Origin of the sequence: Micromonospora sp. NPDC048947 (assembly GCF_040649495.1) — a bacterium.
Taxonomy (GTDB): domain Bacteria; phylum Actinomycetota; class Actinomycetes; order Mycobacteriales; family Micromonosporaceae; genus Micromonospora; species Micromonospora alfalfae.
Genome location: NZ_JBEZFO010000027.1, coordinates 1 through 41,252 on the forward strand (window position 1 = coordinate 1; position 41,252 = coordinate 41,252).

Genomic DNA, 41,252 nt, shown 5'->3' on the forward strand with positions numbered 1-41,252 from the left:
AAAATCTACACCCACCACTTCTCTTTCTTTATGTCCCCCGGGGTCTTTTGCGGCCCCAACCTCGTCTTCTTTTTATTTTTTTTTTTGTTGGGGGGGGGGGGGGGGGGCCCCCCCCCCCGCCCGGCCGCTCAGCCGTCGCGCTTGGTGGTCCAGCGGAAGGTGGTCAGGCAGACCACCGCACCGATCACGCACCAGAGAGCCAGCACCACCGCCACCCGGCCCAGCTCGAACGAGCCGCCCGGTTCCTGGGCGCCGAAGCTCTCCGGCAGGAAGACCGACCGGAGCCCCTGGCACATCCACTTGAGCGGGAACAGCGCCGCCACCTGCTGCATCCAGGTGGGCAGGTCGGTGAAGACGAAGAACACCCCGGAGATGAACTGAAGGATCAGGGACACCGGGGTGACCACCGCCGAGCCGCTGCGGGCGGTGCTGGCCACCGACGAGATGGCGATGCCGCACAGGGTGCACGCGATCACCCCGAGCACGGCGACCCAGCCGAAGGTGAGCCACTTCCCGGCGGTGCCCGGCAGGTCGAGGTCGAACAGCGCCACCGCGAAGGCCAGCAGCAGCGCCGTCTCGGCGATGCCGATCACCACCACCATGATCACCTTGCCGGCGAACCAGACCCACTTCGGCATCGGCGTGCCCCGGTAGCGCTTGAGCACGCCCCGGTCCCGCTCGACCGGGATCCAGATGCCGAGGTTCTGGAAGCTCACAGTCATCAGGCCGGTCGCGATCATGCCGGTGATGAAGTACTGCGTGAACTTCACCCCACCGCCGATCGTCCCATGGAAGATCGACGCGAAGATCAGGATCATGATGATCGGGAAGCCCATGGTGAAGACCACCGACTCCCGGCTGCGCAGGAACTGGGTGATCTCCAGCCGGCCCTGGCGCAGGGCGAGCGCGCCGGCCCCCGGCCTCCGCCCGCGAGTCGCGGTGACCGGCGTCGCCGGCTTCGTCGTGGTCGTCATCGCGCGTGTCCGATCATGGTGAGGTAGACGTCCTCCAGGGTCGGCCGGGTCACCGTGAGCCCGGGGACCTCGCCGCCGTGGCGCGCCGCCAGGTCGGCCACGAAGGCCGTCGGCGTCGCGCTCTGCGCACTTTCCAGCGTCCCTTCGGGGGTACGCCAGGAGACCGTCGCGAGGGCCTCCTGCCGATTGCCCAGCCGGTTCGGGGCGGCCACCTCTACCAGCCGGCCGCCGGCGATCACGCCGACCCGGTCGGCGAGCGCTTCCGCCTCGTCCAGGTAGTGGGTGGTGAGCACGATTGTGGTGCCTGCGGCGGCCAGGTCGCGGATCAGCTCCCAGAACTCGCGACGCGCCTCCGGGTCGAAGCCGGTGGTCGGCTCGTCGAGGAAGAGCAGCTCCGGCCGGCCGACGATGCCCAGTGCCACGTCCAGGCGGCGCTTCTGCCCGCCGGAGAGGGTGTGTGTGCGGGCCTTCGCCTTGCCGGCCAGCCCGACCCGCTCGATCACCTTCGCCGGGTCGTCGGCGTCGAGGTAGAAGCCGGAGAAGTGCCGAATCACCTCGGCCACCGTCAGCTCGTCGAACTCGCCGGTGCCCTGGAGCACGATGCCGACCCGGGAACGCCACTCGGCGTCCGGGTGGGCCGGGTCCGTGCCGAGCACTGAGACCTCGCCGGCATCCCGGTGTCGGTAACCCTCAAGGATCTCCACCGTGGTGGTCTTGCCGGCGCCGTTCGGGCCGAGCAACGCGAACACCTCGCCACGGCGCACGTCGAGATCCACGCCCGCCACCGCCACGTTGTCGCCGTACGCCTTGCGCAGCCCTCGGACGGAGATGGCCAGCTCGTCATCCATGCCGTCCAGTGTGCGTCCTGACCCGGCCCGCGTGGTGCCCGGGGTGTGGCGGTCCGCGCCACTGCGGGAAGTTGACACCCGGACGTCCCCGACATGGACCTGTGTGGTTTTCCACAGCTACTTTTACTGAACGGTAACTTAGACTCCGGCCATGGATGAGACGGCATTCCCGGGGCGGCTGCCCGAGCGGGACCGCCCGTGGGTGATGCGCACCTACGCCGGCCACTCGTCGGCCGCGGCGACCAACGCCCTCTTCCGCCGCAACCTGGCGAAGGGGCAGACCGGCCTGTCGGTCGCCTTCGACCTGCCCACCCAGACCGGGTACGACCCGGACCACGAACTCGCCGCCGGTGAGGTCGGACGGGTCGGCGTGCCGGTGACCCACCTCGGCGACATGCGGGCGCTCTTCGACGGTCTCCCCCTCGCCGACACGAACACCTCGATGACCATCAACGCCCCGGCGATGTGGCTGCTCGCCCTGTACGGCACCGTCGGGCTGGAGCAGGGCGCCGACCTGACCCGCTGCGCCGGCACCACCCAGAACGACATCATCAAGGAGTACCTGTCACGGGGCACCTACATCTTTCCGCCGGCGGCCTCGCTGCGGGTCACCGCCGACGTGGTGGCGTACACGTTGCGTGAGATGCCCCGGTGGAACCCGGTGAACATCTGCTCGTACCACCTCCAGGAGGCCGGCGCCACGCCAGTGCAGGAGGTCGGCTTCGCCCTGGCCACCGCGGTCGCCGTGCTCGACGCGGTCCGCGACTCCGGTCAGGTGCCCGCCGAACGGATGGGCGACGTGGTCCAGCGGATCTCGTTCTTCGTCAACGCCGGGGTGCGCTTCGTGGAGGAGATCGCCAAGATGCGCGCGTTCGGCGTGCTCTGGGACGACATCACCCGGGACCGGTACGGGGTGACCGACGCCAGACAACGGCGGTTCCGCTACGGCGTGCAGGTCAACTCTCTCGGCCTCACCGAGGCGCAGCCGGAGAACAACATCCAGCGCATCGTGCTGGAGATGCTCGGCGTGACGATGTCCCGCGATGCCCGGGCCCGCGCGGTCCAACTGCCCGCCTGGAACGAGGCGCTCGGCCTGCCCCGCCCCTGGGACCAGCAGTGGTCGCTGCGGATGCAGCAGGTCCTGGCGTACGAGTCGGACCTGCTCGAATACCCCGACCTGTTCGCCGGCTCGCACGTGATGACCGCGCTGGTGGACGAGGTCGTCACCGGGGCGCGGGTCGAGCTGGACAAGGTGCTGGAGTTGGGCGGCGTCGTCGCCGCTGTGGAAACCGGCTACCTCAAGAGCGCGCTTGTCGCGTCGCTGGCCGAGCGCCGTCGGCGGATGGAGTCCGGTGCCGACGTGGTGGTCGGGGTCAACCGGTACACCGAGACCGAACCCTCCCCGCTGACCGCCGCCGGCGCGGACGCCGTCGAGCAGGTCGATCCCGCCGTCGAGGCGGCCGCCGTGGACGGCGTACGCCGGTGGCGGGCCGACCGGGACGCGGCCGTCGTCGACGCGGCGCTGGCCCGACTGCGCGCGGACGCCGCGACCAGCACCAACCTGATGCCGGCCACACTGGAGTGCGTGCGGGCCGGGGTGACCACCGGCGAGTGGGCCGGCGCGCTGCGCCAGGTCTTCGGCGAGTACCGGGCGCCGACCGGCCTGGCCGGTGCCACCGGCGGCGGCGGGGAGCCGGGACTCGCGGCGGTCCGCGAGCGGGTCACCGCCACCGCGCGGGAGTTGGGCAGCGGCCGGCTGCGGCTGCTGGTCGGCAAACCCGGCCTGGACGGGCACTCCAACGGCGCTGAGCAGATCGCGGTACGGGCCCGCGACGCCGGCTTCGAGGTCGTCTACCAGGGCATCCGGTTGACCGCGGGGCAGATCGTCGCCGCCGCCGTCGAGGAGGACGTCGACCTGGTCGGGCTCTCAGTGCTCTCCGGGTCGCACCTGGCCGCCGTGCCCGCGGTGCTCGACGGGCTGCGCGCCGCCGGCCGGGCGGACCTGCCGGTGGTGGTGGGCGGCATCATCCCGGCCAGTGACGCGGACACCCTCCGGGCGGCCGGGGTCGCCCGGGTCTTCACCCCGAAGGACTTCGCCCTCACCGGCATCATCGACGACCTGGTGACTGTCATCCGTCACGCCAACGACCTGCCGTGATCGAAGGCCGTTCCGGCAGGTCGGCGACGGGTGTGGGTCAGCGGCCGGCGTAGGTCATGCAGTCGGCCATGTCGTTGTCCGGGCCGACCCTGATCGATGCCGCGTGGCACTCCAACTGCTCGTTGTGCCGGCAGTCGGCGCGTTGGCAGGCGCCCACCTGCGCGATCAGGCTCTCCACGCCGCCCCGGACGGGCGACTCGACGAAGGTGTGGCAGTGGGCGTGATCCATGCTGCCGATGGTGATCGCGAAGGCGTGGCAGTCACCCGACTGGTTGTACGCGCACGCGGCGACCACACATTCCTGGACTCGGGGCATCTCCAACGCTGCGGTCATGCCGACCTCCTCTAGGCTCTTGCCCCGATACTAGGCTTTTGTCAGCCTGGGGAAGCCCGGTATGCCGGGCCGCCGATCCGCCACGTCAGACGCGGAAGCCGGCGGCGCGGGCGGCCTCCCGTTCGCGTCGTCGTTCGGATCGACGACGGAAGAACCAGAAGATGAAGAACGCCAGGCCGACCAGGACGACGAGCACCAGCACCGGCAGGATGATCGCCACCAGGGAGACCACCACGCTGGTGGCGTCCTCAGCGGTGCTGGCGACCGGCGCGCCGATCCCGGCGGTGGTCGCGTTGATCACCGGGCGGGCCGCGGACTTGAGCAGGTGCACGCCCAACGCCAGCAGTACGCCGGTGACGACCGGCACCCACTGGTGGGATGAGAAGAAGCTCCCCGGGTCGCTGACCGTCACCGTCTCCGACGAGGAGCCGGCGCCGAAGGCAAGGCCACCGGCGGTGGGTCGGACCACTGTCTGCACCACGTCGTTGATGTGGTCGACCACTGGCACCTTGTCCGCCACCATCTCCACGGCGAGCAGCACGGCCATGATGGCGATGACCCAGCCGTTGCCGAGCCAGGTCCAGCCGCTGGGCAGGTCGATCAGGTCGGTGTAACGGCCGAGTAGACCGAGGATGAGCAGGGGTATGTAGGCGTTCAGCCCCGCCGAGGCGGCGAGACCGGTGCCGGTGAGGACTTCGAACACGGTCTCAGCATCGCATCGACGCGCCAGTGCCGCTCGCTGGCGACCGGTGGGTGCTCGGCTACCCTCGTCGGGTGCGGTTGGTCATTGCGAAGTGCTCGGTGGATTACGTCGGACGGCTCTCGGCTCACCTGCCGCTGGCCACCCGGTTGCTGATGGTGAAGGCGGACGGGTCGGTGTCTATTCACGCCGACGACCGGGCGTACAAGCCGTTGAACTGGATGAGCCCGCCGTGTCGGTTGGAGGAGGCCCCCGGTGTGTGGCGGGTCGTCAACAAGGCTGGCGAGGAGCTGCGGATCACCCTGGAGGAGATCTTCCAGGACACCTCGTACGAGTTGGGTGTGGATCCGGGCCTGCGCAAGGACGGGGTGGAGGCGCACCTGCAGGAGTTGCTGGCCGCCAACCCGGGTGTCCTGGGTGAGGGGTTCACGCTGGTCCGCCGCGAGTACATGACGGCGATCGGCCCGGTCGACCTGCTCTGCCGGGACGCCAACTCGGGTTCGGTGGCCGTGGAGGTCAAGCGGCGTGGCGACATCGACGGGGTGGAACAGTTGACCCGTTATCTCGAGCTGATGAACCGTGACCCGTTGCTCAGCCCCGTCGTCGGGGTCTTCGCCGCCCAGGAGATCAAGCCGCAGGCCCGGGTGCTCGCCACCGACCGGGGCATCCGGTGTGTGGTCGTGGACTACGACAAGCTGCGCGGCATCGTGAAGGACGAGCTGACCCTCTTCTGACCGGCGTCCTACCCGTTGCGCACCGCGATCAGCGACTTCGGCAGGCCGAACACCCGCTCCACCAGCATCGTCGAGTCGGGGAAGTAGTGGCGCATCTGCGAACGGTCCAGCAGTTCGGTCCAGAGCACCTGGTGGATGGCGGCGGCGTGACTGCGGGTCGGCTTGTGCCCGAGCGGCCAGCGTTGGGCGAACGCGGTGCGCAGTCGTACCGGCAGGAACTGCATTCCCGGCGCGATCCAGTGTGGCTCGATGGGGAAGTAGCGGTAGGGCGTCTGCACCCAGTGCCGGTCGGCCAGTGAGCGGACGGCGGCAGCGAAGCGAATCCGGCGCTCGTGCCCGCCGACATGCTCCAGCACCGAGTTCGAGAAGACCAGGTCGTAGCTGCCCCTGGTCAGGTGCGGGGGCAGGTCGCAGGCGTCGGCCTGCTCGACGTGGGCCCATTCCGGGACGACGGCGGGCGGCTGCTCCAGGTTGACGACTGTCACACGGGCCGGTCGGACTGTTGCGCGGTGCCAGGTGCCGAGCCGACCACCGAGGTCGACCACGTGCATGTCGCCGATGTCGGGGAAGGTGCGCGCCAGCCAGTCCGAGCGGTGCCGACGCCGTCGGGCGCTCCACGACTGGTCACTGTCGACAAGGCGGTAGCGCAATCGATTGGGGCCCATTTAACGCAATGTACCGCCGTGACCACGGCGTATAAACATGTGGATACGCCGATCCTTGTTGATGATCGGTTATCCGACACTTACCTCCCGTACATGACCTTGATGGCCTTGACGAGTCGGGCCACGTCGGCGGGGGTGCGTTCGAAGGTCATCGACGGCAGCAGCGACCGGGCACGACGTCGGGTGATCGCCTTGGCCCGACCGAACTCACGCAGGCCGTCCTCCCCGTGGATCCGCCCGAAGCCGGAGTCGCCGACACCGCCGAACGGCAGTGTGGACATGCCGGCGAAGGTCAGCGTGGAGTTGATCGACGCCATCCCGGAGCGCAGTCGCCGGGCGATGGCCACCGCGCGCCGCCGGCCGAAGACCGAACCCCCGAGGCCGTACGACAGGGCGTTGGCGCGGGCGACTGCCTCGTCGGCGTCGCGGACCCGGCTGATGGTCAGCGTGGGGCCGAACGTCTCCTCGCGGACGGCCGCCGACTCCTCCGGAACGTCCACCAGCACTGTGGGGTGGACGTACGGCGGCTGCACGGCGCTCGGGCCACCGAGTACGGCGCGCCCGCCGGACGTGATGGCGGCGTCGATGTGCCGGCGAATCACGTCGATCTGCTGGGGCATGGTGATCGGGCCGATGTCGGTGCCCTCCGGCCCGACAGTCAGCCGACCGGCGCGGGCCACCACCTTGTCGACGAAGGTGTCGAAGACGGCGTCGACGGCGTACACCCGCTCGATGCCGATGCAGGTCTGGCCGGCGTTGGTCATGCCGCCCCAGACACACGCCTCGGCGGCCGCGTCCAGGTCGGCGTCGCTGTCAACGATCATGGCGTCCTTGCCGCCGCCCTCGATGAGCACCGGGGTCAGCGTCTCGGCGCAGGCCGCCATCACCTTTCGGGCGGTGGCGGTGGAGCCGGTGAAGGCCAGTTTGTCGACGCCGGAGCGGCACAGCGCCGCGCCCACGTCGCCCAGCCCGTGCACGGCGGTGAAGACCGGCTGCTCGGGCACCACCTCGGCGAAGCTGTCCACCAGCCACTGGCCGACGGCCGGCGTGTACTCGCTCGGCTTGAGCACCACGGCGTTGCCGGCGGCGAGGGCGTACGCGGCGGAGCCGATGGGCGTGAAGACCGGATAGTTCCACGGCCCGATCACGCCGACCACCCCGTACGGCTGGTATTCGAGGTGCCCGGAGAACTCGGCGAGGATGAGCCGGGACCGCACCCGACGTGGACCGAGCACGCGGCCGGCGTTGCGGGCGGCCCAGTCGATGTGCTCGATCGCGGTGACGATCTCGACGATGGCGTCGGCGACCGGCTTCCCGCCCTCGACGTGCACCAACTCGGCCAACTGCTCGATGCGCTTGGCGAGCAGGGCGCGCCACCGCAGCATCCGCTGGCGGCGGCCGGTGAAGCCGAGACCCGCCCACCACTCGCCGGCGGCGCGGGCGCGGTCGACGGCCTGCCGCACGTCGGCGTCGGTGGCGACCGGGAGACGGCCGGCCTCGGCGCCGGTGGCCGGGCTGGTGGAGACCAACTGGTCCGCGTCGATGACCGGAACGCCCGGGATACGCACTGCCGTCATGGCGGAAGTCTAGACCCGAGGATTACTCACCGGTAGGGTCCCCGATTCGGGCCCGAGGGAGCGGCGTCGCACCAACCCGGCCGATCGTTGATCAGTGCAGGTCAGGGCGTTGGTGACGGATGCGCCCGCCCGAATCGTCGAACGGCAGGTGGCCGGGAGGTGACGAGAGGCTGACCGGCCGGTCGGTATTGACGACTACCGTCTGATGGCAAGCTGACGCGCGGAGTGACGGTGTGGGGTGGAGGGCTGACTGTCCATGGAGGAACATCCGGAACTGATGCCGCTGTTGACGGTCGCGGGTGGACCGATGCGCGGCGCGAGCTTTCGTATGCGAGCCGAGATACAGGTGATCGGTCGAGCGCCGAGCGGTCAGGTGGTCATCAACGACCCACACCTGAGCCGTCGCCACGCCGAGGTGTGGCTGGCACCGGAGGGCCCGTCCCTGCGGGACCTGGGCTCCACCAACGGCACCTGGCTCAACGACCGGCGGATCACCGAGGTGGAACGACTCTCCGACGGTGACGTGATCCGGCTGGGCCGTACCGAACTGCGTCTGTTCGACCCCGGGGTGGCGCTCACCGACCCGGTGGGGCTCAGCTTCGGCCCGTCCCGGCGCGACGTCCGACCGACGTTGCCGTTGCCGCTGGCCGCGCCACCGGGCTCGCGTCGCTGATCGCCTGGCGGCCTGCCACACCGGGCGGCTCCGTTGGGTGGCGGTCCGACACCTGGACCGGCGGGGACGCCCGTGGCAGCATGCCGCGGATGGAGACCGAGCAGCGGACCGTGACGGCGAACGGCATCACCCAGGCGGTACGGGTGGCCGGCCCGCCGGACGGCACACCGGTGCTGCTGATCCACGGCAACTGCTCGTCCGCGCTGTTCTGGGAGCCGCTGGTCCGTCGCCTGCCACCGACGCTGCGCGTGGTCGCCCCCGACCTACGGGGGTACGGCGACTCGGCGACCGCCCCGGTGGACGCCACCCGAGGCCTGCGGGACTTCGCCGACGACGTGGCCGCCCTACTCGACGACCCGTCGCTCTTCGACGCCGACGCGCGCCCGGTGGTGGTCGGGCACTCCCTCGGCGGCGGCGTGGCGATGCGCCTTCTGGTCGACCATCCGCACCGGGTGGGGGCGTTGCTGCTCGCCGCGCCGGTCTCCCCGTACGGCTTCGGCGGCACCCGCGACCTGACCGGCACCCCGACCACCCCCGACTTCGCCGGCACCGGCGCCGGCACGGCGAACCCGGACTTCGTCGCCCGCCTCGCGGCCGGTGACCGGAGCACCGACGCGCCGGCCAGCCCGCGCGCCGTGCTGCGAGCCACCTACGTGGCCGATCCCGACTCTCTGGGCGAGGACGAGGAACTGCTGCTGGACACCGTGCTCTCCACAGCCACCGGGGACGACAACTACCCGGGCACGGCGGTGCCGTCCGAGAACTGGCCGGGCACCGCGCCGGGGGAGCGCGGGGTGCTCAACGCGCTCGCGCCGACCTGGTTCCGGCTCGCCGACGAACTGGTGGCCGTCGCCGAGAAACCGCCGGTCACCTGGGTACGCGGAGACGTCGACGTCATCGTCTCGGACACCTCGCTCTTCGACCTGGCGTACCTGGGTTCGCTGGATCTCGTGCCCGGCTGGCCCGGCGCGGACGCCTGCCCACCGCAGCCGATGGTCGGCCAGACCCGGGCGGTGCTCGACCGGTACGCGGCGGCCGGCGGCGCGTACCACGAGGTGGTGCTGCCCGGTTGCGGACACAGCCCGCACCTGGAGCGCCCGGCGGAGTTCGTCGCGGAATTGTTGGCCCTGACCAGCGTGGCGGCCGAGTAGCGGCAATGCCGAGCCGTTGGTGAAATATGCCACGGCGTCTCGACAACTCATTGTCACGTGGCAGACTCGCGCGCATAACCTTAGCGGCCGTTCAGTGGCCGTGCGGAGTCTCTGGGGAGGCCGGTCGTGGCGCGCGAGTTCAGCACCGTTGGTGTGGTGGGGCTGGGCACCATGGGTGCCGGCATCGTCGAGGTCTTCGCCCGCAACGGCATCGACGTGGTGGCAGTGGAAATCTCCGCGCCGGCGCTGGAGCGCGGCCGGGCCACCCTGAAGAGCTCCACCGACCGGGCGGTCGCCAAGGGCAAGCTCGCCGAGGCGGACCGCGACGCCCTGCACGAGCGGGTGCACTTCGCGGTCGGGCTGGACGCGCTGCACTCCGTCGACCTGGTCATCGAGGCGGTGCCCGAGCACCTGGACCTCAAGCAGCGGATCTTCGCGGAGCTGGACCGGGTCTGCCGACCGGAGACGATCCTCGCCACAAACACCTCGTCGTTGAGCGTCACCGAGATCTCCGTCGCCACCAGCCGACCCAACCAGGTGATCGGCATCCACTTCTTCAACCCGGCCCCGGTGATGAAGCTTGTCGAGGTGGTCCGCACTGTCGTCACCGCACCCGAAGTGGTCGCCGACGTGGAGGCGCTCTGCGCCCGCCTCGGCAAGGTCGACGTCACCATCAACGACCGGGCCGGCTTCATCGCCAACGCGCTGCTCTTCGGCTACCTCAACCACGCGGTCGGCATGTTCGAGTCGCACTACGCGACCCGGGAGGACATCGACGCCGCGATGAAGCTCGGCTGCGGCCTGCCGATGGGCCCGCTGGCGTTGATGGACCTGATCGGCCTGGACACCGCGTACGAGATCCTGGACACCATGTACCGGCGCGGCGGGCGGGACCGCCGCCACGCCCCCGTGCCGCTGCTCAAGCAGATGGTCACGGCAGGGCTGCTCGGCCGGAAGTCGGGTCGGGGCTTCTACACCTACGAGCGGCCCGGCTCCCCGGTGGTCGTACCGGATGAGACGACGCCGCTGACCACGGACGCCGCGCTCGCCGACGGCGCTCGCGCCATCGCGAAGGTCGGCGTGGTCGGCTCCGGAACCATGGCCACCGGGATCATCGAGGTCTTCGCGAAGGCCGGCTACGAGGTCGTCTCGGTGACCCGCGGCATGGAGAAGTCCGCGAAGGTCTGCGAGGCGGTGAAGACCTCGCTCAACAAGGGTGTGGTGCGCGGCAAGCTCGCCGAGGCCGACCGGGACGCCGCCCTGGGGCGGATCAGCTGGTCCGCCACGCTCGACCACCTCGCCGACGTCGACCTCGTGGTCGAGGCGGTCGTCGAGGAGTTGAGCGTCAAGAAGGCCCTCTTCGCCAGCCTCGACGAGATCTGCAAGCCGGGTGTGGTGCTGGCCACCACCACCTCGTCGCTGCCGGTGATCGACGTGGCCATGGCCACCCAGCGGCCGGCCGACGTGGTCGGGCTGCACTTCTTCAACCCGGCCCCGGTCATGCCGTTGGTCGAGGTCGTCCGCACCATCCGCACCTCCCCGGAGGCCACCGCCACCGCCCGCGCCGTCTGCGCCGCGCTCGGCAAGACCGGCGTGGTCTGCGGCGACCGGTCCGGCTTCATCGTCAACGCGCTGCTCTTCCCGTACCTGAACGACGCGGTGAAGATGCTGGAGGCCAGCTACTCGACGGCCGACGACATCGACCACGCCATGAAGCTGGGCTGCGGCTACCCGATGGGCCCGTTCGAGCTGCTCGACGTGGTCGGGTTGGACGTCTCCCTGGCCATCCAGCGCGAGCTGTACCTGGAACTGCGCGAGCCGGGCTTCGCGCCAGCGCCGCTGCTGGAGCACCTGGTCACCGCCGGCTACCTGGGCCGCAAGACCCGCCGCGGCTTCCGCGACCACTCGCACCGCTGACCGGTGTCAACAGTGGGCGTCGGTGACGGCGTCTGAGTGGTGTGACCTTCGAGGAATACGTCAGCAGTCGCGGGCCGGCGCTCGTCCGGCTGGCCCGGCTGCTGACCGGTGACGAACACCGGGCCGAGGACCTCACCCAGGACGTCTTGGCGCGCGCCTACGTGCACTGGCGGAAAATCGCCCGTGCCGACCGCCCGGACGTCTACGTCCGCCGGATGATGGTCAACGCCAACACCTCCTGGTGGCGCCGCCGATCCAGCAGTGAGTTGGCTACCGCCGAGTTTGCCGACCGGCCGGGGCGCGGGGACCTCAGCGGCGATGCGGCCGACCGGGACGAGATGTGGCGGTTGATCCTCGGCCTCCCCGGCCGGCAACGCGCTGTGCTCGTGCTGCGCTACTACGAGGACCTCGACGACCCGACCATCGCCCAGATTCTCGGCTGTTCCCCGGTCACCGTCCGCACCCATGCGATGCGGGCACTCAGCCAGCTGCGGGAGCGCCACGGCGTTCCCACGACGAACGGGAGCCGGCCGTGACCAGCCTCGACGAGCGGATCGCCCGGGCACTCCGGGAGCAGGCCGACGGGCCCGTGGACACCGACAGCCTGCTGACGGCGGCGGTGAACGGGGGACGGGCCCGTCGGCGACGGCGGCGCGCCGCCATCGGGGCGGCGCTCGGCGTCGCGGTGATGCTCGGGGCCGGCGTGGCACTGCGTACGCCGTCCGCCGCGCCGCCGCAGCCGGCCGTCACGCCCAGCCCGGTCGTGGTCACCCCGCCCCGGGCGCCGGGGGTTCCGGGGGCGGCGGAGCGCCCCGCAGCGATCGGCACGGATCCACAGTTGCTGCACTTCGGGGTCGATCCGACAGCGGCGGAGCCGGTCGCCTGGCGCTCTGCGGGCCAGGTCGAGAGCATGCGACTGGACCTCGGTGGCGGCGTGCAGGCGATGGTGATCGTCGCCGCCGACCCACGCACGGCCGAGACCGGTGACCCGAGCCAGCTTCGTGACATCGGCCCCGACAGAGCGGACGCCGGCACCAACGACAAGGATCATGCCCCGCCCGGCCAGGGCGTCGACGCCGCATCGAGGTACAACGGGGTGATACGTCAGCTCGACAGGGTCACCAAGGGTTGGGTGCTGCGCTGGCAGCCCGTCCCGGGCCTGTACGTCCGCGTCGCGGCTCTCGGGGAGACCAGCGCCGAGGTCCGCCGGGCGGCGGCCGCGCTTCGGTTTGACGAAGCCCGCCGCTGCGTCGCGCCGGTTCAATTGACCGCCCTGCCCCCTGGTGCCCGGATCACCGCGTGCGAGGTGGCGGTGCGGCAACTGGTGTGGCCCCGCATCGTGAATGTGGCGGGAACCACGACGCCGACGCAGATGCCCGTTGCGGCTTCGGACGCCACCGAGGCGGCGTTGACAGTCGCTCTCGACGGCGCGGCCACCTTGCCGGTGCGGCTCAACTACACACCCCGATCCTCCTCGCCCGACCGGGCCACGGCCAATCGGACAATCGCCGGCAGGCCGGTGTTCGACATGGGCGACTTCTGGCACGTACTCGGCATTCCGAACACCCTGCTGTCCATGGGGCACGAGAACCGCTGGGAGCGGTCGCCCACGGACGCAGAGGTCAGCACCGTCATCGGCGGGCTCCGGGTCGCCGACGACCTTGGCGAGCCGGCCAGCTGGAAGTGACCGTAACCTTGGTGACTGTGAGCCCCCGTCGCAACCGCCCTCGCCGGGACGAGAACGCCAACCTGGACGCCGACCGGGTCCGCCAGGGCGTCGCCTCGGTGCAGCAGTGGACCGACGGCGCCTGGCAGGTACGCGGCATCGGCGCGGGCGCGTCCGTCAAGACGTACCGCTGCCCCGGGTGTAACCAGGAGATCCGACCGGGGGTGGCGCACCTGGTGGCCTGGCCCGCGGACGGCCTGGGTGACCTGACCGACCGGCGGCACTGGCACAGCGGCTGCTGGCGGGCCCGGGACCGACGCGGGCCGGCGGTGCAGCGTGGCAGGGGTTCCCCGCGCTACTGACCTGCCCCGGGCGCTGCGGCGCTGGACTGGGCCGACCCGTCCGGGGCGCTGCCGCGTCAGGGCCGAGCCGACCCGTCCGGGGCGCTGCCGCGTCAGGGCTGGGCCGACCCGTCCGGGGCGCTGCCGCGTCAGGGCCGAGCCGACCCGTCCGGGGCGCTGCCGCGTCAGGGCTGGGCCGACCCGCCCGGTAGCGACCTGGGTCACCCTGTTCGTGCCTGGGCGGGCGGCGGCGGCGACTTCGCGACAGACTTGGGCGGTGAGCACAGCGATCCGCGCGTCGTCGATCCTGCCCGGCCGCCGGGAGAACATCGAGCTGCACACCGCCGACGGTCTGCGGCTGGTCGGTGAGCTGGCCCTGCCGGCCGACCGGCCGCCGGTGGCCACCCTGGTCTGCCTGCACCCGCTACCGACCCACGGCGGAATGATGGACAGCCACGTGTTCCGCAAGGCGGCCTGGCGGCTGCCCGCGCTGGCCGACCTGGCGGTGCTGCGGTTCAACACCAGGGGCACCGGCAGCGTGCGCGGCACCAGCGAGGGAGCCTTCGACGGCGCGGTGGGCGAGCGGTACGACGTGGCCGCCGCCATCGAGTACGCGGAGTTCGCCGAGCTGCCCAACATCTGGCTCGTCGGCTGGTCGTTCGGCACCGACCTTGCGCTGAAGTACGGCTGCGACCCGGCGATCGCCGGGGCGATCCTGCTCTCCCCGCCGCTGCGCTTCTCCGCCCCCGAAGACTTGGCCACCTGGGCCGACTCGGGTCGGCCGCTGGTGGCGCTGGTGCCGGAGTTCGACGACTACCTGCGCCCCACCGAGGCGCGGGAGCGGTTCGCCGCCGTGCCACAGGCAGAGGTGGTCGGTGTGCCGGGCGCCAAACACCTCTGGGTGGGCGACGCGGAGACGGTGCTCGACGAGATCGTCCGGCTGGTGAACCCAGCCGTCGAGGTGCCGCTTCCGACAACCTGGGACGGCCCGATGGAGGCCGGCGACGTCAGCGCGTACGCCGACCGGACGGTGGCCGTCTTCGCCGACACCCCCGTCCCCGGCCCCGCCGCCACCAAGGCGGACTGACCCACCGGTCTGCGGTCCGGCCGCCGGTCAGGCGGCTGACGCTCAGCGGCGCTCCTGGCGGGGCAGCACCACCTCGCGCAGGATCAGTTGCAGCGCGGCCACAGTGGGGATGGCGATCAACGCGCCGACCACACCCAGCAGCGCCACCCCGAGCAGCGCGGCCAGCAGGGCAGCCACCTCGTTGACCTCCACCGAACGCCGCATCACCTTCGGGTAGATGAGGTAGTTCTCCACCTGCTGGTAGATGAGGAAGAAGACCGCGCAGGCGATGCCGGTGGGCAGGTCTGCGGCGAACCCGACCAGACTCACGATCACCGCGCCCAGGGTCGCGCCGATCTGCGGGATCAGGTCGGTCACCGCGACCACCACGGCCAGCGCGAACGGGTACGGCAGGTCGACGATCAGCGCGAAGACGAAAGTGGTCGCGCCGGCCAGCACCGCGATGCTCAGCGCGCCGACCATGTACGAGCCCACCTTGGCCAGGATCTCGTCGCCGATCAGCTGCACCCGCTGCCGCCGCGACCGGGGCACCAACGAGTAGCCCAGCGAGCGCAGCTTGTCGAAGTACGCCAGGAAGTAGATGGTCAGCACCAGCACGGTCAGCGTCCGGAACACCGTGCCGAAGATCAGTTGTGCGCCGCCCAGCACCCCGCCGAGCGCCCGTCCGACAGTCTCCGCGTTGGCAGCGCCCTGCACCCGCTCCACCACGTCGTACCGCTCCACCAGGTCGTTGACCGTCGGGTTGCGGCGCAGTTCGTCGAGCAGGCTGGGGATCTGGTCGATGAACTGCCCCGACTGGGTGACGATCGGCGGAACCAGCGCCACCACGCCGCCGCAGAGCAGCAGTACCACCGTCAGGGCGACCGCCGCCACCGCCAGGCCGTGCGGCACACCCCAGCGGCCCAGTCGGACCACCGCCGGGTTGAGGCCGACCGCGAGGAAGAGCGCGATCACCACCAGCACGAGGATGCCGCCGGCATTGCGAATGCCCAGATAGAGGGTGTACGCCAGCAGCACTCCCAGCGCACCGGTGAAGCCGATCAGAAAGCTGCTGCGGCGCAGCGGCCGCCCCGGTGTGCCGAACTTCCCGGACGGGACCGCCGGCGGCTCATCCGGGTCGACCCCCGGGACGGGAACCGGCACCGGCGGTGGCGTCTCCGCCGGCGGTGCGGGTTCCGCCGGTGGGCCCGGCTGCGCCTCGGCCGGTGATGGCGTCCGCGCCGATTGTGGGGTCTCCGCCGGTGGGGCCGGCTGCGTCTCCGCCGGTGACGGCGTCTGCGCCGATTGTGGGGTCTCCGCTGGTGGGGCCGGCTGCGCCTCCGCCCGTGGTGGCGTTCCCGCCGGCTGTGGGGTTTCCGCTGGCGGGGGAGCGGGGGTCACGTCCGGCTCGTAGCCGGAGGGGTCGTGCTGTGGCACCAGGAACCTCCCGGCTCAGGCCGTCGGACGACGGGCGACGGCCACGAACGCCCGCCACGCGGCGGGCGCGAACACCAGGACCGGGCCGGCCGGGTCCTTGCTGTCCCGCACCCCCACGACCCCGGGCAGGTTTTCCGCCACCTCGACGCACTCTCCGTTGCCGCTACGGCTGGATGTGCGCCAGAGCGTGCCGGTCAGGTCCATGAGGTCACAACTTCCTTCATCAGTTCGATCGACCGGCGGCGGGACAACGCACCGTTTCTGATCATGTTCCAACGCGCCAGCAGCGTAGCCACCTCATGGTCGCCACCGACCGCGAGACCGTCAATCTGATGCTCCATGTGCCCCACCCAATCACCGCCGGCCCCTCGGGCCAGATTGAACGGCCCGGAAAGTCTGCGCGCCACGGCCTTGCGGGGGCACGGCCTTGCGGGGCACGGCCGACGGCCCTGCGGGGCACGGGCCACAGCCCTGCGACCCCATGGCCCTGCGGGCCCTGCGACCCCATGGCCCTGCGGGCCGGTGGCTCTGCGGGCCAGTGGCTCTGCGGGCCGGTGGCTCTGCGGGCCGGTGGCTCTGCGGGCCTGCTGCCCATGGCCGCGGACGCCGCACACTCGGCTGCAACCCATGTTGTGCTGCCGGGCCGACGGCAGACCGTGGCCCTGCGCCGACCCCCCCGGCCGCTGGAAGGCGGAGTTCGACTTGCACCCCCCACACCCCGACGTCGACCCTGCCGAATCCGCGCAGATCTTGGACAGTTTCCGTTAGGACGTGACGGAAACTGTCCAAGATCTGGTGGTGGGAGGGCGCTCAACGGCGAAAGCTGTCCGAATGCTGCCCGCCGATGACGCCGACGCACTCGACTGGCTCGCCTTCGAGCAGGCGGGAGTGCTGACGACCGCGCAGGTCGCCGGTTTGCTCAGCGAGGGGCGGGTGCGAGGTCGGATTCGCTCCGGTCGGTGGCGGTCGGTCTGCCGCGGGATCCTGCTGGCCGGCAACGGCCGACTCACCCGCGACCAACAGCTCTGGGTAGCGGTGCTGGCGGCCGGGCCGGGGGCGGTGTTGGCCGGGGTGTCCGCCGCCGCCGAAGCCGGGGTACGGGGACTGCGACGCGAACCGCTGCACGTGCTGGTGCCGGCAGCCCGCCGTGCCGCGCGGGCCACCCTGCGTCGACTTCCGATCGACATGCCCGCCGTCCTGGTCCACCGCACGACGGTCCTCCCCGAGGCCCATCTCCAACGTGCCCGCCCACCGCGTACCACTACGGCGCGGGCCCTGGTGGACGCGGCGGGCTGGGCGGCCGGCGTGGACGAGGCGCAGTCGGTGCTGGCCGCCGGTTGCCAGCAACGCCGGGTGCTGCCCGAGGAGTTGCAGGCGGTGCTCGACGTCCTCCCTCGGGCGCCCCGTCGGCGGCTGATCGGGCAGACCATCAGCGACATCGCGGGCGGCGCACAGGCGCTCTCGGAGATCGACTTCCTGCGGCTCTGCCGCAGACACCGGCTGCCCGCCCCGGATCTTCAGGAGCACCGGGTCGACGCGGCCGGCCGGAACCGCTGGCTGGATGCGTACTGGCGGGAGTGGCGGGTGCAGGTGGAGATCGACGGCGCGCACCACATGGACGCCAAGCAGTGGGCTGCCGACATGCGTCGGCAGAACGACGTCTGGACCAGCGGCGACCGGATTCTGCGCTTCCCGGCCTCGTTGGTCCGCGCTCGCCCGGACGAGGTCGCTGACAGCGTCCGCCGCGCCCTCATCGCGGCCGGCTGGACCCCCAGCGCGCCCCTACGCCACCCGGCGTAGAAGTGAATCTTGGACACTTTCCGTCAGCCGCTGACGGAAAGTGTCCAAGATTTCAAAGCTTCGGCTGGCGGGTGCCCGTCACTCCTTCTCGATGGTGACCTTGCTGGGCTTGGCGCTGCGCTCGTCGGTGGTCGGCTTGGTGGGTCGCTTGCCGTTCTCACCGGTGCTAGTGATCTTGGTGGGTTTGGCGCCCCGGCCACCCTCGCCCGGAACGGCGGCCACTGTCGGCTCACCGTCCACCCCGGCACTCGCCGTGCCACCGTCCACGGTGGTCACCGGCTCGCCGACCGGCCGCGTCGTGGACTGCCCGGACTCCTCCGCACCGGCGTTCACCGGCTGCCTGGTGTCGGCGGGCTCCGTCTTCAGCCCGCCGCCCGTACGCGACCCGGAGGCCGCGCCGGCGGCAACGCTCACGCCGTCGTCCCCACCAGCGGGCACGCCTTCGTTCGCGCTGGCGTCTCCGGCCGGCGCGGTCGGGCCGTCGATCGGACCGGCTACACTCTGCAACCGCAGCTCGGACATCTGGCGCTGGAGCTCGTCGGACTCCTGCCGGGCCTTCCAGGTCTCCTGCCGCAGATCCGCCAGCTGCTGCTGAGCCTGGGCGATCTCCAACATCACCTGGGCCAACTGTTGACGGCCCGCCGCCGACTCCTGCTGGGTCGCCGCCAGGTGCTGCTGGGTGGTGGCCAGGTGCTGCTGCGTGGTGGCCGCGTACTCCTCGAACTGCCGCCGGGACGCCGCGACATGCTCGTCGGCCTTGCGGCGCTTGTCGCTGGCCTCGGCCTCGGCCTGGCTCAGCAGCTCGGCGGCCTCCGCCTCGGACCGCTGGCGCAGCGCCGCCGCGTCCTGCTCGGCCGCCTGACGGACGCCGGCCGCGCCCTGCTCGATCTCGTTCTTGCGAGCCGTGTACTCGGTCTCCAGCTCGTTCTTCCGGGTGGAGTATTCGGTCTCCAGCTCGTCGCGACGGCTGGTGAACCCGGCCTCCAGCTCCTGTTGACGGCTGGCGACCCCGGCCTCCAGCTCCTGCTGGCGCGCCGCGTGGTGCTTGTCCAGCTCGTCGCGGCGCTTGGCGAACTCCTGCTCGGCCGCGGACTGTCGCTGCGCCAGCTCCCGGTCGGCCGCCTCCCGACGGGAGTTGACCTCCTGCTCCACCCCTGCCCGCCACGCGCCCAGCTCCTGCTGGGTCTGCGCCCGGGTGTGCTGCACGTACGCCTCGGTCTCGGTGCGCATGCGCTGCACGTACGCCTCGGTGTCGGCGCGGCTGCGCTTCGCCGACTCGGTGGCCTGCGTCGTCAGCCGCTCGGCCTCCTGCTGCGCCTTGGCGCGGGTGGCCCGACCGGCCATCGACGCGTCGTCGATGATCTGCTTGGCCTCCTGCTGGGCCTTGGCGTGGGTGGCCCGCCCGGCTTCGGTAGCGGTGTCGGTGAGCCGCTTGGCCTCCTGGAGGGCCTTGGCATGCACCTCCTTGGCGGCATCGCGCAGATCGCTCGCCTCCTGCCGGGCGTTGGCCAGCGTCTCGCGGGCCGTCTCGCGCAGCTTGGTGGCTTCCTGCTGGGCCCGGGTGTGGATCTCCTTGGCCGAATCCCGCAGCTGGGTGGCCTCCTGCTGGGCCTTCGCCAGAGCGTCCTGCGCGGCCTTGCGCAACTGCGCCGACTCGTCCTTGGCCGACCGTAGGGCCGCGTCCGCCTCGGCCCGCTGCGCGGCGCTGTGCCGCTCCTCCTCCGCGCGTCGGGCAGCGAGGGCGATCTCAAAGTCCTTCAGAGCCCGCGCTGCCTGCTCGCGCGCCTCCTCGATGATGTGCTCGGCGGCGGCACGACGAGCCTCGATCTCCCCGTTCGCGTCGCCGAGGATCTCCTCGGCCTGCTCCTCGGCGAGAGTGAGGATCGACTCGACCCGCGGGCCGAGGTGCCGGAACGACGCCCGGTCGACCACGTTCATCTGCTTGCGCACCTGGGTCAGGTCGCGCTGGAGAACCTCGACCTGGCCGGCGAGCTTGTGGATCTGTGTGTACGCCTGTTCCCGTTCGGAGGCGAGGGTCGCGATCTCGTGCTCAGCACGTGCGACATAACGGTCGACCTGTTTCTTCTCGTACCCCCGCAGAGCGGACTCGAAGCTGGGCTCCGTCGTCACGTCCCCGCCGAGAGCGAACAGTTCCTCGCCGTGCGACATGCCCCCATCCTCACACGCAACGGGCCCGGCTGGGGCGATACGGACGGGCCTTGTGGGAGCTACTTCACTCCGTTGCCGCCAACGGATACCAGGGGTTAGGAAACGCATACGGCGCGAGGTGGCACCGGTTACCCGGTGTCACCTCGCGCCGTCGATGCCCCGACCTGACGCCTCGCGTCAGCCGGCGGTCTCCGCGGGCACCCGCTCCTGACCACCATCGGTCTTCTTGGCTGCTTCCGGCTTGGCGGCCGGAGCGGCCTGCGCCGGCATTCCCGGAACGATGCCGGCGAGGCCGGAGAGCATCTGACCCAGCTGCGAGGTGACAGCGTCCTTCTGCCGGGTGAGGTCCTCGACCTCGCGGCGGGCGGCCTGCGTGGTCAGCTCCGCCTCGGTGCGAGCCTCGGTGAGCAGGCGCTGCGACTCGGCCTTCGCCTCGTTGAGGGTCTTCTCCGAGTGGGCCTTGGCCTTGTCGACAGTCTCGGCGGCGTTGCGCTCCGACTCGACCCGACGCGCCTCTGCGCGCTGCTCGATTTCCTTGGCCCGCTCCTGCGCGGCCCGGGCACGCTGCTCGGCCTCGCTGACCATCTTCTGGGTCTGCGCGACCTGGGCGGCGTGCCGCTCGGACTCCTCGCGCTCGGCCTTCTCCCGCCGCTCGGCCAGCTGGAGCTCCAGGGCCTGCAGGTCCTTGTCGCGCTTGTCCCGCGCATCGGTGAGCAGCTTGGTCGCCTCGGCGCGCTTCTCCTCAGCCTCGCGGGCGGCCTTCGCCCGCTGCTGGGTGATCTCCCGCTCGGCGGTGGCCCGCAGGGTGGCGACCTCCCGCTCGACTGTCGACTTCAGCTCGGCCACCTCGTGCGCGGTGACAGTACGCAGCTGCTTGGTCTCCCGGTCGGCGTCGGCGCGCAGCGTGTCGGCCTCGCGGCGAGCCTGCACCCGGACCTCGGCGGCCTCGCGCTCGGCGGCCGTGCGCAGGTTGCCCGCCTCGCGCTCGGCGCTCGCCTTCATGGCGGCGGCCTCGGCACGGGCCTTGTCGGTGATCTCGCGGGCCTCGAGGCGGGCGGCGGAGAGGATGCCCTCCGACTCGCGCTTGGCCTCGTTGCGGTGGTCGTTGGCCTGCTCCTCGGCGAGCCGGAGGATCTGCTCAACGCGCGTGCCGAGCCCGGAGAGGGTGGGCCGGCTGTTCTCTTCGAGCTGCTTGTTCGTGTCGGTGAGCTTCTGCTCCAGCGCACTCATGCGCTGCTCGGCCTGGCGGAGCCGACGCTGGGCGTCGTTCATCCGCTGCTCGGCCTCGGCACGGGCCTGCTCGGACTGGGTCAGCGCGGCGGTCATCCGGCCGAGGAAGTCGTCGACCTGATGGGTGTTGTATCCGCGCAGGCCAACGGTGAAATCTGGCTGCGAGTTCGCGTTATCGAAGAACGCGAGAGGGGAGGACTGCTGCTGGGGCATTGGGACATACTGGCAGACGCCCCAGGGTGCTTCGCAAGAGCGGTGCGAAGCTTTCGTGCCCTCTTTACATGGTCAACTCCCGCGATCGGCGAGGTGGGACCAATCGGCGATCTTGGCAGGTCCCGGCGGGTCGGACGCCACGCAGCGTGACGCGGAAAAGGGCCCCGGGGTTACCCCGAGGCCCTTTGTTCGATCCGGGTGGCTTATCCGCTAATGGGGGCGGAAGAACAATGAGCGATCAGCGCAATGGTCATCCGGCGTTCCACCGTCCGGCCGGGACCCGCCTCGGCGCCCCGGAGCCCGGTCAGTGCCCCCGGGAGCCGGCGGTGCCGCTCAGTGACGCCGGGCCGGCGGTGCCGGTCAGTGACCCCGGAACCGGTTGATCGCGTCCTCGTGCCGGGCCCGCAACTCTCCGTCGCGTACGCCCAGCCCGTCGGTGGGTGCGAGGCAGCGCACGCCGACCTTGCCCTGGTGGGCGTTGCGGTGCACCTCGTACGCGGCCTGGCCGGTCTGCTCCAGCGGGTAGGTGCGGGACACCGTCGGGTGCACCTTGCCGAGCGCGACCAGGCGGTTGGCCTGCCACGCCTCGTGGTAGTTGGCGAAGTGGCTGCCGACGATCCGCTTGAGGTGCATCCACAGGTAGCGGTTGTCGTACTGGTGCAGGAAGCCGCTGGTGGAGGCGCAGGTGACGATGGTCCCACCGCGCCGGGCCACGTAGACGCTGGCGCCGAACGTCTCCCGGCCCGGGTGCTCGAACACGATGTCCGGGTCCTCGCCGCTGGTCAGCTCCCGAATCCGTTCGCCGAAGCGCCGCCACTCGTCCGGGTCCTGGGTCTCCTCGTCCTTCCAGAAGCGGAAGCCCTCAGCGGCGCGGTCGATGACCAGTTCCGCGCCCATCCGGCGGCACAGCTCGGCCTTCTCCGGCGAGGACACCACGCAGACCGGAATCGCGCCGCCGTTGAGTGCCATCTGGGTGGCGTAGCCGCCGAGGCCGCCGGACGCGCCCCAGATCAGCACGACGTCACCCTGCTTCATGTTGGCCCCGTGGTGCGAGACGAGCTGCCGGTACGCGGTGGAGTTGACCAGCCCGGGGCTGGCCGCCTCCTCCCAGCTCAGGTGCCGCGGCTTGGGCATCAGCTGGTTGGCCTTGACCACTGCCAGCTCGGCCAGCCCGCCGAAGTTGGTCTCGAAGCCCCAGATCCGCTGTTGCGGGTCGAGCATGGTGTCGTCGTGCCCGGCGGCGTCCTCCAGCTCGACGGAGAGGCAGTGCGCGACCACCTCGTCGCCGGGCGCCCACCGGGTCACGCCGGGGCCGGTGCGCAGCACCACGCCCGCCGCGTCCGAGCCGACCACGTGGTACGGCAGGTCGTGCCGGCGGGTCAGCTCGGAGACCCGACCGTAGCGCTCCAGGAACTTGAAGGTGGGCAGCGGCTCGAAGATGCTGGTCCACACCGTGTTGTAGTTGATCGCGCTGGCCATCACCGCGACCAGCGCCTCGCCCGGCGCCAGCTCCGGCGTCGGCACCTCCTGCACGTGCAGGGCCTTACGCGGGTCCTTGTCCCGGGTGGCCATGCCGTCGAACATCCGGGCTTCCTCGGCGCGGACCACAACGCCCCGGTAGCTCTCCGGTACGGGCAGCCCGGCGAGGCCGGCGAGTTCGCGGTCCGGATCGTTCGATTCCTCCGCCACCATGATCGCTTCGAGGATGTCCTGCACGGTGACCTCCGGTTCATCCGCACCCGCACGGGCCCGGGTGCTGCCATCGTCGGCGCCGGTGGGCACGACCGCCATGTCGGCATTCGACACATCCGGCACCGGTCGCGCTCCTGTGGGGCCGGACGTTACTGAACGGTAGCTAGGCCGGGAAGTCCTCTGTGAAAAACTGCATCCGCCGATGCGTGAAGGTGTCCAGCCACCCCACGAATCGCGCACTGACGTGCGCGCCCACCGGGCTCCCGGGGCACCACCCCCTGTTGATCAAGAGCTTTCGGTCACCTACGAGGCGCCGGATGACGCAAACCTCTTGATCAACAGGGGACGGCGGCAGGAGGGAGGGCGGCACTGGGTCAGTGGGGGGTGGGGGCGGGTTGGACCAGTTCGACGAGGACGCCACCGGCGTCCTTCGGGTGGACGAAGTTGATCCGGCTGTCCGCGGTGCCGCGTCGGGGTGCGTCGTAGAGGAGGCGCATGCCGCGCTCGCGCAGCGCGGCGCAGGCCGCGTCGATGTCCACCACCGTGTACGCGACCTGCTGCACGCCCGGCCCGTTGCGGTCCAGGAACTTCGCGATCGTCGACTCGGGTGTGAGCGGGGCGAGCAACTGCACGCAGCCACCCTCGGTGGTCGGCCCGACGGCAAGCATCGCTTCCCGTACGCCCTGCTCGGTGTTGGTCTCCACGTGGACGCAGCGCATCCCGAACGTCCGCTGGTAGAAGTCGATCGCGGCGTCCAGGTCGGCCACGGCGATCCCGACGTGGTCAATCTTGCGAAGTCCGATGTCTGTGACGTAGTCCGCACCGGGCTCGACGGGGGAGTTCTCTGCCATGGCGCTAGTCTGGCCGAACAATCGTTAAGGCGTACAGCTCGGCACCCCTCTCGGAGGCAGGCATGGCTTCGGTGATCGTCAGCGGCGCGCGGACCCCGATGGGCCGGCTGCTGGGCAACCTCAAGGACCTTCCGGCCACGAAGCTCGGCGGGATCGCCATCAAGGCGGTGCTGGAGCGTGCCGGCGTCAGCCCGGACCAGGTCCAGTACGTGATCATGGGGCAGGTGTTGCAGGCCGGCACCGGTCAGATCCCGGCTCGGCAGGCGGCGGTCGAGGCCGGCGTGCCGATGTCCGTGCCGGCGCTGACCATCAACAAGGTCTGCCTCTCCGGCCTGGACGCGATCGCCCTTGCCGACCAGCTGATCCGCGCCGGCGAGTTCGACATCGTGGTGGCCGGCGGCATGGAGTCGATGACGAACGCCCCGCACCTGCTGATGGGCCAGCGCACCGGCTACAAGTACGGCGACGTGGTGATCAAGGACCACATGGCACACGACGGGCTCAGCGATGCCTGGGACTGCTGCTCGATGGGCGAGTCGACCGAGCGGCTCGGCGTCAAGCACGGCATCACGCGTGCGGAGCAGGACGCCTTCGCCGCCGCCAGCCACCAGCGGGCCGCCGCAGCGCAGAAGAACGGCCACTTCGCCGACGAGATCGCCCCGGTGGTCATCCCGCAGCGCAAGGGTGACCCGCTGGTGATCACCGAGGACGAGGGCATCCGTCCGGACACCACTGTCGACTCGCTGGCCAAGCTGCGCCCGGCCTTCGCCAAGGACGGCACCATCACCGCCGGCAGCTCGTCGCCGATCTCCGACGGGGCCGCCGCGGTGCTCGTGATGAGCAAGGCCAAGGCGAAGGAGCTGGGGCTGACCTGGCTGGCCGAGATCGGTGCGCACGGCAACGTGGCGGGCCCGGACAACTCCCTGCACTCACAGCCGTCCAACGCGATCAACCACGCCCTGAAGAAGGGTGGCCTGAGCGTCGCGGACCTGGACCTCATCGAGATCAACGAGGCGTTCGCGCAGGTCGGCGTCCAGTCCACCCGGGACCTCGGGATCAGCCCGGACAAGGTCAACGTCAACGGCGGCGCGATCGCGCTGGGGCACCCGATCGGCATGTCCGGCGCGCGTCTCGTACTCACCCTCGCCCTGGAGCTGAAGCGGCGCGGCGGTGGCACCGGCGCGGCCGCGCTGTGTGGCGGCGGTGGCCAGGGCGACGCGCTGATCATCCACGTGCCGGGCAAGGCCGAGACCAGCCAGTGAGCACGAGGAGTGAGCTGGTCCTGCGAGCCCCGCAGTCACGGACAGGGATGACGCAGTGAGCGAGGCTGAGCACGTCCCGGCAGCGGGCACCACGTCGGTGCGCCGCAGCCGGGACGTACCGCTGCTGGTCGAGCGGGCCCGCACTGGCGACCCCCGCGCGGTGGCTCGCCTGATCACGTTGGTGGAGAACGGTGACGCGCTGTTGCCGGAGATCGCCGGGGCGCTGGCGCCGTACGCCGGGCAGGCCCAGGTCGTCGGGCTGACCGGTTCACCAGGGGTGGGCAAGTCGACCACCACCAACGAGCTGGTCCGTGCGCTGCGGGCGCGCGGGCACCGGGTGGGCGTGCTGGCGGTCGACCCGTCCAGCCCGTTCACCGGCGGAGCGATCCTCGGTGACCGGGTGCGGATGCAGGACCACGCCACCGATCCGGGCGTCTACATCCGGTCGATGTCCAGCCGGGGGCACCTCGGCGGGCTGGCCGCGGCGACGCCGCAGGCGGTCCGGGTGCTGGAGGGCGCCGGCTGCGACGTGGTGCTTGTGGAGACGGTCGGCGTCGGGCAGGCCGAGGTGGAGGTCGCCTCGCTCGCCGACACGACGTTGGTGCTGCTCGCACCCGGGATGGGCGACGCGATCCAGGCGGTCAAGGCCGGCATCCTGGAGATCGCCGACGTGTTCGTGGTCAACAAGGCGGACCGGGACGGCGTCGACGCCACCGTCCGTGACATCCAGGGCATGATCGCGCTCGGTGAGCGCGGGCCGGGGCAGTGGCGGCCCCAGGTGGTCCGGTCGGTCGCCGCGCGCGGCGAGGGCATCGACGACATCGCCGCCGCCATCGACAAGCACCGGGGCTGGCTGGTCGAGCACGGCGAGCTGCGCCGCCGCCAGGAGACGCGGGCCGCCGCCGAGATCGAGGCGATAGCGCTCGGCACCCTCCGCGCCCGGATCGGCTCACTGCGCGACGGTACGGAGTTGGCCACGCTCGCCGCCAAGGTCGCCGAGGGTGCCACCGACCCGTACACGGCGGCGGACGAGTTGCTCGCCCAGCTCGCGCGCTGACCGGGGAATGCGACGGGGCCGCCCCCGACGACCGGCGACGGCCCCGCGTCCGCGGATCTATCCGCAGTGCCCCCAGGGGCTGGTCCAGCAGGTGCCGCGGCTTTGGCCACCGAACCTGACCCACTGGCCGCCAGCGTCGGCCCGCACCGGCCCCGCGTAGTACCCGAAGCGGCCCTCGTCGATGCGTCCTGCGCATCAGACAGACCGCACTCGTGTAGCGGGAGCGATCCATTGTGGATTGTTCCGATCGTCGGCCCAAGTGGTCCGATGGTGCGCCGGACTCCACGCCGGTACGTCGCGGCGACACCGTGGTTTGGTTGCCCGGAAGCGAAGGTCACTCCGGTTTTAGTAGGCTCGCGGCGCGTGGCCGCCGAATGGTCAGCCTCGCGAGCGGGCTGACGGGACGGTCGGTCCACAATGTGTCGGACCAGGGGAGATGTGATCATGACGGACGCGGTGGAGAACGCCGGTGCAGTGCAGCCCGCGACGGGCGCGGCCCGGGGTGTCACGTCGGTCTCCGACGAGGTCGTCGAGAAGATCGCCGGTGCGGCCGCTCGTGCCGTGCCCGGTGTCGCCGATCTCGGCGGCGATGTCTCCCGGTTCTTCAACAGCGTGCTGGACAAGATCGGCCTGGACGAGGTGGGCGACGCTCGGCGGGGCATATCGGCCGACGTGAAGGGCAGTTCGGCCGTCATCAACGTGGTCCTGGTGATCGACGCCGGGCACGTCGTAGCCGACGTGACCGAGGCGGTGCGGGCCGCGGTGATCGAGGCGGTGGAGAAGTACGGCCTGACGGTCACCCAGGTCAACGTCACTGTGGACGACATCGAGCTGAACCAGCCGGGTACGGCAGCCGGCGCCTGAGGCGTAGCTGCCCAACGGCGTGACGGCTGCCGCGCCGCCCGTTGGCTGTCCGCCGGGAACATCCCGGGACGCATCGTCCCAGTAGGCTCGCACCGCCTCCTCTTCAGCGGGGGCCGGACGTGCCCGGACGCGGTGGTGCGAGGAGCAGGGAGCGACTGTGGACCTGGAAGCAACGCGGGAGTTGGCGAGGGCGTCGGTGCCGGCTGGCGGGACGACGCAGGTCGCCGACGAGGTGATCGAGAAGATCGCCGTCGCGGCGGCCCGCGCGGTGCCCGGCGTGGCCGATTTGGGCGGGGACGTCGCCCGGTTCTTCAACGCGGTTCTCGACCGGGTCGGGCTGGACCAGGTGGGTGACGCCCGGCGGGGTTGCTCGGCCCACGTGACCGGGGACGCCGCGGTGGTCAACCTGGTGTTGGTGATTCAGGCCGGTCGACCCGTGGCAGAGGTCACCGGTCAGGTGCGCGCTCGTGTGACCGAGGCGGTCGAGGCCTTCGGGTTGCGGGTCGATGAGGTCAACATCCGGGTTGACGACATGGCGATCGGCGACACCCCCACCGCACCCCCGGCCTGACAACTCCATGATCGGCGCGGGGTCTGCCGTTACTCGCCGGTAGGACGTGACTTAGCGATCGTTCAGGTAGGGGCCTTACACTCGACGGGCAGTCGAGGACCCGAGGAGGAGCCCTGCTCATGGACGCCGACGAGATCGACGCCGGACGGGCGCGCTGGCAGGCCCGGTACGACGCCGCGCGCAAGCGGGACGCGGACTTCACCACGCTCTCCGGCATGCCGGTGGAGCCGGTGTACGGGCCGCCGGAGGGGGCCACCTATCCGGGCTTCGAACGGATCGGTTGGCCGGGCGAGTATCCGTACACCCGGGGTTTGTATCCGACCGGCTACCGCGGTCGGACCTGGACGATCCGGCAGTTCGCCGGCTTCGGCAACGCCCAGCAGACCAACGAGCGCTACAAGATGATCCTCGGCGCCGGTGGCGGCGGGCTCTCGGTGGCGTTCGACATGCCGACGCTGATGGGCCGCGACTCGGACGACCCGCAGGCGCTCGGCGAGGTCGGCCACTGCGGCGTGGCCATCGACACCGCCACCGACATGCAGGCGCTCTTCGACGGCATCGACCTGGCCGGCGTCACCACCTCGATGACCATCTCCGGCCCGGCCGTGCCGGTGTTCTGCATGTACCTGGTCGCCGCCGAGCGGCAGGGCGCCGACCTGTCCAAGCTGGACGGCACCCTGCAGACCGACATCTTCAAGGAGTACATCGCGCAGAAGGAGTGGCTCTTCGACCCCGAGCCGCACCTGCGCCTGATCGGCGACCTGATGGAGTACTGCGCCCGGGAGATCCCGCGCTACAAGCCGCTCTCGGTCTCCGGCTACCACATCCGTGAGGCCGGCTCGACAGCGGCGCAGGAGCTGGCGTACACCCTGGCGGACGGCTTCGGCTACGTGGAGCTGGGTCTCTCGCGTGGGCTCGACGTGAACGTCTTCGCGCCGGGGCTGAGCTTCTTCTTCGACTCGCACCTCGACTTCTTCGAGGAGATCGCCAAGTTCCGCGCCGCCCGCCGGATCTGGGCCCGCTGGCTGCGCGACGTCTACGGCGCCACCAGCGAGAAGGCCCTGTGGCTGCGGTTCCACACGCAGACCGCCGGGGTGTCGCTGACCGCGCAGCAGCCGGTCAACAACGTCGTACGCACCGCCGTCGAGGCTCTCGCGGCGGTGCTCGGCGGCACCAACTCGCTGCACACCAACGCGCTGGACGAGACCCTGGCGCTGCCCACCGACGAGTCCGCCGAGATCGCCCTGCGTACGCAACAGGTGCTGATGGAGGAGACCGGTGTGGTCAACGTGGCCGACCCGCTCGGCGGCTCCTGGTACGTCGAGGCGCTGACCGACAAGATCGAGGCCGAGGCGGAGGAGATCTTCGCCCGGATCCGGCAGCTCGGCGGAGACGGGCCACACCAGATCGGCCCGATGACCTCCGGCATCCTGCGCGGTATCGAGGACGGCTGGTTCACCGGGCACATCGCCGAGTCGGCCTTCGTCTACCAGCAGGCCCTCGAAAAGGGCGATAAGAAGATCGTCGGGGTCAACTGTCACACCGGCACTGTCGCCAAGGAGCTGGAGATCCTGCGCATCTCGCACGAGGTGGAGCTGGAGCAGCGCCGGGTACTCGCCGAGCGCAAGAGCGCGCGGGACGAGGGCGCGGTACGCGCGGCGGTGCAGCGGATGGTCGAGGCGAGCCGTACCGACGAGAACATGATCCCCGCCATGCTCGACGCGGTCCGCGCCGAGGCGACCCTCGGCGAGATCTGCGACGCCCTGCGCGCCGAGTGGGGCACCTACCGAGAGCCAGCCCGCTTCTGACCCCACCCCGCGCCCCCTACCCCGTCGATCTTGCAGTTTCTGCGCCGGCATAAGGCATAAATGCGGCGTACGGGCGACAGAATGTGCAAGATCGCGGGGGTCGGGGGCGGGGCGTGAGAGTTGCAACGTCGGGGTTGCGGGTGAGCTGAGAATCCGGGCTCACGTGCGAGACTAGGTAACCATGAGCGACCCACGGATCACCTCGTCGATCTTCACCCGCGGCGCGGTCGACCTCAGCACGCTGCGTGGCCCCGCACCAGCAAGTCCCCGCCCCGGCACGCCCCCGCAGGGCGGCCCGTCCAACGGCGCCCCGGGCGCGCCCACAGCAGGCGGCAACACCGCCATCGTGGACGTCACCGAGGCGACCATCCAGTCCGACGTGCTCGAACGCTCGATGGCCACGCCCGTCGTCGTGTTCTTCGGCGCGGCTGGCTTCCCGGAGAGCGACGAGTTCGCCCCGGTCCTGGAGCGGCTGAACGCCGAGGGCGGCGGCACCTGGGTGCTGGCCCGGGTCGACGTGCAGGAAAATCCCCGAATCGCCCAGATGTTCCGGGTGCAGGGCATCCCCATGGTCTACGCGGTCGTCGGCGGCCAGCCGGTCGACGCCTTCTCCGGAGTGGTTCCCGAGGCTCAGCTGCGGCAGTGGATCCAGGCCGTACTCAAGGCCGGTGGCGTGACCGTCGCCGAGCCGGAGGACCCCCGCCTCGACGAGGCGGACGACGCGCTGATGAGCGGCGATCTGGACGCCGCCGAGCAGGCGTACCGGAAGATCCTCGCCGACGCCCCGGCGGACGCCGCGGCCACGGCGGGGCTGGCCCAGGTCGGAGTGGCCCGCCGGGTGGCCGGCGCCGACCCGTCCACCGCACTGGCCGCCGCCGAGAGCGCCCCCGACGACGTCGCTGCCCAACTGCTGGCCGCCGACATCGAGGTGCTCAGCGGCCTGGCCGAGCAGGCGTACGCCCGGCTCGTCGGTCTGGTCCGGCGCACCGCCGGTGAGGACCGTGAAACGGTTCGCCAGCACCTGGTCTCGCTCTTCTCCATTGCCGGCCCGGACGATCCGGCCGTCGCCTCGGCGCGTCGGGCTCTGGCCAGCGCCCTGTTCTGAGTTCGTAGCACGCCAGCGCGGGCCGGCGTTCCGGCCGGCCCGCCCGACCACCGAGGACGGGAGCTCACGATGCGCCGGATCGCCGTCCTCGACGCGCCGACAAATCTCGGTCTACGGCCGCCGACGCCCACGTCGGTCCCGGGTTGCGCCAAGGCGCCCGGGGCGCTGCGCGACCACGACCTGCTGGCCCGGCTCCGCGCCCGCGACGCCGGCTGCGTCACCCCCGCCCGCTACGACCCGGGCGACTGGCGGCCCGGCGACGGGGTGTGCCACGCCCGGGAGATCGCCGACTACTCGTTGGCCCTCGCCGAACGCATCGGCTCGATCATCGACCGGGGCGAGTTCCCGGTGGTGCTCGGCGGCGACTGCTCCGTGCTCCTCGGCTCGGCCCTGGCCATGCACCGCCTCGGCGAGGCCGTCGGCGGGCGGATCGGGCTGGTCTTCGTCGACGGGCACTCCGACTTTCGGCACCCCGGCAACGCCTCCTACGTCGGTGCCGCCGCCGGTGAGGACCTGGCCCTGGTCACCGGGCGAGGGCAGGCCGACCTGGCCGCGCTGGAGGGCCGGCGGCCCTACTTCCGCGACATCGACGTGGTTGTACTCGGCATCCGGGCCCAGGACGAATACCGGCTCGACCTCCAGGCCGCCGGGATCACCACCCGACCGGTGCCGGCGCTGCGCGCCGAAGGCGCCGCCCGGACGGCCCAGTGGGCGCACGAGCAACTCGCCGACTGCGCGGGCTACTGGGTGCACATCGACGTGGACGTGCTCGACCCGGCGGTGATGCCCGCCGTGGACGCCCCCGACCCGGGTGGAATCGCCTTCGCCGAGCTGGAGATCCTGCTCGCCGGCCTGGTCGACACCCCGCACTGCCTCGGCGTGGAGTTGACCGTCTTCGACCCCGACTACGACCCGGACGGCTCGTACGCGGCCGAGATCGTGAACACCGTGGTCGCCGGTCTGGCGCCGGTGACCGCCCCGGAAGCCGTGCCGCCCCGACTGCTGTCGGCATGGCCGACGCCCTCCCCGCGGCGCGGCAACGGCCGGGCCGCGACAGCCACCGAGCGTCCTGACCGTGCCGAGCGTCCCGACCGTGCCGAGCGTGTCGAGCGGCTCGACGGGCTGGTTGGCCTTGACGGGCTGGCCGGGCCTGATGGGCTCGACCGCGTTGAGCGGGTCGCGGAGCCTGATGTCGCCGCTGATCTCGACACCGCCGGGGTCCGGTCCGCCGCGCTCGGGCCTGCCGCGCTCGGGCCTGCTGGGCTCGGGCCCGCTGGGCTCGAGTCTGCTGGCGTCGGGCCCGCTGGGCTCGGGCCGGCTGGCGTCGGCGCCACAGGCGCGGTGCCTCGCGGCGTGCCGGCCGAGGCGGAACCGGCCAGCACCGGCGGACCAGCCCACCCCGAGCCGTCGGGTGTCGCGGCCGGTATCGCGCCGCTGATTGAGCGCGAACCGGTCGGCCCGCCGGCTTCGGCCGGTCCCGGTCTGCTCCGACGTATCTCCCCGTCGACCCAGAATCCGCCCGAAGGGCGCGAAGCCGACACCGCCTGACCCGACCCTCGGCCACCCGGCCTTCGGCCACCCGGCCTTCGGGCACCCGGCCTTCGGGCACCCGGCCTTCGGGCATCCGGCCTTCGGGCACCCGGCCTTGATCGACTCGGGATCAGTGAATCCGGGGCGTCCGGGTGGCTTGGACACCCCAGTTTCACCGAAACCGAGTGGATCAAGGCCAGAAGGCCGAGGCCCGGTGGGTCAGGGGGTTGGGAGGGCGCGAAGGAAGCGCTCGGCAATCGGGACGGCCGAGGCGGTGCTGGCCCCGCCCTTCTCCACGAAGACGGCGAACGCCACGTCACCCCGCCAGCCGACGAACCAGGCGTGGGTGTGCGCCGGGTTGTCGTCGTACTCGGCGGTGCCGGTCTTGCCGTACACCTCGCCCGGCACATCCTTGAGCGCGCTGCCGGTGCCGGCGGTGACCACCTCGCGCATCATCGTGCGCAGCGCCTCGACGGACTCCGGCTTGAGCTGCTCGCCCGCCGGGGCCGGCTTGGCCGGCGCCGGGTCGATCAGCAGCTTCGGCTGCTCGAAGCGGCCGCGGGCCACTGCGGCGGTGGCGCCGGCCATGGCGAGCGGGCTGACCAACGTGGTGCCCTGCCCGAACGACGCGGCGGCCTGCTCGGCCAGGCTGCCGCCCGTCGAGACCTTGCCGGTGAAGGCGTCCGTGCCGAGGTCCCACTGACCCTCCAGCCCCAGCGAGCGACCGGCGGCGGCCAGCCCGTCGCCGCCGAGCTTCGGGGCCAGCGCGGCGAACGCCGTGTTGCAGGACTTGGCGAAGTCGGTGCGGAACGGCACCGAGCCGAGCTCGAAGTTGTCCGAGTTCTTGAAGGACCGGCCGTCCACGGTGAAGGTCTTCTTGCAGTCCACCGGCCCGTCCAGCGTGACCGCGCCCCGGTCCAGCAGGCCCAGCGTGCTGACCATTTTGAACGTCGAGCCCGGAGGCACCTGGGCGTCGAAGGCCAGATTTTCCCCGGCCGGGCCGGGGCCGTTCGCGGCGGCGAGCACGGCGCCGTCGCTGATGCGGAGCGCCACCAGTGCGGATCGGCGCGGCTCGGCGCGCAGTGCCCCGTCGGCCGCGTTCTGGACGGCGACGTCCAGCGTGGTCTCAAGCGCCTGCCCGGGTTGCGGCTCCCGGCGGAACAGTTCGGCGCCGGTGGGTTCGAGTTTGCCGCCCTCGGCCGGACGCTCGACCACAACTGTCAGCCCGGGGCCGCCGCGCAGTCGCTCGTCGTAGCGGCCCTGTAGCCCGCCATGCCCGACCAGATCGCCGACGACGTACCGGTCGGGGTGCGCGGCGAGGTCGTCGGCCTGCGCCTGGTCGACACTGCCGAGCAGCGCACGGGCGAACTCGCGGGTGGGCGCCAGGTCGATCTTGTCGGAGACGAACTTGGTGCCGGGCAGGTCGTAGATCCGGGGCTTGATCTGCCGGTACGCCTCCTCGCGGAGCGACACCACCTCGACGAACGCGCCCGGCTCGGCCTTGGCCACCCGGTCGGGCAGGTCGGCCAGGTCGACGCCGGGGACCAGCGCCGGGCGGATGGCCTTGAACGCCGCGTCGAGGTCCTTGACGAGCTTCCTGATGTCGGTGACCCCGTTGGGCTGCACACCCACCCGGACCACCGGGCGCGGGGTCACCAGCGCCTTCCCGGCGTTGTCAAGCACTGCGGCGCGGGCACCGGGGTCGCGACGCAGCGCCAACCGGTCGCCCTTGGTGAGCTGCTCGTGCACCACCTTCGGCTCCCAGATCACCTGCCACTGGTCGTCGCCGCCGTGGGCGAGCCGAACCTCCCGGTCGTACGCCCAGCGGGTCTGACCGGGCAGGGTCCACTCCACCTGGACGGTCGTGGTGGCGATGTCCTTCGTGATCTTCGGCTCGCCGCGACGCGTCAGCGTGGGCGGGGTGGCCACCAGCTCACCGGAGAGGTCCTTGATCTCGCGAGCCACGTCGGCCGACGGCAGTTTCGAGCCGAGCGGGTCGATCAGACCGACCGCCTGGAGGTCGCCGCTGCGCCAACCCGCGAGGAAGGCGTCGACGGTGCGTTGCGGCCCGTCGTCACCGGAACAACCGACCAGGACACCCGCCGCGAGCAGCGCCGTGGTGGCGGCGGCGGCGAGCCGGCGGGCGGGGTTCGGCCGGTGGGGCCGGGGGTACGACAAGGGCATGAAGCTGGTCCTTCCGATCTCGGACTGCCCTCGCACGGTAGTACGGGAACGTCGTCCCCAACGTCCCCCAGGTGCTCGGCCGCGCTCAAAGACGGGCCGTACCCGTGTGATGAACATCGCGTGGCGGGGTATCCCGGAGCCGGCCAACCTCGGACCCGCAACGGGTGAAAGGACAAAGTCCCGATCCGGACGTCTGGCCAGTGGTCCGCCGACGAAGGCGCACAACGGCAGGGCCTAGGCTGGGCGGCAGAGTGACCCACAACGCGGTGGGTCGAGGGGAGTGGCACCGATGGACCGGCGTCCGGCGATCAAACCGGAACCCGACCTCCGGCAGGATGACTCCGGCCGGGACGATGACAGCTTCGATTCGGCGACCGACGGGGACGGCTACGGCCGACTCGACACGGGAGTCACCGGGCTGACCGGGTCGAGCATCGACACCATCTACGATCTGGGTCTGCCAGCCGAGGCGCTGGCCGACGACGTGGAGGACGCCGAGCTCGACGAACCCGTCCCCAACGCGGAGCGCCTGGTGGCCCAGGCCGTCGCGCTCGCCGGGGACGACCACGACGCGGCGACACTTGTCGGCCGTTTCTGGCGGTTCGCCCCGGACGAGGAGCTGGTCGGCTTCACGGCGGAAGAAATGCTCGACGCGGCCCGGGCACACCGGGATCTCGCCCAGCAGCGGGTGCCAGGCGAGTTGAAGCTGCGGATCCACGAACCGCACGCCGACCAGCACCACACGGTCGTCGAGATCGTCACTGACGACATGCCGTTCCTGGTCGACTCGGTGACGGCGCTGCTCAACTCGTACCACCTCGACGTGCACCTGCTGGTGCACCCGCTGGTGGTGGTGCGGCGGGAGCCGCTGGGCCGGCTCACCGAGGTCTCCGCTGATGTGGAACCGGACGACGCGATCGCCGGCGACATCATCGAGAGCTGGATGCGGATCGAGATCGACCCGGTGCGGGACGCGGCCGAACGGGACCGGTTGCGCCGCGAGTTGCAGCGGGTGCTCACCGACGTGCGGGAGGCGGTGGAGGACTGGCCGAAGATGCGTCAGCGTGCCCTCGCGCTCGCCGACGAGCTGGCCTCCGCCCGTACCTCCGACAACCGCCCACCCGTGCCGGAAAAGGACATCACCGACTCGGTGGAGCTGCTGCGGTGGCTCGCCCAGGACCACTTCACCTTCCTCGGCTACCGCGAGTACCGGTTGGTGGACGCCGACGGCGGCGACGCCGCCGACCCGGTCGACGGCAAGGCGTTGGAGGCGGTGCTCGGCACCGGTCTGGGCATTCTGCGCTCCGATTCGCCGGATGCGCGGTCGCTGTCCTCGATGACGCCCGAGGCGCACGAGAAGGTGCTGGAGAAGCGCCTGCTGATCATCACCAAGGCGAACTCCCGGGCCACGGTGCACCGCTCGGCGTACCTGGACTACATCGGCTTCAAGATCTTCAACTCCGCCGGTGACGTGATCGGTGAGCGGCGCTTCCTGGGCCTGTTCTCGACGGCCGCCTACCGGACCAGCGTCCGCGAGCTGCCGGTGGTACGCCGCAAGGTGGCCGAGGTGCTGGACCGCTCCGGCCTGAGCCGGCGCAGCCACTCGGGCAAGGATCTGATCCAGATCCTGGAGACCTACCCGCGCGACGAGCTGTTCCAGATCAAGACCGACGACCTGTACCACGCGGTGGTCGGAGTGCTGCGGATGGCCGGCCGCCGGCAGCTGCGGGTCTTCCTGCGTCGAGACGCGTACGGGCGGTTCATCTCCTGCCTGATCTACCTGCCCCGGGACCGGTTCACCACCCAGAACCGGCTGCGCATGCAGGACATCCTGCTGCGTGAGCTGAACGGTGTCGGGGTGGACTACACCACCCGGGTCACCGAGTCGATGCTGGCTCGGGTGCACTTCATCGTCCGTACCGACCCGACGCGGCCACCCGGCGACATCGACGCCGACCTGCTCGCCGAGGAGTTGGCCGACGCCACCCGACTGTGGGACGACGACTACCGGTTGGTGCTGGAGCGCAAGCTCGGCGACGAGCAGGCCAAGCACCTGTTCACCAGGTACGCCGACGCGTTCCCGGAGGGCTACAAGGACGGGCACACGCCGTACGAGGCGATGAAGGACCTGGCGAAGCTGGAGCTGCTGGAGGAGCCCGGCCAGCTGGAGATGCACCTGTTCCGCAAGCAGTTGGCGCCCCGGCCGGGCACCCGGGTGCCGGGCGCCGACCTGGCCGAGGCGATGGACGTCCGGTTCAAGGTCTACCGCTACGGCGAGCCGATGATGCTCTCCGCGGTGCTGCCGGTGCTGCACTCGCTCGGTGTACGGGTGGTCGACGAGCACCCGTACGAGGTGGACCGGATCGACGGTCGGGTCTACCTGTACGACTTCGGCCTCATGCTGCCCGAGGGGCATCACGAGCTGGCCGAGGTGCGCCCGCACGTGGAGAACGCCTTCGCGGCTGCCTGGCGCGGCGAGGCCGAGGTGGACCGGTTCAACGAGCTGGTGCTGCGCGGCGGGCTGACCTGGCGGCAGGTGGTGGTGCTGCGGGCGTACGCGAAGTACCTGCGGCAGGCCGGCACGGTCTTCTCGCAGGACTACATGGAGCAGACCTTCATCGCGTACCCGAAGCTCGCCGCGTTGCTGGTGGAACTCTTCGAGACCCGGTTCGCGCCGGGCGAGTTGAGCACCGAGCAGCGGCAGCAGCGCAGCGGTGAGCTGGTGGAGACGATCCGGGGCGCGCTGGACGACGTGGCGAGCCTCGACCAGGACCGGATCCTGCGCTCGTACCTGACGCTGATCGAGGCGACCCTGCGGACCAGCTTCTACCAGAAGCGCGCCGACGGGCGGCCGAAGGCGTACGTGGCGTTCAAGCTCGACCCGCAGGCCATTCCGGACCTGCCCGCGCCGCGACCGAAGTTCGAGATCTTCGTCTACTCGCCGCGCTTCGAGGGTGTGCACCTGCGGTTCGGGCCGGTGGCCCGGGGCGGGTTGCGGTGGTCCGACCGTCGGGAGGACTTCCGCACCGAGGTGCTGGGCCTGGTCAAGGCGCAGATGGTGAAGAACACGGTGATCGTGCCGGTCGGCGCCAAGGGCGGCTTCGTGTTGAAGCAGAAGCCGGGCGACCGGGACGAGGCGGTCGCCTGCTACCAGGAGTTCGTCGGCGCGATGCTGGACGTCACCGACAACATCGTCAGCGGGCAGATCGTGCCACCCGAGGACGTGGTCCGGCACGACGGCGACGACCCGTACCTGGTCGTGGCGGCCGACAAGGGCACCGCGACGTTCTCCGACATCGCCAACGAGATCTCCAAGGCCCACAACTTCTGGATGGGCGACGCGTTCGCGTCCGGCGGATCCGCCGGCTACGACCACAAGAAGATGGGCATCACCGCCCGGGGCGCCTGGGAGTCGGTCAAGCGGCACTTCCGTGAGCTGGGCCTGGACACCCAGACCCAGGACTTCACAGTGGTCGGCGTCGGCGACATGTCCGGCGACGTGTTCGGCAACGGGATGCTGCTCTCCGAGCACATCCGGCTGGTGGCCGCCTTCGACCACCGGCACATCTTCCTCGACCCGGAGCCGGACGCCGCCACCTCGTACGCGGAGCGTCGACGGCTGTTCGACCTGCCCCGCTCCTCCTGGGAGGACTACAACCCGGAGCTGATCTCGGCAGGTGGCGGCATCTTCCCGCGTACCGCGAAGTCCATCCCGATCACGCCGCAGGTGCGGGCGGCGATCGGCCTGGACGACGACGTGACGCAGTTGTCGCCGCAGGACCTGATGAAGGCGATCGTCACCGCCCCGGTGGACCTGTTCTGGAACGGCGGCATCGGCACCTACGTCAAGGCCTCCACCCAGACCAACGCCGAGGTGGGCGACAAGTCCAACGACGCGATCCGGGTGGACGGGCGCAACCTGCGCTGCCGGGTGGCGGGCGAGGGCGGCAACCTGGGCTGGACCCAGCTCGGCCGGATCGAGTACGCGTTGACAGGTGGCCGGATCTACACGGACTTCATCGACAACGCGGCCGGGGTGGACACCTCCGACCACGAGGTGAACATCAAGATCCTGCTCAACACGGCGGTGGCCGACGGTGAGCTGACCACGGACGACCGGGACGAGCTGCTGGCCGGGATGACCAACGAGGTCGCGGAGCTGGTGCTGCGGGACAACTACGACCAGGCTCGGGCGATCAACAACGCCCAGGCCCAGGCCGCCTCGCTGCTCCCGGTGCACCGTCGGATGATCAACGAGCTGGAGCGTTCGGGCGGGTTGGACCGCGCGTTGGAGGCGCTGCCGCCGGACGAGGAACTGGCGGTCCGCAGCGAGTCCGGGCTGACCGCGCCGGAGTTCGCCGTGCTGCTCGCGTACGTGAAGATCGTCCTGGAGCGGGAGATCCTCACCGAGGGGTTGGCCGACGAGGAGTGGACGACCGACGTCCTGGTCAACTACTTCCCGACCCCGATGCGTGAGCGGTTCGCCGACCGGATGGGCCGGCACCGCCTGCGCCGGGACATCGTCACCACAGTGCTGGTCAACGAGGCGATCAACCGGGGTGGCATCTCGTTCATCTTCCGGGTGGTCGAGGAGACGGCGGCCAGCGCGGCCGACGTGATCCGGGCGTACGTGGTGGTCAGCGAGGTGTTCGGCCTGCGCGACCTGTGGGACGAGGTCGAGGCGCTGGACAACAAGGTGGCGCCGGAGCTGCAGACCAGCGTCTACCTGGACACTCGTCGGCTGCTCGACCGGGCGGTGCGGTGGCTGGTCTCCAACCGGCGTTCGCCGATCGACGTGCCGGCCGAGATCGCCCGGCTGCGCGACGGGGTCACCCGGCTGTTGCCAGGGCTGGAGGAGCTGTTCTACGGCAACGAGCGCCAGGGCATCGCCGCGCACATGGACTCGATGACCGAACGTGGGCTGCCCCGCGAGCTGGCGGAGCGGGCCACCCGGCTGATGTACAGCTTCGGTCTGATGGACGTGGTGGAGACCGCGAACGCCAGTGGGCGGGACGTCAGCGAGGTGGCCTCGGTCTACTTCGTGCTGTCGGACCTGTTCCGGGTGGACTCGCTGCTGTCGAAGATCTCCCTGCTGCCGCGGGAGGACCGCTGGCAGACGCTGGCCCGGATGGCGCTGCGGTACGACCTGTACGCCGCGCTGGCCGCGCTCACCGCGGAGGTACTCGACTCCACCCCGGGCGACCTGCCGCCGCACGAGCGGGTGCATCAGTGGGAGCAGTCGAACGCCACCTCGATCCACCGGGCCCGGCGGGCGATGGGTGAGTTCGACGAGTCGCGGGCGGATCTCGCCGCCCTGTCGGTGCTGCTGCGCCAGATCCGCACCCTGGTGCGGACCTCCGCGGCCGCCTGAGTCAGAGGTACGCCGGACGCGGTCCGGCCGGTCGGGTCACCCCGACCGGCCGGACCGCGTTTCGTTTCGCCGCCGGTCAGGCCGCCAGGGTGGCGAAGACGACGATGTTGTCCGGGTAGCTCTTCGCGGCCTGATCGAACTGACCGCCGCAGGTGACCACCCGCAGGCTCGGCCGGTCACTCGGTCCGTAGACCAGCTCGGTGGGGAAGGCCGTCTTCGGGTACGACTTCACCGAGTCGACAGTGAAGGTGACCGGCACTCCGTCGGCGCGGCGCACCGTGATGGTGTCGCCGGGGGTGAGAGCGCCGAGGTCGAAGAAGACAGCCGGGCCGAGCACCGCCGAGTCCACGTGCCCGACGATGACCGCGTTGCCCGTCTCGCCGGGGCTCGCTCCTGGTTCGTACCACCCGGCCTGGTCGGCCTTCTCCAGCGGAGGGACCTGGACCGTGCCGTCCGGGTTGGTGCCCAACGACATGATCGTCGCGTCGACGCCGATCCGGGGGATCTCGATGCTGGTCGGTGCCGAACGGGCCAACCCGGCCGCCGCCTGACCGACCGGCTGCCCGTCCACTGGAGGGGCATCGTCGGCGGTGCTCGCCGGCCCGGTCGCCTCGGGGCCGGCCTGGGCCAGCGGCTGCGGCGGTCGGGGAGTGGGCGTGGTTTTCAAGGAGGCGCCGATCATGCCGGCGCCGATCATGGCCATGGTGACGACGACGGCCGTGCCGGCGGCACGCCACGGTCTCCCGCGACGGCCGCCGGCCGGTGTCGTCGTCACGTCAGACGAGCGAACCATCGGTCCGCCGACGACGCATCAGCACGATCCCGCCCAGCGCGGCAGCGCCGAGCAGGCCCGCCCCGCCGGTGGCCAGACCCCGGTCGGTACCGGTGCTGACGCCACCGTCACCACCGTCGACACCGCCGTGCGGCAGCACGACGAGCTCGCCCTCGCCGCAGGAGCCCTTGAGCTCGTAGCGACCCGGCTTGGCGTCCTTGTCCACCTTGGCTTCGCCGTAGTAGACGAACTCGCGCTCCTTGTCCCAGTCACGCTCGTCCGAGCCGCGCTCGTCCTTGCCGTAACCGCCGTGCTCGTCCGAGCCGCGCTCGTCCTTGCCGTAGCCGCCACGCTCGTCCGAGCCACGCTCGTCCGAGCCACGCTCGTCCGAGCCGTACTCGGAGCCGTGCTCGTCCTTGTTTTCCCAGCCCTTGTCGGAGCCGTACTCGGAGCCGTGCTCGTCCTTGTTTTCCCAGCCCTTGTCGGAGCCGTACTCGGAGCCGTGCTCGTCCTTGTTTTCCCAGCCCTTGTC

Annotated in this window: 32 protein-coding genes and 2 pseudogenes; 18 read left to right on the forward strand and 16 right to left on the reverse strand. The window is 71.0% G+C overall.

What is annotated here, in order from left to right; genetic code table 11:
• Nucleotides 1–128: 128 nt before the first annotated feature.
• Both AB0B98_RS29770 and AB0B98_RS29775 read right to left on the reverse strand, forming a co-directional pair.
• Nucleotides 129–974: an ABC transporter permease gene (locus AB0B98_RS29770; RefSeq protein ID WP_238670528.1), complete on the reverse strand. Its 846-nt coding sequence runs from the start codon at nucleotides 972–974 to the stop codon at nucleotides 129–131.
• On the reverse strand, nucleotides 971–1,822 hold the full coding sequence (locus AB0B98_RS29775) for an ABC transporter ATP-binding protein (RefSeq protein WP_357366873.1): 852 nt from the start codon (nucleotides 1,820–1,822) through the stop codon (nucleotides 971–973). The genes AB0B98_RS29770 and AB0B98_RS29775 overlap by 4 nt, the downstream gene beginning before the upstream one ends.
• A gap of 151 nt (nucleotides 1,823–1,973) precedes the next feature.
• Between AB0B98_RS29775 and AB0B98_RS29780 the strand changes: the two genes are divergently transcribed.
• Entirely contained in the window at nucleotides 1,974–3,980 is a 2,007-nt protein-coding gene (locus tag AB0B98_RS29780; protein ID WP_357366876.1) for a protein meaA, read from the forward strand.
• 37 nt (nucleotides 3,981–4,017) lie between these two features.
• On the opposite strand, the gene AB0B98_RS29785 is transcribed toward AB0B98_RS29780, so the two are convergent.
• Entirely contained in the window at nucleotides 4,018–4,314 is a 297-nt protein-coding gene (locus AB0B98_RS29785) for a DUF1540 domain-containing protein (protein ID WP_203120485.1), read from the reverse strand.
• Between the two features lie 85 nt (nucleotides 4,315–4,399).
• On the reverse strand, nucleotides 4,400–5,017 hold the full coding sequence (locus tag AB0B98_RS29790; RefSeq protein ID WP_357366879.1) for a DUF4126 domain-containing protein: 618 nt from the start codon (nucleotides 5,015–5,017) through the stop codon (nucleotides 4,400–4,402).
• Nucleotides 5,018–5,088: 71 nt separating this feature from the next.
• Here AB0B98_RS29790 and nucS point away from each other — a divergent pair, with 71 nt between their 5' ends.
• Complete coding sequence (nucS, locus tag AB0B98_RS29795) at nucleotides 5,089–5,748, forward strand: endonuclease NucS (RefSeq protein WP_124773555.1); 660 nt, start codon at nucleotides 5,089–5,091, stop codon at nucleotides 5,746–5,748.
• A gap of 8 nt (nucleotides 5,749–5,756) precedes the next feature.
• Here the strand turns inward: nucS and AB0B98_RS29800 are convergent, their stop codons facing one another.
• Together AB0B98_RS29800 and AB0B98_RS29805 are read right to left on the reverse strand one after the other, a co-directional pair.
• Complete coding sequence (locus AB0B98_RS29800) at nucleotides 5,757–6,413, reverse strand: class I SAM-dependent methyltransferase (protein ID WP_238670524.1); 657 nt, start codon at nucleotides 6,411–6,413, stop codon at nucleotides 5,757–5,759.
• A gap of 80 nt (nucleotides 6,414–6,493) precedes the next feature.
• A complete protein-coding gene (locus AB0B98_RS29805) occupies nucleotides 6,494–7,990 on the reverse strand; it encodes an aldehyde dehydrogenase family protein (RefSeq protein ID WP_357366882.1) in 1,497 nt (498 codons plus the stop codon).
• Nucleotides 7,991–8,297: 307 nt separating this feature from the next.
• Between AB0B98_RS29805 and AB0B98_RS29810 the strand changes: the two genes are divergently transcribed.
• The 7 genes from AB0B98_RS29810 to AB0B98_RS29840 all read left to right on the forward strand — a co-directional run bounded on the left by AB0B98_RS29810 (nucleotide 8,298) and on the right by AB0B98_RS29840 (nucleotide 14,825).
• Entirely contained in the window at nucleotides 8,298–8,663 is a 366-nt protein-coding gene (locus AB0B98_RS29810; protein WP_357185272.1) for an FHA domain-containing protein, read from the forward strand.
• An 89-nt stretch (nucleotides 8,664–8,752) separates the two neighbouring features.
• Complete coding sequence (locus AB0B98_RS29815; RefSeq protein WP_357366885.1) at nucleotides 8,753–9,814, forward strand: alpha/beta hydrolase; 1,062 nt, start codon at nucleotides 8,753–8,755, stop codon at nucleotides 9,812–9,814.
• A gap of 126 nt (nucleotides 9,815–9,940) precedes the next feature.
• Nucleotides 9,941–11,731 (forward strand): 3-hydroxybutyryl-CoA dehydrogenase, encoded by a 1,791-nt coding sequence (locus AB0B98_RS29820; RefSeq protein ID WP_357366887.1) that lies wholly within the window; start codon nucleotides 9,941–9,943, stop codon nucleotides 11,729–11,731.
• 41 nt (nucleotides 11,732–11,772) lie between these two features.
• Complete coding sequence (locus AB0B98_RS29825; RefSeq protein WP_357366889.1) at nucleotides 11,773–12,267, forward strand: SigE family RNA polymerase sigma factor; 495 nt, start codon at nucleotides 11,773–11,775, stop codon at nucleotides 12,265–12,267.
• A complete protein-coding gene (locus tag AB0B98_RS29830) occupies nucleotides 12,264–13,418 on the forward strand; it encodes a hypothetical protein (RefSeq protein WP_357366891.1) in 1,155 nt (384 codons plus the stop codon). The genes AB0B98_RS29825 and AB0B98_RS29830 overlap by 4 nt, the downstream gene beginning before the upstream one ends.
• A gap of 11 nt (nucleotides 13,419–13,429) precedes the next feature.
• Nucleotides 13,430–13,759, forward strand: coding sequence for a hypothetical protein (locus tag AB0B98_RS29835; protein WP_238670517.1), 330 nt, complete (start codon nucleotides 13,430–13,432; stop codon nucleotides 13,757–13,759).
• A 256-nt stretch (nucleotides 13,760–14,015) separates the two neighbouring features.
• Nucleotides 14,016–14,825 (forward strand): alpha/beta hydrolase, encoded by an 810-nt coding sequence (locus AB0B98_RS29840; RefSeq protein ID WP_357366893.1) that lies wholly within the window; start codon nucleotides 14,016–14,018, stop codon nucleotides 14,823–14,825.
• Between the two features lie 42 nt (nucleotides 14,826–14,867).
• Here AB0B98_RS29840 and AB0B98_RS29845 read toward each other — a convergent pair whose 3' ends face one another.
• The 3 genes from AB0B98_RS29845 to AB0B98_RS29855 form a co-directional block, all read right to left on the reverse strand.
• Entirely contained in the window at nucleotides 14,868–15,968 is a 1,101-nt protein-coding gene (locus tag AB0B98_RS29845; protein WP_357282158.1) for an AI-2E family transporter, read from the reverse strand.
• 288 nt (nucleotides 15,969–16,256) lie between these two features.
• Nucleotides 16,257–16,445 carry a DUF397 domain-containing protein gene (locus AB0B98_RS29850; protein WP_357366895.1) on the reverse strand — a complete coding sequence of 63 codons (189 nt, stop codon included), beginning with the start codon at nucleotides 16,443–16,445 and terminating at the stop codon, nucleotides 16,257–16,259.
• Nucleotides 16,436–16,582 carry a hypothetical protein gene (locus AB0B98_RS29855; protein WP_357366896.1) on the reverse strand — a complete coding sequence of 49 codons (147 nt, stop codon included), beginning with the start codon at nucleotides 16,580–16,582 and terminating at the stop codon, nucleotides 16,436–16,438. Before AB0B98_RS29855 ends, AB0B98_RS29850 begins: the two co-directional genes overlap by 10 nt.
• A 490-nt stretch (nucleotides 16,583–17,072) precedes the next feature.
• Between AB0B98_RS29855 and AB0B98_RS29860 the strand changes: the two genes are divergently transcribed.
• Complete coding sequence (locus AB0B98_RS29860; protein ID WP_357366898.1) at nucleotides 17,073–18,041, forward strand: DUF559 domain-containing protein; 969 nt, start codon at nucleotides 17,073–17,075, stop codon at nucleotides 18,039–18,041.
• 78 nt (nucleotides 18,042–18,119) lie between these two features.
• Here the strand turns inward: AB0B98_RS29860 and AB0B98_RS29865 are convergent, their stop codons facing one another.
• From AB0B98_RS29865 to mce, 4 genes are all read right to left on the reverse strand, one after another.
• Entirely contained in the window at nucleotides 18,120–20,210 is a 2,091-nt protein-coding gene (locus AB0B98_RS29865; protein WP_357366900.1) for a hypothetical protein, read from the reverse strand.
• Nucleotides 20,211–20,387: 177 nt separating this feature from the next.
• Complete coding sequence (locus AB0B98_RS29870) at nucleotides 20,388–21,653, reverse strand: DivIVA domain-containing protein (protein WP_091405818.1); 1,266 nt, start codon at nucleotides 21,651–21,653, stop codon at nucleotides 20,388–20,390.
• Between the two features lie 360 nt (nucleotides 21,654–22,013).
• Entirely contained in the window at nucleotides 22,014–23,369 is a 1,356-nt protein-coding gene (gene ccrA, locus AB0B98_RS29875) for a crotonyl-CoA carboxylase/reductase (protein WP_357366942.1), read from the reverse strand.
• A gap of 350 nt (nucleotides 23,370–23,719) precedes the next feature.
• Nucleotides 23,720–24,196: a methylmalonyl-CoA epimerase gene (mce, locus tag AB0B98_RS29880; protein WP_112621592.1), complete on the reverse strand. Its 477-nt coding sequence runs from the start codon at nucleotides 24,194–24,196 to the stop codon at nucleotides 23,720–23,722.
• Nucleotides 24,197–24,258: 62 nt separating this feature from the next.
• On the opposite strand from mce, the gene AB0B98_RS29885 reads away from it, so the two are divergent.
• From AB0B98_RS29885 to AB0B98_RS29915, 7 genes and pseudogenes are all read left to right on the forward strand, one after another.
• The gene (locus AB0B98_RS29885) at nucleotides 24,259–25,458 is read left to right on the forward strand and encodes an acetyl-CoA C-acetyltransferase (protein ID WP_357366901.1); all 1,200 of its coding nucleotides are present in this window, start codon (nucleotides 24,259–24,261) and stop codon (nucleotides 25,456–25,458) included.
• Between the two features lie 55 nt (nucleotides 25,459–25,513).
• The gene (meaB, locus tag AB0B98_RS29890; RefSeq protein ID WP_357366904.1) at nucleotides 25,514–26,515 is read left to right on the forward strand and encodes a methylmalonyl Co-A mutase-associated GTPase MeaB; all 1,002 of its coding nucleotides are present in this window, start codon (nucleotides 25,514–25,516) and stop codon (nucleotides 26,513–26,515) included.
• Between the two features lie 444 nt (nucleotides 26,516–26,959).
• Complete coding sequence (locus AB0B98_RS29895) at nucleotides 26,960–27,379, forward strand: Asp23/Gls24 family envelope stress response protein (RefSeq protein ID WP_357366906.1); 420 nt, start codon at nucleotides 26,960–26,962, stop codon at nucleotides 27,377–27,379.
• A 157-nt stretch (nucleotides 27,380–27,536) separates the two neighbouring features.
• A complete protein-coding gene (locus tag AB0B98_RS29900; protein ID WP_238670502.1) occupies nucleotides 27,537–27,950 on the forward strand; it encodes an Asp23/Gls24 family envelope stress response protein in 414 nt (137 codons plus the stop codon).
• Nucleotides 27,951–28,069: 119 nt separating this feature from the next.
• On the forward strand, nucleotides 28,070–29,758 hold the full coding sequence (locus AB0B98_RS29905) for a methylmalonyl-CoA mutase family protein (RefSeq protein WP_357366908.1): 1,689 nt from the start codon (nucleotides 28,070–28,072) through the stop codon (nucleotides 29,756–29,758).
• Nucleotides 29,759–29,939: 181 nt separating this feature from the next.
• Nucleotides 29,940–30,863: a tetratricopeptide repeat protein gene (locus AB0B98_RS29910; protein ID WP_357366910.1), complete on the forward strand. Its 924-nt coding sequence runs from the start codon at nucleotides 29,940–29,942 to the stop codon at nucleotides 30,861–30,863.
• Between the two features lie 69 nt (nucleotides 30,864–30,932).
• Nucleotides 30,933–31,898: pseudogene (locus AB0B98_RS29915) on the forward strand (arginase family protein); the annotation flags it as partial.
• Between the two features lie 714 nt (nucleotides 31,899–32,612).
• Here AB0B98_RS29915 and AB0B98_RS29920 read toward each other — a convergent pair.
• Complete coding sequence (locus AB0B98_RS29920; protein ID WP_357366912.1) at nucleotides 32,613–34,577, reverse strand: penicillin-binding transpeptidase domain-containing protein; 1,965 nt, start codon at nucleotides 34,575–34,577, stop codon at nucleotides 32,613–32,615.
• 289 nt (nucleotides 34,578–34,866) lie between these two features.
• Between AB0B98_RS29920 and AB0B98_RS29925 the strand changes: the two genes are divergently transcribed.
• Nucleotides 34,867–39,948: an NAD-glutamate dehydrogenase gene (locus tag AB0B98_RS29925; protein ID WP_357366914.1), complete on the forward strand. Its 5,082-nt coding sequence runs from the start codon at nucleotides 34,867–34,869 to the stop codon at nucleotides 39,946–39,948.
• Nucleotides 39,949–40,024: 76 nt separating this feature from the next.
• Here the strand turns inward: AB0B98_RS29925 and AB0B98_RS29930 are convergent, their stop codons facing one another.
• Both AB0B98_RS29930 and AB0B98_RS29935 read right to left on the reverse strand, forming a co-directional pair.
• Nucleotides 40,025–40,723 carry a class F sortase gene (locus AB0B98_RS29930; protein WP_357366916.1) on the reverse strand — a complete coding sequence of 233 codons (699 nt, stop codon included), beginning with the start codon at nucleotides 40,721–40,723 and terminating at the stop codon, nucleotides 40,025–40,027.
• 1 nt (nucleotide 40,724) lies between these two features.
• Nucleotides 40,725–41,252, reverse strand: a pseudogene (locus tag AB0B98_RS29935) (hypothetical protein); the annotation flags it as partial.

Coding starts and splice junctions, on each gene's coding strand:
- AB0B98_RS29775 (WP_357366873.1), bottom strand. CDS start 1,822: ATGGATGACGAGCTGGCCATCTCCGTCCGAGGGCTGCGCAAGGCGTAC.
- AB0B98_RS29910 (WP_357366910.1), top strand. CDS start 29,940: ATGAGCGACCCACGGATCACCTCGTCGATCTTCACCCGCGGCGCGGTC.
- AB0B98_RS29920 (WP_357366912.1), bottom strand. CDS start 34,577: ATGCCCTTGTCGTACCCCCGGCCCCACCGGCCGAACCCCGCCCGCCGG.
- AB0B98_RS29870 (WP_091405818.1), bottom strand. CDS start 21,653: ATGCCCCAGCAGCAGTCCTCCCCTCTCGCGTTCTTCGATAACGCGAAC.
- AB0B98_RS29770 (WP_238670528.1), bottom strand. CDS start 974: ATGACGACCACGACGAAGCCGGCGACGCCGGTCACCGCGACTCGCGGG.
- AB0B98_RS29785 (WP_203120485.1), bottom strand. CDS start 4,314: ATGACCGCAGCGTTGGAGATGCCCCGAGTCCAGGAATGTGTGGTCGCC.
- AB0B98_RS29805 (WP_357366882.1), bottom strand. CDS start 7,990: ATGACGGCAGTGCGTATCCCGGGCGTTCCGGTCATCGACGCGGACCAG.
- AB0B98_RS29885 (WP_357366901.1), top strand. CDS start 24,259: ATGGCTTCGGTGATCGTCAGCGGCGCGCGGACCCCGATGGGCCGGCTG.
- AB0B98_RS29905 (WP_357366908.1), top strand. CDS start 28,070: ATGGACGCCGACGAGATCGACGCCGGACGGGCGCGCTGGCAGGCCCGG.
- AB0B98_RS29810 (WP_357185272.1), top strand. CDS start 8,298: ATGCGCGGCGCGAGCTTTCGTATGCGAGCCGAGATACAGGTGATCGGT.
- mce (WP_112621592.1), bottom strand. CDS start 24,196: ATGGCAGAGAACTCCCCCGTCGAGCCCGGTGCGGACTACGTCACAGAC.
- AB0B98_RS29855 (WP_357366896.1), bottom strand. CDS start 16,582: ATGGAGCATCAGATTGACGGTCTCGCGGTCGGTGGCGACCATGAGGTG.
- AB0B98_RS29815 (WP_357366885.1), top strand. CDS start 8,753: ATGGAGACCGAGCAGCGGACCGTGACGGCGAACGGCATCACCCAGGCG.
- AB0B98_RS29865 (WP_357366900.1), bottom strand. CDS start 20,210: ATGTCGCACGGCGAGGAACTGTTCGCTCTCGGCGGGGACGTGACGACG.
- AB0B98_RS29860 (WP_357366898.1), top strand. CDS start 17,073: ATGCTGCCCGCCGATGACGCCGACGCACTCGACTGGCTCGCCTTCGAG.
- AB0B98_RS29800 (WP_238670524.1), bottom strand. CDS start 6,413: ATGGGCCCCAATCGATTGCGCTACCGCCTTGTCGACAGTGACCAGTCG.
- AB0B98_RS29925 (WP_357366914.1), top strand. CDS start 34,867: ATGGACCGGCGTCCGGCGATCAAACCGGAACCCGACCTCCGGCAGGAT.
- AB0B98_RS29850 (WP_357366895.1), bottom strand. CDS start 16,445: ATGGACCTGACCGGCACGCTCTGGCGCACATCCAGCCGTAGCGGCAAC.
- AB0B98_RS29780 (WP_357366876.1), top strand. CDS start 1,974: ATGGATGAGACGGCATTCCCGGGGCGGCTGCCCGAGCGGGACCGCCCG.
- AB0B98_RS29895 (WP_357366906.1), top strand. CDS start 26,960: ATGACGGACGCGGTGGAGAACGCCGGTGCAGTGCAGCCCGCGACGGGC.